This is a genomic window from Chitinophaga sp. LS1 (assembly GCF_034274695.1).
Lineage (GTDB): Bacteria > Bacteroidota > Bacteroidia > Chitinophagales > Chitinophagaceae > Chitinophaga.
Genome location: NZ_CP128362.1, coordinates 403700 through 461370 on the forward strand (window position 1 = coordinate 403700; position 57671 = coordinate 461370).

Below are 57671 nucleotides of genomic sequence, written 5' to 3' on the forward strand. Positions count from 1 at the left end.
AGCAGCCCCTCTTTTTTTATTTTACTTTCTGATATGCCTCCAACCCCTTCTTCAACCAATCCGCATACTTATCCACATCCGGTGTATACCCCACCGGCGTAGTCAACAACTGCTCATCCGGACTAATCAACACATAATACGGCTGTGAATTATTAATAAAATTCTCCGTCTGCATCGTCGCATACTTATCTCCTATCGTCTTTATCTCTTTCTTCTGCCCATTTGTCGTCGTATACAAAAACTGCTGATCTTCCGGCAATACCTTCCTGTCATCTACATACAATGACACCAGAATATAATCGTCTTCTATCAGATGCTTCACTTCCTTCGTCGTCCACACATTCTCCTCCATCTTCCGGCAATTCACACATGCCCAACCTGTAAAGTCAATCAGAATCGGCTTATGCTGTGCCTTCGCCAGCTCCAACGCTTTCTCATAATCATTCACCACATTCGCTTCCACCCCTTTCACACGATTATTATAAATACTATAACTCAACGGTGGCGGAAAACCACTGATCAGTTTACGGTTAGCCCACTTTGTATTGCTCAAACCAGGCAACATATAAATAGTCAGTACGCTAAAGACTACAATAAAAGCCCAACGGGTAATGCTGAACTTCTTAATCGGAGAATCATGCGGGAAACGGATCTTACCCAACAAATACAACACAATCAGGATACCACAAATGATCCACACTGCGAAGAAAATCTCTCTTTTCACAATGCCCCAGTGTTCCACCAGATCAGCATTAGAAAGGAACTTTATCGCCATACCTATTTCAATGAAACCCAGTACCACCTTCACAGAAGACAACCATCCACCGGATTTTGGCAATGCACTCAATAAATTAGGGAACAACGCAAACAACGCGAATGGCAATGCCAATGCAAAACCAAATCCCGCCATACCCGCTGTGAGCTGTACTGCACCACCATCAGCAGACAATGCGCCTGCCAGCAATGAACCCAGGATAGGACCCGTACAGGAGAAAGATACCAGTGCCAATGTAAGCGCCATAAAGAAAATACCTACCAGACCACCTACACCTGATTTGCTATCTACCTTACTCGCCAGACTACTCGGTATAGTGATTTCAAACACCCCAAAGAACGAAATAGCAAATACAATGAAGATCACAAAGAACACAAGGTTCAACCACACATTGGTAGAGATATTATTAAAGATCTCCGGCGCAATACTATTCAGGAAATAAAAAGGTGTGCTCAGTAATACATAAATCGCGAAAATGAAGAACCCATAAGTCACCGCATTCGCTACCCCTTTCTTTCTGTCCTGCGACTTCTTGGTAAAGAAAGACACCGTCAGCGGTATCAATGGGAACACACAAGGCGTCACCAGCGCTACAAAACCACCGATCAGACCCAATAAGAAAATACCCCACAGGCTTTTCTTTTCATGTACCTGCTCTCCAGTTACAATGACTGCCTGGTCCAATTTGATATTGCTACGCTTCAGCGAATTGACCGCATCAGCCGAACCCTCCTGCAAACCTGCAGCTACACTCACTAATGTACCCGAAGCATCTGCCTTGAATTTATATTTAAACTCTTCAGGACCGCCTATTTCTTCACCTTTCTGGAACATATAGTTCACAGCACCTTCCAGTGATTTCACATCGCCATTCAGGTGAACAGCTACATTCAAAACCACTTTATCTTCAAAATATTTTACGGCCGCATTGTCCAGCAGTGGCTCTTTCGCCTGTTTCAGACTACCTTCTTCTGTAATAGTACCAATGGTGGCTATGCTGTCAGCTACCACACGGGTATTGACCAGGGCATCATCAGGCATTGTGGTGGAAAATACTTTCACTCCTTTCTCAATAGTCCCTGTAAAGTGCAACACATAATCCTGCGCGCCCTTCTTCTCTGCGGTGTATTGCCAATGAACGACAGAATCACTCTGCGCCTGTACCCCAAGGGCTGCCGCAATAAGTATAATGAATGTGAGCAAATGCTTCATATAGATAATAGGATTTAGAGACTGATTCCCCTTTCAAACAATAAACGAGTTCCTCAGGGAACTCGTTTCAATTGACGTGTACGGAAAAACTGTGGTGTACAGCTTCCTGTATTAATTATTTTCCTCCTACGGAAATAGCAAAGTCTACTGATTTCGGAGGCAGACACTCATGATCATCACAGGTCATGAATTCTACAGATCCTTTTACCTTGGTAGCTGCTTTACCTTTCACGGTTACTTTTTGTACGAAGTCTACCTGATTTTCGTAGTATTTCAGCTCTGAGTCAAAGTTCTTGTCGAAAGCCTTATGCAGCTTACCAACTTCAGTCACCTTACCCTCGTTTACTACCAGTGGGCTTTTGGTGAACTTGAAGGAGGTAGGTACCGGACCTTCTCCCGCTTCCTGTGCATACAGGTGCCAGCCACCTTCTATAGTAGCTGTCATGTGCAATTCATACGTGGTAGCGTTGATCTTCTTCGACGTAAAGCTCCACTTCACCGGATTCTCTATCTGCGCACTTGCCAGCAGGGGCAAAGCGAACAGACAGATCGCTGTTAATAATTGTTTCATACGTTTTTTTTAACTGGTTGGCTGATTTTATACTATACTTCTAAACAAATCAGTTGTTGTTGATCAGGCTCTGGAATATCAGCTGCCCATCGGTATTTCCCAGTACATCGCGGGTAGCCCTTTCAGGGTGAGGCATCATACCAAATACATTCCGCTCCTTGTTGCAGATACCTGCAATGTTCAGGGTAGCACCGTTTGGATTTGCATCTTCCACTACGTTACCAAATTCGTCGCAATAGCGGAACAGGATCTGGTTGTTCGACTGCAGACTTTCCAGCGTCGCCTTATCAGCATAATAGCGGCCTTCACCATGTGCTACCGGAATCATCAGCGGACGACCGGTTACATCCTTAGTCATGGAAGCAACAGTATTTTCACTCTTCAGGTACACATTTTTACAAACGAACTGTTGATTCTCATTGCGCAACAGGGCGCCAGGTAACAGACCCGCTTCAACAAGGATCTGGAAACCATTACAAACTCCAATTACACGACCACCTTTATTTGCAAATTCGATCACGCTCTGCATCATTGGGCTAAAGCGGGCAATAGCACCACAACGCAGATAATCGCCATAAGAAAAACCACCTGGCAGTACAATGCAATCTTCTGTATTGAACATGCTGAGGTCTTTATCCTTGTGCCATAACTCTATCACTTCCTGCCCAAGGTCATTACGCAGGGCGTCTATCATATCATGATCGCAATTAGAGCCAGGAAAGGTGACTACGCCGAATTTCATATTAAATAGTTGAATTTTATGATCTTAAATATATCTTATTGATTTTAACCAATATTTACGACCTAGACCATTGGACGCAAAGTACCGGAAAAACCACAAAATTACTGTGCCGTTTGCACATTTCCATAGCCGTTCAAAATAAAAGCCGCTGAGAGGGGCCTTAATGATTCGCACTAAACCACTGCATCACAATCACATAAGCCACCGTTAATAGGTGGATTACATTAGCCATGGTATTATTCCGGATGGACCAGTATACATTGGCGACGAACATAGACAATGGCAATATAGCCAGTACCCAGTAAGCTGGAGAGAAATGTATATTAAAGAAAGGAATCAGCATGGCTACGAACACATATATCACCAATACTCCCCATATCTTCCTGCCCTGAATCAGCATCTTCTTCAGGCTTCGCTGCAACAGCAGCCATCCTAACAGGAAAAATACTACACTGATTACAATGGCACCCCATACCTTATAGTGCAACATGAGCTCTATGGAAAAACCAATTCTTGGGATTTTTGTGAATAATGCCCATTGGTCTGTGAGGAAAAGATAAGTACCCAGCAAATACAGCGGACCTACCAGTCCCAATACGGCAATAATCCATTCTGCCAGTCGGAACGGTCTCATTATCAACAAACTCATTAACAATAGCAGACAGAATATAATGGCCGGGAAATAGAATAATCCACAGATACCAAGTGCAAACCCTATATTAAATACCACATCTCTGGCGGAGGTGCGGGTATATAGCAATGTAATGGAAGAGAATACCCACAGCATGATGAGGTTCACGAGCAAAGCAGGTGAAAATACATTCCAGCCTTCCAGCAGGGAGGTGAAAAGCATGTATGCCATGGCAGGTAAATAGTTCGGCTTGGCAAAAAGACGCTGGTGATTCACAATCTTAGTGATCAGCAAAGCCTGCAATAACAGGATCATGATAGCCAGGGAGGTAAAAAAGAACGGACTGGGACCTACGAGTGCCTTCAGCCATTTTACCAGCAGGTCATATAATAACCCTTCAGAGCCGTCGGCCAGGTAAGTAGCCGGATGGAGAAGGTAATAGAACTTTACTACCAATGTATATATTAACAGTAGTAATACTGTTAGAGGGTTGCCGGAGCGGAAGAATTTAACCACAATCTAGTTCTCTTTTCTACTTTTGAAAGCGTTCCAAAGGTAAAGTAAAATATTAATTTTTTTTCTGCATGCGCTTTCTGATCCTGCTCAATGATGGACCCGCTATGCCCAGGTAGGATGCGATATGATATAACGGCACCTGGTTCACCAAATCCGGATGCTGCTCCACCATCTGTACATACCGCTCTTCCGGACTCTTAAAGAGAAAATCCTCTGTATGCTCCATCATCAGGTTAAAAGCCACCTCGGCTATATATCTCCCAAACCGCTCCCACTCATGAGATTGTTTATATAATGCATGTAAATGATCGACATGTATATATAAAATGGTAGACTCTACCATACTCTCCGTATAAAAATTACAGGGCCGACGGGTCAAAAAGCTCTTAAAAGCTGTCACCATCTGGTTCGTTGTATAAAACAACATGTTCTTCTCCTCCCCTGTCTCCGCATTCACATAATAGGTGCGGAACACGCCATCCACGATGAAACCCAGATGCTTACACACATTCCTGTACTCATTATAATACTCCCCCTTCTGGTACGTCCGCAATTCCCAATACGGCAATGACAAAGCAAAACTCTGCTCGTCAATACCGCAAAAGCTCCTTACCGCCGTTTCTAATTTTTCCAGTTCAGTCATGCACTAAAGTTAGTACTTCGCTCTATAAAACTTGTTCTCCTGTGTAATCTTCAAAGGATTCTTCTTAAACCATCCGATAAAATCCTCCCATTCCTTCTTATGTTCCCCTCTCCATTCTTCAAACTGCTTATCATCTCCTTCCGCAAGGATCCAGTAATTATATTCCTCCATGAAACCCGCATCTTTTACTTGCTGCTCATAGTCAAACAAAACGACCGGTGTCTTTTTCGCAAGTGCCATATTCTGGTAGTTTTCCACAAACCGGGTCCTGATCCTGTTTAAAGAAGGTAAATTAATAATCTTCTCCCCTGCCACGGACAGCAGCAATACAGGTTCATACACCATCACCCCAAAAGGCAGGTTGTACTTGCCATCCGGAGAAATTGCCATCACATTCTGCTTGCAAAAGCTCACCGTCACCAATGTATCGTCTTTAAACTGAATTTCCCCTTTATACGTCAGGTACAACTGCTTACTAATCTCGTCCGTCCGCCTGGAACCTCGTTCCAGGTTCAAAAAGATCTCTCCATATATCATCCCCCATACCTCTTCCTGTGTGCTCAGAAAGATTTTGGACGCCCAGTAATAATTGGAAGGAAACATAGGATCTACCTCGATCCCCTTTTCAAAATAACTTAAAGCTTTATTATAATCCTTGATACCGATCTCCATCACACCCCGTTCCAGGTACAGATTACCTGCATCCGGAAATGCCTTTAACCCTTTCTCATAAGCATCCAGGGCCTTATCCCGCTTGCCGGTCAGGTCATAGGCATTGCCTAGCAACTGGTATACCCTGCTGTTGATATCCTTCCGCTTTGTCAGCTTTTTGGTAATATCGATCGCAGCTTTATAATCCTGTTGCATGTATTTCGAGTACGCAATCTCGTAATAATAACTCCATTCATCCGGGTTCAGTTTAATCGCTTCTTCGAGCAATGGTATTGCTGCTGCTGGTTTTCCGTCCTCCATCATTGCAATGGCTGCTTTATACCTGGCATCCGCCGTATCCTTGTTAGCCTGTGCCATAGCAGCTTGTCCCATCCAAATGCTCAATAACAGTAATAAGGTAATTTTTTGCATAAGAGGTTAAGTCGTTACGAATATAGGATGAAAAAAAAGCCCGGACTCCATAAGGAGTACCGGGCTTTTCTTTTTTAACATTTTTTTTATTGGGTCACAATACCCTTTTGCTCAAAATAATTGTATATAGCATTATTGATCTCTGCCTCTATCACAGTGACTTTCATGATGTCTCTGCACCAGAAAGCAATCCTTACAGACATGGTACCCGCACTGACCAGGTTCATAATAATCTCAACCTCTCTTCTCCCCAACACCTGCTCATTGGCGATGATCAGCTCTTTCAATTCCTGCTTCACAGTTTCAGGATCTTCCAGCCTGGCTACCTTATAATTGAAATTGATGCGGGCACTGTTATTACTCAGGGTCCAGTTGGTAATTTCTTTCGAAAGCACATCCCCGTTTGGCAATATCACCTCTGCCCCATCTTCGGTAAGCAGAGTACTACTGCGGATCCCAATCTCTTTTACACGACCTTTGTTACTACCAATCTCCACCATATCACCAATACGGAGTGGGCGGTCAAAGATCAGGATGATACCGGATACAAAGTTGTTGACGATGCTCTGTAAACCCAGACCAATACCCACACCCAAAGCACCCAGGATCACAGTAATCTTATCAACAGGCAAACCTGATGCACTGATAGCCAGCAGGAAAGCAAGCACCAGCAAGATCAGCCTGGTCACCAGCAATCTGGAACGCTGCCCCTTATCATCAAAGGCGGCATCGTCACCGATATCCCCAAAGAAATAGGCAATGTACTTCTGTAGGAAATTCGCCACCCAGATAATACCCAGGAACAATATCACCCCGCCAATAGTGAAGGAACTACTGCCAATGACAACAGAAGTCTGGAACAACGTCTTCAGGCCATCGTTGAATGTATCATAGATATTCAGGTTGGTGCTGAATACAATCGCCCAGATCAACACCGCCAGCACAGATATAAACCGGAAGAGGGATTTCTTGATATCTGCCACATCGAAGTGCTCAGGATAGTGCTTACGGATACGACTACCTTGTATTTGCAGGAGAAATGCCTCGATCGTTAATTGTACAAAAATGCTGAGACTCGCTACCTGTGCCAGTGCATATACCGCTGTGGAACTAAAGATCTGGGACAACGTCACACGACCAAACAGGTTCATTAATACTGCCAGCACATTCAGGAAGGTATACAATATCACCGCCCACCACATCAAACGATATTCTTTGCGGAAACTGCGGATCTGTATAAATAATACCCCAATTACAATCGCTACTACATCATGCACCACATTCGCATACCGCATAAGGCGCATAGGTAATCCTAATACCCTGATGATAGGCAGGAAGAGGAATAAGAGCATGAATAAACCCCAACCCATAAAGATCTGGCGGGGTAGTAATTTATAGAAGACAGGTGTCAACAACACCATCAGGAAAAACTGTGTCGTCTCTATATAAATAGCCGGTGCATTGTGATCAAATAAAGGCGCCAGGTTCAGGATCAGTACAAACGTCATAAGCCATGGTAACGCCTTGACATATTTGAAATCAAACTCCTTGATCGCACTGAGCTTATTTAATTTCTTCAGACTCCGGAAGTTAAAATTGATCCAGCCAAAGAATACAATGCCTATTATCCATAACAGGGAGCGCTTGCTGCGGGTATTTTTGAAGTAGTAACCTGCCAGCTTTTGCTCTGCATTCACAGACTTCTTAAAACCACCGGTAGGAGGTCTTCGTCCCAGCTCGGAAACGGGTTCCCACAGGTAGAGACGTTCTTTCGTAAATGCACGGCCACCGGCTGTTTTCAGGGCATCTTCTGTCTGATACCCCAATTCTTCGATGGTGATCGCATTGGTAGAAACTCTTGCCTTCAGGTCATTGAGGATAGCGGTATTAGATTTTACCAGACTATCCGCTCTTTTGAACTTGGTACGTAAAGTTTGCAGTTGTGGCGTAAAGGTGGCTCTGAGTACAGAATCCTTGAACAAACCACGCATCAGGGTATCCTTTCGGAGGTCCCGGATTTCCTTTTTGACCTCATCCAGTTTCTGGTCATAACCATTTAGTGTCTTTCCGAATTCTCCCATGGTATTGTTCAGTTCTTCCAATAAGGACTGGTACATCTGGAGGTTTCGGATATTGAGACTCCTGTCATTGCCGGAAAAACGGTCTTTCAGTATTTCCAGTACAGAATCGGCATCTTTCAGATGGGACTGGATGTCCGGAAGATGGGTAAAGGAACTCGTAACCAGTGGTACTTTATTCATGGTCTGAAAAACTTTTTCAAACCCGGCCAGGTAATCACTTCTTGTTGGTTGGTTATTGTCGCCGAATAAGGTCGTGTCGGAGCCACGTTGTGGTACTTTTTGTGCCAATGCGATACTACCGGTGTACACCAGCAGTAAAAGCAGAAGGATAGGTTTTTTCATGTGTGCTGTTGAATAGTACCGGAAATATAGGTGGAATTTTTGGTACAAAAAAAAGGGGGCTTATTGCCCCCCTTCCTGATATAGTGTGTTGAATAATAACTTAAACGTGCCGTGCGACTGTCCTCTGAAGGTGACTTCCGGTCCATAAGCATAAAACATTCCTTTGCCAACCGGTGCACAAAACGCTGCTACACCGTCTTTTAGGTAAGCTTGTCCCCAAGCCCATCCACTATGAAGTGGCGTTTCCGAAGTAAACCAGGCAATGGGTTTTACTTCTTTTGCACCTGCATCAATTTTAAAAACAGGGCTGTTATCAAAATTGATGTCACCAGTAGCAGGCATACCATATGCCGCCATTAGTGTACTATCAAATTGAGCCTTTAATATACTACCAGGTATAAAGTACTTCGTACCCGGCAATGGCTTTCCATTTTCTACCAGTGCATTCTTCACAGGTAAGCCTAAATGATAAGCGAGGTTCGTACTGGTACCGATAGTAACTATATTACCACCTGCTTCTAAGAAGGCCTTTAACTGAGGGATGGATGTGTCTTTGGTGATCTTACCGAGCATGCCACGATATTGCTCAGGGATTTCATTTGGTGAAGGCGCTTTTTGTGCAAAACCATAACGGTTTGATTCCTCTCCTGAAACAGGTGGGATGGCTCTTGTTACAAATACAATGACATCGTAGTCTTTCTTCAGATTGCCTTTGTCAATGTCTTTTGCATAGATCACTTTGAATGGGAAGTGGTATTGTTCTAATAACCATCTTACCCAACCGGAAGGAATGGAACCACCGTAACTATCCCACAATGCAACGCGTGCAGGTTTTACGGCTGCCAGATCAGCTGGCTTTTTGCTCAAAGGCTTTATATTGATGGATGCACCACCTAATATATCTACTGCTGCTTTCTTATTGCTTACATAGAAATCGCCCGTCTTTGTTCTATACACATCTACCCCTTCGTTCAGCAATTTGTTAACGACTGTGAATACATCATTCTGTTTACCACTAAGTAAATAACCAGCTTTGCCTGCTGGCAATGTTCCTGCCTTCACCTCCTGCAATTCACCATAAGGCAATTGTGCAAAAGGACCCCTAAAATCATTCAGTATCCTGTCAAACTGCACACCCATCTGGTAAGCCAACGTCCACCCTGCAGCATCATAAGGATGAATAGGAGGACCTCCCGGATACTGAAAATCATTCGGGTGATCCTGTGGTTCAAACATATCCAGTACATGCGGACGAAACGCCTGATTCGTACGAACAATAAAGGACCCCGCAGGATATTGTTGCCCTTCTATCGTAAAGGCAGTAGTCGCTTTCTGCACACTGATACCAGTTTTAATCAGTGCATTGATAAACTTCACAGCCGTAGGAAAATCTGCCTGATCCGCTGATATGATATACCCTCTTGGATCACGTGTAGCAGGATTCTTATACACCGCATCATAGTATGACATCGGAATATTATTTCCACGCTTCATCCAGCCATAAGGATCACTACCATCATCTTTAGTCGTATCATTCTTATCTTTTTTATAAGCAGCAGTAATAGCATTCGCACCTTTTGGAGATAATGTCCAGTTATCCCTGTTACCACGATCTATCGCATTCTTCCCCATCTTATAAATGTTGTACAACACTTCATCACGCTGTCTGGCAGCATAATCCAGCACAGAATAGTTCAGCGATACGGAATAATCGATTGACTGCCGGAAGTGCCATACATCCTGTGGCAATACCGGATTTGGTGTAGCACCATTCGGAATTAAACGCTGTGGTACTACAGGTACTTTTTCAGGTGTTGGGTTCCCAATGATCTCAGTAAGCAACCCGATCATATTGTGAAACTGTGTCGTAGTACGTAATCCACCATTATACCAGGTGGAAAAACCGGAACCATTCAATCTGGTATACCCCGGTTTATCTTCCGCATTCAGGCGATTGTACATAGCCGCACCCAATGCATCGATACCCGTAATCATCAAAGGATCGAATACATAATTGAACGGATCGCGGTATGGAGGCCCTGCTAATACAGAGCCTTCCGGACCGCGTTGGTGATGATTATACATGATCTGGGGCATCCATTCTAAGAACAGCTGCTTACCCATATTTACACTCTCGCTCATGTTCATCATATAGAAGTCACGGTTATTATCGTGACCAATATACTTTTGATACAACACAGGCACCTGGTCTGTAGTACGCTTCAGCGTATCTGTATTACGCATGTACCAGTTAGCCACCAGCTCCTGTCCATCAGGGTTGGCGTGCGTCATCAATACTATCACATTATCCAAAATGCGTTTTGTTTCATCATCATTTCTGCTGATGAGTTGATACGCCGTTTCGATCAACTGATGTGAACCCACCACCTCTGTTGCATGCAATCCTCCATCTATCCACACTACAGCTTTACCTGTAGCAGCCATCGCTCTTGCCTGTATTTCACTGATACCTTCTGCACGTGCCAGTTGCTGTGAAATCTTTTTATACTTTTCTAATTGCTGGATATTTTCAGGTGAAGAAATAACGAGCATATACTGATGCCTGCCTTCTTCAGTCAATCCAATATCCACCAGTTTTACACGTGGACTGGCAGCTAGCTTCTGAAAATACGCAGCTGTCTGTGTATAATTTGCCAGCTTGTAATCATCTCCCATATTAAAACCAAAATGTTCTTTGGGAGAAGGTACGGTTTGCCCATACAAAGTAGTGGCGCAAAATAATATGATGACGGACAATAACTGTTTCATACAACTATTTTATTTCTTCCTGTAATCCAGTGCCGGGGCTCTATCGCCCAGCATGGCTTCGTACTTGAAATCTTTTCCTCTTCGCTCTTTCAGTTCAGCCTGTGCAGATGTAACTGCCGTAGGATCATTGAACAGGTCATAGGCAGTGAGTGCTATCGTCTTGGCAGCTACCATCATTCCTTTCGCACCAATGCTGGAACCAGCAGCGGCCACGTTCTGCCAGCTATGCCCACCGGAACCCGCTACAAAAGTAGCCGCGCTCATACCTGCTGTAGGTGTCACCCAGCTTACATCTGCAACGTCAGAAGAACCGATACCGCCCTCTTTTACAATCGTGAATGGCTGTACTTTCATAGAAGCACTATCCATATCAGGAATGTTCTTCTGATCGATAAATGAAGATTGAATCTTCTTGCCAAATTCCTTTTCTTCAGCCGTATATTTAAATCCACCCACCAGATGCAGGTTCTTATCCATCATGTGAGACAGTGTTTCATTCGGCATCATGTTATACACACCACCGATGATTTCATATTTCATGGTAGTACCCGTTCCCATTGCCGCACCTTCTGCACATTTCACCAATCTATCCCAGGTATCTTTTACAACCTGCATATCCGGATGACGTACGTAGTAGTATACTTCTGCAAAAGCAGGCACTACATTCGGCGCATCACCACCTTTGGTGATCACATAGTGAATACGGGTATCCTGTTGGACATGCTCACGCATCATATTCACCATATAATCCATCGCCTCTACCCCATCCAGTGCAGACCTTCCTTTTTCAGGCGCACCTGCAGCGTGAGAAGCGATTCCATAAAATCTAAACTTTGCATTTTTATTGGCTAACCACGGAGCTAAACCCGCAGAGTTATCATTGCCCGGATGCCAGTGCAACACAGCACTTACATCATTGAATAAACCAGCTCTTACCATATACACTTTACCTGAACCACCTTCTTCTGCCGGGCAACCATACACTCTTAAGGTACCTTTGCCACCACTTGCTTTCATCCAGTCTTTCACTGCAACAGCAGCAGCTACGGATGCGGTACCAAACAGGTTATGTCCACAACCATGCCCTGCACCCTCCGGTACAATCGCCTTCTTTTCAGGGTTGGCTTCCTGCGATAATCCAGGCAGTGCATCAAACTCTGCAAGAATACCAATCACAGGTTCACCACTTCCATAAGTAGCGATGAAGGCAGTTGGAATACCTGCAATACCTGCTTTCACTGTAAACCCTTCCTGTGTCAGTTTCTCTTGCAGCAATGCAGAACTTTTCACTTCCTGGTAACCTACTTCTGCAAATCCCCAGATCTTTTGCTCTATGGTTGTATACGCAGGTGCCTGCGCATCCAATGCTGCAATGATCGCCGTTTTATCTTTATTTGCTTTCTGTGCATAGACAAAGGCAGGTGCACAACAAAGCAGGGACAATATTACTTTCTTCATTATTTATACAATTGGTTGAATAGTAACTTAAAGGTGCTATGTGATTGTCCACGGAATGTGATCTCAGGACCAAAGGCATACAATTTACCACTGCCTACAGGTGCTACGAATGCAGCCACACCGTCTTTCAGGTAACTCTGTCCCCATGCCCATCCACTGTGTAAAGGAGTGGCAGTAGAATACCACATCAGCTTCTTTACATCACCACTGATGTTGAACACAGGACTACGATCAAAATACACATCTGTCTTTGCATGCATACCGGCATTTTCGGCAGCCGTAGTATCTACATCTGCAATCAATAAGCTACCCGGTATATATAGTTTACTACCAGTTAATGTCTTATTCGTTTTAGGATCGATGAGTGCATTTTTCACAGGCAGTTTTAAATGATAGGCCAGATTCGTGCTGGTGCCAATCGTAACAATATTACCACCCGCTTCCAGGAATTTCTTCAACTGAGGAACAGAAGTATCTGCAGTGATACGACCTAACCATGGTTTGAATTCAGCAGACAACTCTTCTGCCTTAGGCAACTTGCCAAACCAGTAACTATCTCTCTTTGGTTTGCCTGTATCAGGAATAGCCCCAGTGGCAAATAAGATGATATCATATTTCTTACGCAGGTCCCCTTTGTCAATTTCCTGTGAATAAATCATGGTACACTTATAATGATATTGCTCCATCAGCCATTGCATCCAACCGGCAGGAATAGAACCACCATAAGTATTCCAGATGGCAATCCGTGCAGGCGCTACAGCCTTTAATCCCGTAGGCGCCACATCAGCAGCAGTGACGGTTATACCCAGTTCGGTAGTCGCTTTTGTTAATATCTCTGTTGCTTTTGAAGAAACAGGTACATAGAACATACCTGAAGATATACGGGATACTTTTACACCTGCATTCAGCAGATCATTCACGGCAATGAATACATTATTGCCGGACGGGCTCAGGTAATATCCTTTTTTCCCAACAGGTAATGTCTTTGATGCCGGTGATTCTATCTGTCCATAAGGCAATTGTGCCAATGGCACATTTATTGCATCCAGTACCCGATCGAATTTCACCCCCATCTGGAAAGCCAGTGTCCAACCCGCTGCATCATAAGGTCTGATAGGAGGACCTCCCGGATACTGAAAATCATTCGGGTGATCCTGTGGTTCAAACATGTCTAATACATGCGGACGAAATGCCTGTGCTGCTTTTACTACATAAGAACCCGCAGGATATTGCTTACCTGCTATAGTAAAATCAGCAGTTGCTTTGTGAATAGTCACACCTGCCCGACTCAGTGCATTGATGAACTTCACCGCTGTTGGAAAATCTTCCTGATCTGCAGGAATGATATAAGCCCTCGCATCCCTGTATATGGGATTTTTAAAATAAGCATCAAAGAAGTTATTCTTTATAGTATCTTCTTTTCCAAGTGAAAGATCTCCACCACCTTCTTCTTTTTTAGCGGTATCTTTTTTAGTGGTATCTTTTTTAGATGCCGCCAACTTAATACTATCTACCAGGCGTGGATAGAACGTCCAGTGATCTTCGTTCCCTCTGTCAATCGCATTCTTACCCATATGATAGATGTTGTACAACAACGTACTCCTATATTTCGCAGCATAATCCAATACCGCATAGTTCAGCGAAACGGAATAATCTATTGACTGACGGAAATGCCATTCCTGTGGCACCACCGGATTAGGTGTCGCACCATTTGGAATCAACCTGTCCGGCGCCAATGGCACAGTCTCAGGTGTAGGCCCCCCAATGATCTCCGTCAGCAAACCCACCATGTTATGAAAGTAGGGTGCTGTACGCAACCCACCATTCCACCATGTGGAAAACTGAGATCCTCCCCGTTGTGTATACCCCGGTTTATTCTCTACATTCAAACGGTTATTCATAGCCGCACCCACTGCATCTATACTAGTTACTATGAGCGGATCAAATACATAATTGAAAGGATCACGATACGGAGGTCCTGCCAGTACAGAACCTGCAGGTCCACGCTGGTGATGGTTGTACATGATCTGCGGTATCCATTCTACGAACAGTTGTCTGCTGATGTTCTGGCTCTCTTTCATATTCATCATATAAAAGTCACGGTTGTTATCATGGCCTACATACTTCTCATACAACCTTGGAATGTTCATGGCCCGCTTCTTTGGATCTTCCGTTCGCATATACCAGTTGGCTACCAGCTCCTGTCCATCAGGGTTGGCGTGCGTAAAGAGGATGATCACATTTTGCAGGATGTTCATTGTTTCCTCATCTGTACGCGACACTAACTGGTACATACTTTCTATGAGCTGATGAGAACCGACTACTTCCGTAGCATGTAAACCACCATCAATCCATACCACCGCTTTACCTGTTGCAGCCAGTGCGTGTGCCTGATCATCGGTAAGACCTTCGGCATGTGCCAGTTGCTGGGAAATAGTTTTGTACTTTTCCAGTTGCTGGATGTTTTCAGGTGCAGAGACAATGAGCATGTACTGGTGCCGGCCCTCTTCTGTGAGACCAATGTCTACCAGTTTCGTTCTGTTGCTGGCTGATAGTTTTTTGAAATAAGCTTCCGTTTGTGTGTAGTTGGCCAGTTGGTAATCATCTCCGATATTGAATCCAAAATGTTCTTTCGGAGAAGGGATCTGCTGTTGTGCCCATGCTGTGGTCGTTGAGAGCGTGAGCACCATCAGCATGCCGTAGAATGTTCTAGTCATAAGCCTTTGTTATTTTGCTATACCGGCTTCCGCCAATAAGATCAATAGAGCCTGCTGGATGCCCTTATATCCTTTATCATTCACCCACCATTCAGGGAGTGCATGTGCATTGCCGCCTATACCACCGGAACCAATGGTAATGGCGGGTACGCCTTTGGATATAGGAATATTGGAATTCGTAGAACCTACCCTCAGTGAAGGTGTGTCTCCCATATAAGTTACGACGGCCATCATGTGCTGTATCAATAGCTGTGTAGTATCACCCACACCTGATGGACGATCGCCGATCAGTTTCATGTCGACGGTGAGATCGACACCTGATTTCTTCATTTTATTCTCTTCTGCCAGTGCGCGGGCCACGGCTGCGTGCAATAATTTATCACAGTTATCCACACGTTCCGGACTTTCTGATCGCATATCCACCTCCATCCATGATTCAAATGGAATAGAGTTCACCGATGTACCACCACCTATCACACCTACATTGTAAGTAAGTCGTAAACCGGGTGCCTGTGTGAGTGAATCAGCAGCTACACACCAGTAGGCAATGGCACGACCCAGTGCATTGTGTGGGTTACCCAACCCAAAAGAACCGGAGGAATGACCACCCGGACCTTTGAAAGTAACACGATACCGATGCGAGCCTAAACCTCTGTGTGTAATGCTTTCGCTATTCCAGCCATCTATGGCGATGTAACTATCTATCTTTCCGGGACCTTTGTCGCTGAACAGGTTCTTTACACCTCTCAGATCACCCTGTCCTTCTTCACCCACAGTGCCGATGAATAGCACATTGGCACTGGTTTCAATACCCGTCTTTTCCATAGCGGTCAATACCGTCAGTACAACGGACAATGCCCTTGTATCATCAGCAATACCCGGTGCTGCCAGCGTATCGCCCCTATGTTTGACTTTAGTATCGGTGCCTTCAGGGAATACGGTATCCATATGGCCTTCGAGTACCACCGTCTTCTTACCATCTTTGCCTTTGCGCAGTGCAATTACATTCCCCACATTATCTATCCACACACTATCCGCACCCGCTGCTTTCAGCATAGAGGCATATTGCTTCGCCCTCACCTCCTCCTGGTAGGGAGGTGCAGGTATTTCTGTCAGTAAGATGTGATTAGCCATCGTCTGTGGTTCCATCTCCACAATCGTCTGAAAGGCTTTTTTCACCGATGGTTTCTCTGCAAGCGATTTGATTTCGGTTACGTATTTCTTATCTGCCACGCCTTTGCGGTCCTGTGCATACATACTCATCACCGTATGCAACAGTGCAGCTGTCAATATTATTTTTCTCATTACTTACTGGTTTTTAAATCTTACTCCAACCCGACAGTCACCCGGTTCGCCACGGGATTCATCACAGATATTATTATAGAAGGTGACCACCCTCCTGCCATCGGACAGGTTTACAATGAATTTGAAAAGAAAATAATCGTTGACAGCCACTGCACTAAGGTCAACATTATTTAGTGCTGCTAATTCCGCTGCTGTGAAGTTAAAAGTTTTTGGGAATTCTGTAACAGTTTCGTACAAATGGTCATTCGTACCTACGATACTGGGCAGCGGAAACTGTGCTATATTGGTATATTGGTTACCTGGCGAAGAGATCACCAAAGGATAAGCGGGCACACTACTCTCTGCTTTGTTGTAACTGTTGTATACTTCAATAGAAGTGACCGTTACCTTATTGAACCCTGCCCATTCCAAAGTAAATGAAAACTGCTGCGTTGCCAGGTCAGCATCCTTCTTGTTGAAGAAAACGACCTTCCCTGCCTGACGGGTAGCCAATGCAGATTTGGTGGTATCTATGGTTACAATCGGCACCCCCGTATATTGATAATCTTCCCACTCATAGTGTGCTTTCTTACAGGCACCCACACAGATCATTAGTATTGAAAGAATGAATATTGGCTTCATAAATAATAATTTGGTTGATAAGTATCTTATTTATCCCAGAACACCGGCGTAATTTGCTGCGCCACCTGCAGACTGCTCACATCATCCCCCAGACTGGTGTTGGCACTCAGCTCTGTTTGTGAATAATACAGCCGCAGCGGGAAAGTATTGAGTGGCGACAATGGCGTGCGCAATACAGGTAATGCTGTTCTGCGGTAATCATTATATGTCTCCATGCCATTGCCATAAGTCGCTATGTATTTTTGTGTCATCACCAGCGATAACTTACCCGCATCATCCGCAGCATCATAGGCTGCTAATTGCTTGTTCACATAACCTGTGATGGTTGCGGTTGACATCGTTACGCCTCCTCTTGTAGAGCTGAAGGTGCTCACACTATTCAGATTTGCCGTGATACCATCTGCAAAATTCTGACGGGCATCATCACCTGTACCCAGCGTGAGTGAAGCTTCTGCACGGATAAATTTCACCATGGCATTTGTAATCAATGGTATGATACCTGATCCTGTACCATCTGTAGAAGCCACCACTTTTACACTACCTGTAGCATCGGTATTGGTCAGGTACACATTCGTTGATGGAAGATTATTGATAGGAGTCGCATCGTACAAACCACCAGCCGGATAGATCCCAAATGTAGAACGACGATTCAGATCCGCAGGTGCAGCCGTACCATCACCAGGATTACGCCCGTAATACCCATTGCTGTTTGTAGAGTTATTCAACCCAGCAGTAGCATTTTGCCTGAAGATAAAATAACGCAACCTTGGATCATCGTTATTAAATAGCAGGTCAATAAACGCCTGGTTCATATAAAACGTCTTGCTGGATTGATACTCTGAACGATGCCATGGATGCCTGTTGTTCGGGTTCTGCAAAGGACCGAACTTGAATGTATAATCCAGGGTATTGCTATTGATCAAAGTAGAATCTGTCACCAACGCCTTGATAGCAGTGGCAGAACGGGTAGCATCCACTAACCTGATCTGATTGTACAATTTCAATTGCAGAGAGTGCGCCATCGCCAGCCAGGAAGTCTTTGTTCCACTGTACATCATATCTGCTGATGCAGGTACCAGTGTAGTAGTGGTCACTTTATTCGCATCGGCAATCGCATCCTGTATCAGCGTGAGTACGCTTTCATAAATATCGGCTCCCTTATCAAATGCAGGACTTACATTGGTTTGTCCATTCTCTGCTTCGGAGTAAGGAATATCTCCCCACATATCCACCATCAGACTCACCAGATAAGCCTTTTCAAGCTTCGCAATAGCTACATATCCCCAGTCGTTTTCCGTTGTTCCACTAGTAATGATCGCTTCCAGGTCATTCAACGTCTGGCTGTAAAAACCATCCCATGGCTCATCAAAACTGGTGCCCTGCTGTTGGTAACGGCCCAGATCTGAAGAGAAGACAGTATGTTGTATAAACGTTTCCGTACCACTATTCAGCTCATACATGTTGGCTGCCATCGACACTTCGGTAGACGGTAGCAACAGGGAGCGCTGTGCAGTGGTCGGGTTATTCGGGTCTGTATTGATATCTACAAACTTCTTACAGGAACAAAGCCCTGCTATGAGAAAAGTATATAAAAGCGTTTTTGACTGCATAATCATACAATTAGAATGAGCACCTTAAATTGACACCAAATCTTTTAGTAGTAGGAACTGAGAGGTTATCATACCCCTGTGAGTTACCTACACCCAAAGAACTTACCTCAGGATCGAAATTGCTGTACTTAGGGAAGTTAGGCGCATTGTACCACAGGTTACGACCTGTTACTGAAATGCTGGCAGAGCCGAAAGGTGTTTTACCCAGGAAGCTCTTAGGCAGTTCATATGCAAGCCCTATTTCTCTTAATCTGAACACCGTCGCATCAAAGATGGAACCTTCCATCACACCACCAGGCCCCATACCACCGTTAAAGAAGTGGTCTTCGTAAGACATGGCCACATTGTTTTTGATCTTATTCCCATTCTCATCCCGCAGGGCGGTGAGGGTATTTGCATCACCCAGTACCCCCGGTGATACTAGCTGGAATTCACGCTTCTCTGTATCACGTGTCACACCACGCGACATCATCTGACCCACCGTATTGGAGTACATCTGTCCTCCCTGTTTCCAGTCGAACTGAATATTCAGCGAGATGTTTTTAAAGCGGAAGGTGTTCGTAATCCCCACGATGAAATCAGGATTCGGATTACCAATAGCTTTCAGTGCACCAGATACCAATGGTTTACCTGTACTAGGATCTATCAGTATATTGTTCTCATCATCACGTGCATAAGCTGTACCCTGTATCAAACCATATGGATTACCTACTATGTGCACACTGCTTGTACCACTCGTACCACCATAACTGAACTTCTCATAACCACCCAGGTCTTTGATCATATTCCTGTTACGGGTAAAGTTGGCATTGATATCCCAGTTGAAACCATTCTTCTTCTGGATCGGCGATGCATTGAAACCAATTTCCACTCCCTTATTAGTCGCCTCACCCAGGTTTAGGATCTGCGTGGTATAACCAGAAGATGGCGCAGCTGTTACTTCAAAGATCTGTGAAGTACTACGCTTGTTGTAGAATGTGAAATCAATACCAATGCGGTTATTGAAGAATTGTAACTCTGTACCCACTTCCAGTTCTGTAATGAACTCTGGCTTCAGGTTCGCATTCGTAAGCAGGTTGGACTGTGTTACAATATTATAAGTACTACCACCAGCAGGTGTGAATGGCAAACCTACATTTGAAGGAGTGGATGCACCACCAAGAATAGCATTGATCTGGTAGAAAGCGGCCGTTTGATAAGGCGAAGCCTCGTTACCTACACGGGTATAACCGGCTCTTACCTTACCAAAGTTCAACACATCTTTAGGTACCTGAAAAGCTTCCGTGAACACCAGTGATCCATTCACACCACCATAAAAGTAACTACGGTTGTTAGCAGGCAGCGTAGAAGAGATATCGTTACGGCCTACAAGATTCAGGGATAAATAGTTCTTATAATCGAAGGTGATATCCGTGAAGAATGCATAATACCTTTGCTTCAGCAGGTTCCTGTTATTCGTAAGTTGTACACCTGTGATGGAACTGGTATTGTTAATATCATGGAGGTCTGCCACGATGATATTATCGCCATAAAATGCTTTCCTGTCAGTAAAACGCTGGTTCACGTTATTACCCAAAATCGCACGAACAGATATATCGGAAGTTACAGAATGAGTGGCTGTTAATAATAAGGTGTTATCCAGTTCCTGTCTGTAGATATTATCAGTAGTGATACTACCTGCGGAGTAAGAAGATGAACCCTTCCCTCTCACGCTCATTCTACGATCAGTATACGCATTGAAACCGATTGTATTTTGAACGTTGAGCCAGGTGAACGGATCGAAACCAACAATCAGGTTACCATAATACCTGTCTACATCACTGGTATTCGGGCTGTGTTTTACAGACCAGTAAGGGTTATCCACACCTGTATAATCATACACATTACTACCATCAATAGGGTTTTCATAGGGATAGCGGGTGAGGTCATAACTTGTAGGCACATACATCAGTGTTGACATGATAGACCCTGTAAGACCACCTACTGGCGGGGTCTTCTGGCGGGTGGTTACATAGTTAATGGAACCACTTGCATAGAATTTATTTTCAAGTTTGATATTACCACCGATATTCACAGAAGTACGTTTGATTTCATTTTCAGGCACCACCCCTTTGTTATCAGTGTTAGAAAAACCAGCTGTAAAGTTGCCTCTTTCTGTACCTGATGAAATAGAAATTGCATTCTCAAATACATTCCCGGTACGGAAAAAGTTCTTCGCATTTTGTGTCGCATAAGAACGGTAAGGCACCTGTATCGGTGTAGTACCATCTGCTTCATAAAACTCAGGAAACACGGCCGAAGTAAACTGCCTGGTTAGCTGATGCGGAATAGTAGAGCGGGTAGGCAACATGCTTTCCACTCCTTCAAAAGGTTGTCCCCAGGAAGCATATACCCCCTGACGATAATCATTATTAGTACCCTGACCATATTTAGTCTGATATTCTGGTAAACCAGCTACCTGTTCAAAAGAATAGCCGGCATTATAAGTGATCTCTGTTCCTTTGCGCGTTTTCTTCTTACCTGCTTTTGTAGTAATGATGATCGCACCATTCGCAGCTCTCGAACCATACAACGCAGCAGCAGCAGCACCTTTCAGCACTGTCATACTTTGTATATTATTCGGATCCAGGTCAAAGGCGCGGTTGGTTACCCCCACACCACCTACCGTAGATGCACCTACACTTGCAAACGTACTGTTATCAAAAGGCACCCCATCTACTACAAAGAGTGGCTGGTTATTTCCATTCAGCGAAGAGTTACCACGAATAGTGATATTGGTACCACCACCCGCTACACCACCTGCTGATTGAATATTCACACCTGCTACTTTACCTTGCAGGGCACGCACCGGATCAGGTTCTGATTTCTGTGCTAACTTATCTGAAGAGACAGTACTTACTGAATACCCCAGGCTGTTCTTTTGACGGGCAATCCCGGCTGCGGTTACCACTACATCATGCAGTTGTTTTACCGCTGCTTTCAGTTGAATTGTACTGGCATCTCCCACAGGTATTTCCATCACATGATACCCGATAGCAGTCACTACCAGTATAGCCCCTGATCTTACTTTCAGTGTGAAAGAGCCATCACCGCCGGAAGTGACACCGTTGTTGGTTCCTTTTTCCACAATGGTAGTACCAGGAAAAGGTTCGCCGTTTTCACTCAACACCTTTCCCCTGATGACGGTATCCGCTGCTATTATTGGAGTTGCGGGAATAACATTTTGTTCACTGCAATCTTTTAAAATAATAAAACCGTCATTCACTACGTACTTAATATCCAGCTGTCCCAATACCTTATTGAGTACGCTACCTAATTCCTCATCCTTTGCCCGGGCGCTTACTTTCGTGTCCATGGCAATGTGATTGGAGCTGTACACAAATTTTACATTAGTTTTATTTTTGATCTGGCTGAGCACATTGCGCAGACTTACATCATCCGCCTGTAGCGAGATCTTTTTATTTAGAATACTCTGGGCATAGACCATCTTCCCGCAGAGACAGACGAGCAGCGTCATCCGCAGGCCTCTGGTGATAAAAGCTTTTACACTCATAGACGAATTACTTTGTAGATTTCTGGTTGATTAAGGCAAAGCATTCCCTGACCACGTCAGCGCGTAGTGCATGCAGGGGCATCTTTTTTTTTAAAACAGGGATTACATCCTGTACTGTTGAAGTTGTAGTATTAGTGAAGCTACTGTCATAGGCAATTGTTTTTTTGTGTGATACTTCCTGATCCTGGTTGATAGTTCATGACGACTTATTTTTTTGGTTGCATTGTTACAGTCTTCCCTTTGATTGTCACCTCCAGGTTGAGTGCCTGACTAATCATCTCCATCGTTGTGTTTAAAGACTGGTCTGTCAAATCTGCTGTGAACAGACTGTTGGCGATAGCAGTGTCGCCGGTTTGTATATCTATTTCAAATTTCTTTTCTATACGTTGAATCACATCTTCCATGCTGGCATCATTGAATGCCATGTCGTATTCTGTTCCTTTTGTCAATTCATGTACTGCTTCTCTGGTGGCGTGACCTTTCGTCACAGTGGCCTGTGCTTCTGAATACACGGCGTTTTCATGTTCAATTAATATGTTTTCACCATTGAGAGATACAGCACCGGTGAGCACAGAGATGGCTACTTGCTGCCCGGTTTTCTTTATATTAAAACTTGTCCCTAATACTTTGGTAGTAAGCGATCCGCAATAAATGAGGAAAGGATGATTGGCATCTTTCGTTACTTCAAACAGGGCTTCTCCATCTAATGTTACCGCTCTTTCCGGGCCACCAAATTTTACGGGAAACACCAGTTTGCTTTCTCCTTTTAACCACACAATAGTGCCATCAGATAAGATCTGTTTTGTAATCTTACCTTCCACACTGGTAGCATAGGTTTTACGATGTGGTGCTACCAGGTTAAGCAAAGTCGTTTTGAAAATATACCCTGCTACAATCAGTAAAGCCACTGCAGCAGCAACTTTGAATAAATAAAATACAGGTCGTTTGTGTTCAATACGTTGCTGCAATCGCCTGAACGTCGCATCTTTTGAAGCCTGCAACTCCTCGGGCGACAAACTGTCGAATGCCGTTTTATCTTCCATTGCATCCAGCCATGCTTCCAGCTGCTCATTTGGCTGACCGGCGGTATATTGATCGAGAATATGTTTGAAATCCTTACTATTCATCAAACCTGTTTTCTATATAGTAAGTAAACTGAGAGAGGGCAAACACCCAATGACAATCAAAATATTTTTTAAAACAGCCAGAAATATTCCCTGAAGGCGATACGCAGGTGCTTCAAGGCCCTTGTCAGGTGGTTTTCCACAGTCTTGTGCGAAATGTTTAGGGTAGTGGCTATATCCTGTATAGACCGGTGCTCATTCCGGCTCATGCGATATACCTGCTGGCATTTTTCAGGAAGGCGCGATACTTCCTTTTCTACGGCATTCAACAGGTCTGTATATTCTATATATTGTTCATTACTATGGTCGGCACCCACAAATTGTGCATAACTGCTGGCATAAGCTCTCCGTACCTTGTCCGCCTTCATATAATTAAACAGCTGGTATTTGACGGCGGTAAATAAATAAGCATTGAGTGAATGGGTGAGCGTCAATTCTGCGCGGCGGTTCCAGAGAGAAAAAAATACTTCCTGAATAATCTCTTCGGTCACTTCCCTAGATTTCAACCTGTTGTACACATAGGCAAATAACCGGGGCCAATATTCATTGTATATAACTTCGTACGCATCCTGATCGTCCTTTATTAATAGGGCAATACTATCAGCTTCACTGTATGTATTTGTTTTTTTAATAATATTGACAATTTTGGCTGAAAGAAGTAGTTGATACTATAAACAAACAAAAAAAAATCAATAATTCATAGCCATTTAGGTATTTTTTTAGGTATTTGACAAAATTTTTCAATAAAAAATCCCCTTCTGTTTATTGACGGAAGGGGATTTTTTGTACTATAATTACAAAATATCAGAAATCTACTTTAGCAAAACAAATGTAACTTCTATACACACAAGGTACCAACACCGTCCTTCCACTAATCTGCTTACCATACCTTGGCATCCAGGTAAATCCTTTATCCAAATTTCTCAGGGTTGGTTTGGTTGAGGTAGTGCCATCCGGCTCAACGCCTTTATCAGTCACCATAAAATCTCTTCTGTTCAGTTCATTGTACAGGAAGCGCAATTCACTACCGATATTCACCATCAGGTAAGACAGGTTTAAATCTGACCCGTCGTCGAACTGACTCTTGTCGATAATATTGCTCCACAGCAGGTTGCCCTCATCATCCACTGACATCACAGCGATGTTGTCATAGTGGTACCTGTTCCCCATATTATAGTTATTATACCATGGGTTGTAATACCATGGAGAATATGGAGAATAATAGTAAGGCGTATACATACCATAAGGACCATACATGTAATTCCATCTGTTCCATGGCTGGTTGTTCCGGGAGGTCGTATAGAAAGATTCTGCGGTCAGAATGAATCCACCATTTTTGGTGTTGATGATCTTTCTGATGAAGTAATCATTGAAAGCAGCGTTGGTAGAAGATTCTCCCTTCGCCCTGCTTTTCATTTCCGGTGCAAACACCACTTCTTTTTCATATAACAGGGTCTTGGCAGCGTAGTCGTACTTACTTACATACAAACCTTCCACATTGCCCCGTTTCTGCCTGTAATAAAAAGAAGTGACCAGTGCTTTGTGCGTGTTGTTATCAATCTTCATCTTCACTTCATCCAGCAGGGTCGTTTTCAGTTCCATGGGCACGGTTTCAAAACTATCCACTGCTGCACGTTTGATAACGAGATGACCACTTACAATATAATCCCTGTTATTCGTCCGTTCCAGTTTATTGAAAAGGAGGTCGCCTTCATTGGTCAGGGTGAAGTTGCTGAGGAAACTTCTCTTTGACTCCATGGGCAGCGACAACCTGCTGTTGTTCATAAAATGGAACGCACTATCGTACAGGAAGGTGTAAAATACGTTGTCGCTTTCTTTGTCCTGGTTGATTTTGTAGACCAGGATTTTGCTTTTGTCTTCAGAATATTCTACAGAATATACCTTGTTATTTTCCTTGGCATAGTAGCCAATACGGGTAGAATCGACCATTACCGGGGCGTCGTTAAACTTCCCATCCCCGTTCATAGTAGCACAGAAGCTGTACACAGCGTCTTTACGCTGGAACTGGTATAACATATAAACTTTGTCGGCATAATTGATAAAGTCGACACTGATCAGTTTTTTAGGAAGAAAGTCCAGCTTTACCCTGTCTTTGAGTTGCATAGCATTGTCGTACACAGACACTACGTAATCGCCCCTGTCACTCTTATAGACCAGAATATTGCCTGAAACACGCCCGATAATCTCGAATTCGGTGCTTTTGTAATCATCCTTTTCTGGTTCCGTATAAGTGATCTTTTGAGCCATTACCGCCCCACTCCACAAAAACAGTAAAGCATAGAGATATAATATGCGCATGCTGATTTATTTAAAAAATTGCAGTTTTAGGATATAGATTTAACGGTAAACGACTGGAATTCATTGTATCCCCTGCATACCGGTTACACTAAAATAAGGAATTACGGATTACCAACGCCAAAACCGTGATTAACGGCACCCGGCACCTTAATTGATATAAATAAACTGTATTTTTGAAATTAACTATGGACACGGTCTTAATTACAGGTGGAACGGGCCTCGTAGGCCGGGCACTCACCAGATTGCTTACAGAAGTTGGATATAAAGTCATTATCCTGAGCAGAAAAACAGCGCTCCCCGCAGAAAACGGGTTGGTTACCTATGCACATTGGGACGTACAACGTCAGACTATTGATGAAACTGCCCTTTCCCAGGCAGATTACATCGTTCACCTCGCAGGTGCTAACGTAGCTGATAAACGGTGGACTGCAGCCCGCAAAAAAGAGATCCTTGACAGCCGTACCCAGAGTGCAGAGCTACTTTTCAATGCCCTCTCCCGCACCCCAAACAAGGTAAAGAAAGTGATCAGTGCCTCTGCTACCGGCTACTATGGCCCGTATACAGGTGGTGAACCCTTTACCGAAAATGATCCTCCTATCGACGATTACCTGAGCACTACCTGCGTAGCCTGGGAAAATGCCGTACTGAAAATGCAATCCCTGCAAAAAAAAGTACTCATCTTCCGCACGGGTATCGCACTCAGCCCCGAAGGCGGTGCACTCAAGGAATTCTATAAACCTCTCAAAGCAGGTTTTGCCACCATCCTCGGCAATGGAGAGCAAATGGTACCCTGGATTCACATTCATGACCTGGTCAGGTTATACCTGAGTGGTATTGTGAACCCCGATTTGCAAGGTATCTATAACGCTGTGGCGCCTAATCCGGTGAGGCACAAAGACCTCGTAATGGCGCTGGCACAAGTGTCCAGGGGTAAAAGCTTTATCCCTGTATACGTACCTGCATTCGCCCTGAAACTGGCTTTAGGTGAAATGAGTATGGAAGTATTGAAAAGTGTGAGCGTATCGGCAGCTAAGATCATGAGAACAGGGTTCGTCTTCTCTTATCCTGATATCAGGAGTGCATTGGAAAATTTCTTTAAGCGGTAATAATCTTTTTCATGGCAGCAGCTTTGAGCAGGCATTCTTCCCATTCCTGTTCCGCACTGGCATAATAAGTTATGGCAGATCCTGTCTGAAAGGACAGGTATCTGTTTCCTGCATTGTACAGGATACTCCTGATCACTACATTGAAATCAAAATCCCCATCCGGGGTAATATATCCCACTGCACCGGAGTACAATCCTCTCTTTGATTGTTCATATTCCTCAATCAGTTCCAGTACACGTTTTTTAGGTGCTCCAGTCATAGAGCCCATGGGGAACGCCTGTCTGATGGGTTCCGTGAGTGGCAGGTTCGGGTCAGGCATAGCCGTAACCGTCGATATCATGTGGTGTACCTGCGCAAATGAGTAAATACCAAAGAGTTCTGCTACCTGCACAGTACCTTGCAGCGCAGTATGCGAGAGGTCATTCCGCACCAGGTCTACCACCATTACATTTTCTGCCCGTTCCTTGCTGTTATGCAGTAATTCCAGTCTGCGCTCTTTATCTTTTAGCACATCGCCATCTCTTTTAATGGTGCCTTTGATAGGCTGAGAGATGAGTAAAGGGCCTTTTTTCTGGAGAAAACGCTCCGGACTTGAGCAAACCAGGTATTGATCGTCAAAGTGATAATAAGCCGAAAATGGGGCGGGAGAAAGTTGGTTCAGTCGTTTGAACAGTTCAATGGGTGCAGCATCTGTATCGCGGATAAAATTCTCTCTGCAAAAATTCACTTCATAACAATCTCCTCTATGGATATGTTCCTGCAGGGCACGTACTGAATTTATATACTGTTCACGATCCATGTGTGCCGTAATCTCAGTATTAGACACAGCCTTGGTCACCGTGTGCACTTCAGTGTGCTGCACGGCGTCAAATATCGTTGCTGCTGCCTCCTGATCCATGTTCCATCCTCCAATACTGACTTCCTTTCCTTTCAGCAATAAGACAGTTTCCGGCCTGAAAAAGAACAGGTCGGGCAATTGTAAGCCGTCGGCATTTCCGGAAGTCATTCCATGAAATACTTCGTTCTTGAGGTCATATCCCAGGTGGCCAAAGAGCCAGTCGGATTGCGTGTCGTAAAATTGCTGCAGTTGTGAAAAGGCAGTGCCGGCATTGCAGGTGAGAGTAGAGATAGCGCCAGCAGCCAATATAGCTTCGTACCGGTGGTAAGCAGACGAATAATGATTGTTGTCTAAAAAACAACAGATGTTGCACTGGTTGCCCCAATTCAACATCTGTTGTTTAAATAACGTTTGATCATTAACCGGGAAATGGTGAAATATCCTGATAATGCTGATTTTTAGTGCTTAAAAATCGTCGTCGTCATCGTCAAAGCCACCTCTGTCGTTAAACAGACCCATGTCTTTGAATTCATCGTCGATGCCGAGATCGTCATCGTCATCTACACTTTTCTTTCCAGGACGGCCACGTTTGCTCTTAGCTTTAGGCATGTCAAACTCTTCGAAGTCAGGATCGTAATCCTCATCTTCGGCTTTTCCCCAATTATCATCATCATCGTCGTCGCCCAAATCATCATCATCCTCTTCCAGGTCGTCATCATCGTCATCGTCAGATTTACGTTTTGATTTTGAGGCCGGCTTATCTGATTTTTTAGAAGCAGCAGACTTACGGGGAGTTTCCTCCTCATCCTCATCATCTTCGTCCTCCTCTTCCTTCTTGGGCTTACTAGCAGCTTTAGGCGTTGCTTTAGTAGTCTTTGGAGAACTCGTCTTTTTGGTCTCTTTTTCGTTATCAGATTTTGATTTCATAATAGGTTCACTTAAGTCTTTAGCGTATTACTTTAGCGTAAAGTTTTAACAGTTTTTTTGATTAGCCAAATTTTTTTTGCCGTTTTTTTTTTGTAAATTATTGGTATTTTACTGTGGCAGTATTTGGTCTCTTCCAGGCCCGTTGGACACATATTTCACAGGAACGCCCAGGTAAGTTTCAACAGCTTTTACAAAGGTCTTCATCTCGGCTGGTAATTCACTGAAGGTATTGCTCTTCGCCGCAGTCTCATCGCTCCAACCTTTATATTTTTCCCAGATTGGCGTTACATCCAGATCATTGATCTGGAAAGGCATCGCTTTCGTCTGCTTTCCATCTATTTCATATGCGGTACAAGCGTACACTTCTTCAAATACATCGAGTACGTCACTCTTGGTCATTACCAGTTGGGTTACGCCACTCAGCATACAGGTATAGTTTAGTGCTACCAGGTCAATCCAGCCACAACGACGTGGACGGCCAGTAGTTGCGCCAAATTCATTACCTTCTTTACGCAGTTTTTCGCCTACGGCATCGTGCAGTTCTGTAGGGAATGGACCACTACCTACACGGGTACAATATGCTTTTGTTACACCGATCACTTCTTTTACCCATGACGGAGCGATACCTAAACCGCTACATACACCGGCGCTGATAGTGTTAGATGAAGTTACGAAAGGATACGTTCCAAAATCCACATCCAGCATACTTCCTTGTGCACCTTCTGCCAATACTTTTTTACCAGCTTTCAGGTAGTCATTCAGGAAATACTCACCATTTACTATGTTCATTCCTCTCAGGAATTCAACAGCCTGGAAGAATTCAGCTTCCCACTCAGCAATATCGTTCGCAATTTCAGCCTTTACTTCAGCAGCGAAATCATAACCCGCCAGCAGGTGCTCATGCTTTGCCTTCAGTTTCGCATAGCGCTCCTGGAAGTCAGCACGCATTACATCTCCTACTCTCAAACCGTTACGGCCTGTTTTATCCATATAGGCAGGACCGATCCCTTTCAGGGTAGAACCGATTTTATCCGCACCTTTCGATATTTCTGAAGCCTTGTCCAGTGCTCTGTGAGTGGGCACAATCACGTGCGTTCTCTCTGCTATAAACAGGTTTGCCTTCAGATCTACGCCTAATGCAGTGATCTTATCACATTCCTTCTTGAAAGTGACAGGGTCTAATACGACCCCGTTTCCAATCAGGTTGATGATGTTTTTGTGAAACACGCCGGAGGGGATCGTGTGCAATACTACTTTCTGACCGTCGATATATAAAGTGTGACCAGCGTTTGGACCACCCTGAAAGCGGGCAATGATATCATAATTGCCTGCAAAATAATCCACAATCTTTCCCTTGCCTTCGTCGCCCCACTGCAGGCCCAGCAAAACATCTACCATAAGAATTGATATTGATTTTAAAAAGAAGTGGCAAAATTACGGGGAAAAAGGAATAATTACAATTATACCTCGTTGTCAATTGACAAAAAAAAGGGTTGCCTGGCGGCAACCCCATAAATAGTTTACTCGTCTTCCAGCCGGTTTACGGACTGAATACCATCCAGCTTACCCAAACGCAGGAACAACTCATCCAGCTCCTCCTTGTCGTGCACAAACACCTTTATCAACCCCTCAAACAGGCCTTCCTTGGACTCGATCGTCAACCCTGCTATATTTATTTTTAATTCGCCGGAAATAATATTAGTAATCTTGTGAATCACCCCTACATCATCCATTCCTACCAGGCGCAGACCGGTCAGGAAGGAGATCTCCCTGTTCTTCACCCACTTGGTCTTTACAACCCTGTGACCGTAATTAGCCAGCAACTGGGCGGCATTCGGACAGTTCGTACGGTGTATTTTCAATCCTTCACTGGCAGTAATGAACCCAAATACATCGTCTCCCGGAATCGGACGACAACAATTGGCCAGTTTGTAGGCAATCTTGTCAGAACTTTCACCAAATATAATCAGCTCCGCATCCTTCTTGGAAGGCAACTGGTGCTTGATGTGGTCTTCGGCTATGTGCTCCGGTGACTTAACCGGTACCGGCTTAGGTGCATCCAGCTTATCGCCCAATATATTGAACTGTTTCAATTCTTTCAGGTCAATATTCTTCACCGCGATCTGATAATACAGATCTAGTGGAGAAGGTTGCTTATAGAATTGTACCAGTTCATTAATATTATGTTGACTGGCAGATACTTTCAGGTGATCCAGTTTCCGCTCCAGCACATCCTTACCATCCATGGCTATCTTACGCTTCTCTTCCTTCAGAGCGTCCTTAATCTTGGACTTAGCCTTGGCGGTCAGTACGTAGTTCAGCCAGTCTTCAGAAGGCTTTTGCTTATTGGAAGTAATGATTTCCACCTGGTCCCCGCTGCGCAGTTTATGGCTGAGTGGTACCAGTTTGTAATTCACCTTGGCGCCTATACATTTATTACCTACCGCACTGTGAATAGCGTAGGCAAAGTCAAGCGCCGTGGAGTTGACCGGCATGATCTTGAGATCCCCTTTAGGAGTATATACATAGATCTCTTCTGTGAACAGGTTGCTCTTGAAGTCGGCCAGAAAATCCAGGGTATTGGAATCAGGGTTGTTCAGGATCTCACGGATCTGGTTGAACCACTGATCGAATTTGTTTTCGGTATCCTGCTTCTGGTTACTACCTTCTTTGTAGCGCCAGTGGGCAGCCAGACCTTTTTCGGCGTAGTCGTTCATACGCTTGGTCCTGATCTGGACTTCCACCCATTTACCGGCTGGGCCCATTACAGTTACGTGCAGGGCTTCGTATCCATTGGATTTAGGATTACTCAGCCAGTCGCGGGTACGCTCAGGACTGGGGTGGTAAAAGTCGGTGATGATGGAATACACTTTCCAGCAATCAGACTTTTCCTTATCCACAGGGGAGTCCATGATAATACGGATCGCAAAGAGGTCGTACACTTCCTCGAAAGTGATGCCTTTCTTCTTGATCTTATTCCATATAGAGTGAATGGATTTAGGTCTCCCGAATATTTCGAAAGTTAATCCCTCTTCCTGGAGAACTTCTTTGATTGGTTTGATGAACTCGTTGATATACCGGGTACGCTCACGCTTGGTCTCCTTCAGTTTACGGGCTATTTCACGATAGGTCTGCTGTTCCGTATACTTCATGGAAAGGTCTTCCATCTCGGACTTGATATCGTACATACCGAGACGGTGAGCCAGCGGAGAGTAAATAAAGACGGTTTCTGATGCGATTTTCAGCTGTTTTTCACGACTCATGCTATCCAGGGTACGCATGTTGTGAAGGCGGTCTGCCAATTTGATCAGAATAACACGGGGGTCATCTGCCAGGGTGAGCAGTATCTTCTTAAAGTTTTCCGCCTGTGCGGTACTGGTACTGGAATCGACCACGATCGATATTTTGGTAAGACCGTCTACGATGTGAGCGATCTCCGGACCAAAAGCCCGTTCTATATCTTCCAGTGTCACTTCTGTATCTTCTACAGTGTCGTGCAGGAGCGCACAGATAGCAGAGCGAACACCTAATCCTATTTCATCCACACAGATCTGTGCTACAGCCAGGGGATGGAATATATAGGGCTCACCTGATTTACGTCGCATTTCCTTGTGAGCATCTGCTGCCATTTCGAAGGCAGTACGTACCAGCTCGCGATCACCTTTCTTTAGTCGCGGTTTTAAGGCGCGTAGTAAAGCACGGTAATGACGAACAATTTCTTTTTTTTCCTGTTCCTCGTCGAGGTTATATGTTTTGACTGCCACTGTATCCATCTGGACTAAAGTTACAATTTTCTTGCATAAGAACCATAGTCCCAAATCCCACGGTAGTGCTATCTTTTATAATGGGTTACAGCGTCTGCTCCCCTACCTGAAAGGGTCATTTGGTTGATTTTTATTTAGAAAGAAATTATTCTCCCCCCAATTTACATTTGTGCAATACTTCCCAGGAAGTGCCGGTATGTCTCAAAAGATACAGGTTATTGACCCTGAAGGCGGCATGGAATTCTTTTTCCTCGTATTCCAGCCGGGCCAATTCAAAAGCCCCTTCCGCTATATCATTCAGTGCCAATGAGATGTGTGGATTAAACCCATATTTAGCCAGCATATTACTGAACCCGAAGTCCTTTCTCAGCAGCAAAATTAATTGCTTATGCAGGTGCATAATAGGGGCAGTCTTCACTACATTGATAAAGATGAGTCTTCTGTTCTCAAGAGCAACAGCGCCAAAACCATCCAACTGGATGTCGAAAGGGGTCATGGCCGATGCAAAATCCGTCAATCCCTCGCAAAAGTCCTTTTCCAGCACGGGATCGGCTGTGAACGGTACTTGTATGGTAATGTACGGTAATACCTTCAATGCTTTGCGGGCATCATAGAAGTCTGCAAATTCCTGCTTCATTCTGATAATTTCCTTGCCCACTGCGGCATTAGGTAATAAAGCAATAAAATAGATCTTACTTTCCTTCTTTGGCTTTTTAGGGCGTGATGGTTTGCGGGGATTAACCTCCCTTCCCTGTGAGTGGCCGTTCCGGCGGCGATCATTGTTCTGTTGCTCATATCGTGGTTGTCCATGCCCGAACTTACCGCCGTTTACCAGCCCGGGCCCTTTTCTTTCATAGTGCATTGTGTACAGTTAGTGGATGGTGATGGGGTTCTATTGCCTGAATCCTTGCTTTGTAATATGATTGTGCTCTCTTTTATAAAATTTATTCGTCCGGATATTATATTCCTGCCTGATTCTGACAGACGTACTCCCTTAATATTGTGATTAGTCTTTTGGTATGTTTAGCCGGATGCCCACATTGTGCAACGTCTCTAAATCGATGCCCGGTTCCATCTTAAAATGCTTGCGTAGTCGGGTGATGAATACATCCATACTTCGGCTGGAGAAGAAACTACTGTTGCCCCAAACTTTCAATAATATTTCATCACGCTTGACCAGCTTATTGCTATTTTCCACCAGGTACTTCAACACTTTCGCCTCTTTTTTGGTCAGTGCTGCGATGGTTTCTCCATCTTCCTTGGTGAGTTCTTTTTCGTCGTAATTAAAACGCACATGCCCGATGCGGTAAATGCCATCCCCCGGTATTTCCTTGGGCAATGTCCTGCGCAAAAATACCCGGATGCGCATCACCAGTTCCCGCATGCTAAACGGCTTTATGATATAATCGTCTCCCCCGATCCGGAAACCGTGCAATCGATCTTCGTCCAGTGAACGCGAAGAAATAAATATAATAGGAATCATCCCATTCCGCTTTCGAATGTCCTGCGCGAGCGAAAAACCATCCCTCTTAGGCATGACCACATCTAATATGACCAGATCAAAATCATCTCTCTGAAATTTTTTCCAGGCTACCTCCCCATCAAAGCAATGCACCACATGATAACCCGCCTGTTCCAGATGTTTTTTAACTACATTTCCGTAGTGATAATCGTCTTCTGCAAGAAGGATCGATACATTACTCTCCATAAGTAAAAGTTTTCCCCGTTACAATTTAGGTCGTTAACAAAACTGCTTGTACCCTTTTTCTACTTCCAAATTTTTACAATATTGCTGAATTAACTTTTGAATTTAGTTAATAAGAAGTTATTGATCAGAAATACTCGCTCAAGACAACAGATGTAACGGTTTTGAATTAGGGTTACTCAAAATGGTATTCTAAATATCGAATTTATAATATGTCATTACTCATATTAACAAAAAAAATGGCCACCAGTTCACCGGCGGCCATTTTTTTAAAGTTTTTTTTATCCAGCTCAGGATGCAACTGCAGAAATTCTGATAGCTATAGCATGCTGAAAACCTTTTTTCTGTAACGCAGCCGGGATTGTGATAGTGGTAATATCACCAGTTACTTTCCAGCTCAGTTTTTCTTTCGCACCCAGCATTTCCAGCTTAGCACCTTTAGCAGGTGTCAGCCCCTTAAATGCAATGTTAGCCGGCAATTGCTCATCTTTATCCAGCAGGTATATCGCATATACACTGCCGTCTTTCTTCCGTGTAAAACATACTTTTCCATCTTTATACGGAGCAACAGATTTTGTGGCATAGATCGCATCACCATTTACATGCATCCATGCACCAATAGCAGTCATGGTTGTATACGCCTCGTCGTGCAACTGACCATCAGGACCCGGACCTACGTTCAGCAGGTAGTTACCACCTTTTGCCACGATGTCGATCAGGTGATGGATCAGTTCATTCACAGATTTGTAATGATCGTTCGGTACATAAGACCAGCTATTCGCCATGGTCATACAGGTTTCCCATGGGTAATCCAGTGGTTTGTCAGGAATCTGCTGCTCTGGAGTACGATAGTTTTCGTTCGGACCATGTACCTCGCGGTCTACCACGATCAGACCTGGCTGGTGTGTACGCGCCATGGCCGCAATACCATCCATGTCAATATCTTCATCCTGCTTGATCATTTTTTCACCGGTTTCAGCGGCGGTAATGTCTGCAGCAGATTTTTTATCCTGTTTACGAGGACGTACCCAGCCACCATCTAACCACAGGATGTCAATTTTACCATAACCTGTCATTAGTTCTTCGATCTGGTTGTAGGTATACTGACGAAAAGCTTTCCAGCGATCAGGATATTTACTTACATCATAGTTTACATGCCTGTCTTTGGGTGGAAAGTAAGACCACCAATAGTCCTGGCTATGCCAGTCAGGTTTGGAGAAGTAAGCACCTGCGTGCAAACCTTCTTTGCGGAAAGCTTCAAATACTTCTTTAGCAATGTTTGAACGGGGATCTTTTCCGAATGCAAAGTTTGGATTGGATACTTTGTAATCAGTTTGTTTGGTATCAAACATACAGAAACCGTCGTGGTGCTTGGTAGTGAATACTACGTATTTCATACCTGCATCCTTTGCCGCTTTTGCCCATTTGGAAGGGTCGAACTTTGTAGGATTGAAAGTTTTACCCAGTTCTTCATACTTTTTCACATAGTCATAGTATGGAATACCGTATGGCTGACGTTGTGTCCATCCTTCATCTTCAGGACAGATGCTCCATGATTCTACAATACCCATTTGAGAATATGCCCCCCAATGGATCAGCATACCGAATTTCCAGTCAGACCACTCTTCCAGGTTCTGTTGAACGGCTTTGTCTGTAGGTGGGATGTAGGGTGGAATTTGTTGGTGCTGCGCACTGGCTGAACCTATTAGCAATAGTGCGCTGCTTAAAAGCATACAAAGTTTTCGCATGTTTAATTTTTAAATGTATCTCTGAGACTTATAACCTTTATCTTATCCATTAGCGGTGCCGCTAATTTGTTGAGCCATATATCCTTCGTCTGGCCAGGCAGCAGATCAAAATAGTTATCGCTAAAAGTCAATTCCGGATCTTCACATTGCAGGTATACGTTCTTTGCAAGTTGAGTCGCCGTTACCAAAATATGGAGAGCCAGGGTATCATCATTCGCCACTTCTATTTTCAATCCAGGGTCCGGTAATATTAGATCTTTGGTTTTAGCAAAATAATATACATTCTCACTTAATAACTTATCACTATTTACCACTTTCGTATAGAATATTACCTTTCCGGTGTCTGCCGGCTGCAAAATAGTGTTCAATGGTATTTCGTGAACAATGGTACTTTTGTTACCTTCTATATTAATATTCACTGATTTTTCCCACAAAATCTTGCCGCCAAAGTCCATTAGTTTCATTTCGAGTTTTGCCTTGCGGTCTTTATTTTCATCAGAAATAAGATAAGTCTTTAAGTTACCATTTTTTACGATATTGCTCACTAACAATGGTTCATATGCCTTCTTTACAAAGAACTGCATGGCTTTCCAGCGACCGTAATAATCAATACCTGACCAGGATGGGCCAGGCCAACAATCATCTAACTGCCAGTACAGCGTACCCATACAAAAAGGCATGGCCCTACGATGCGCTTCGATACCCATTTTCATACCTTCTGCCTGCAATACATGATTCACATACAGGAAGAATTCAAAATTTGTAGGTTCTTTATAATAATGTAAGAGATAAGTCCTGATAGCAGCATTCCCCCTGTTGAAACTCTTTTGGTGTGATAACATCACAGGAGAATATATATCTCTATCCTGCGCTGATGTAAACCGCTTTACTGTCTGGATATCAGGGAAAGACTGAAAACCATATTCACTCATAAACCTTGGAATATGTTCTTCAAAAGCTTCGAACCATTCCATACCATGCCACACCCCCCAATAGTGATTATCACCAATAGTGAAATCTTCTTTGGTACCCCAGTTGCTAATAGGTGATGATGGGAAATAAAATCTGTCTGCATCATATTGCTGAATGATTTTTGGTAGCTGCACTTTGAAGAGTTCATCATACCCAGCTCTCATATCCGCCCATTGTTTTTCTGTATAGCCATACCCTTCTTTCCAACCCCAATGATCAATCGCAACACCTATCTCATTATTACCACACCACAGTGCAAGTGAAGGATGATTACGTAGACGGGTAATGTTAGCACCCAGTTCCGCTTCCACATTTTTCAGAATTTTTGATGTAGGATAAGTTGAACAGGCAAAGAGTAAATCCTGCCATACCAGTATACCATATCTATCCGCGAAATCATAGAAACGGTCATCTTCATAAATACCACCACCCCACACACGAACCATGTTGAAATTGGACACCTTCATATCATTGAACAACTTTGCATACCTTTCTGTAGTTACACGCGGCAGGAAGTTATCCAACGGAATGTAATCAGCACCTTTCATAAATACAGGCCGTCCATTTACTTTTACATAAAAGCTCACACCCATACTGTCAGGTTTATTCACCACTTCTATCGTGCGCAGACCGATGTTCAATGCACGTGATTGTAACAATTCATTTCCATCGTAGAGAGATACCTTCACTTTATATAAGTACGGATCGCCTAAGCCGTTAGGCCACCAGCGACGTGGGTTTGAGATAGTAAAAGAGGCAGATAAAGTATCTCCTTCGAATGGTTTAGTAATGGTGGAAAATAGCTTGTCAGGGCTTTCTATTTTAATAGTGTACTTCTTTTTTGCGGCTGTCTGGAATTTCAGTTTCGCCAGTATCACCGCTGATTTATCAGTCAGTTGTTTTTGCTTAAGATATACATCTTCAATACTTACTTTATCTCCATATTCCAAATACACAGGCCGCCATATACCTGATGTCACTAATCTTGGCCCCCAGTCCCATCCATAATGATAAGGTGCTTTTCTCGCATACACACTCAAAGGAATATCACTCGCATCATTACCTGCAGGATAGATCACATCATCATGTAAGAAGTTGTTCATATCATGCCTGATAGGACTGTAGAAAACAAGACGCAAAGTATTGTCCCCTTCTTTTACCTTTTGCTTAATTTGTGCCTTAAGTGGTACAAACATATTGGAACTGGTAGCAATAGAATCGCCATTGATGAAGATAGCTGCATAAGTATCCAGACCTTTAAAATCCAGCGCAAGCCAGTCGTGCTGTAACATCTCTTTTGTTACAGTAAAAGAGGTTTGGTATTGCCAGTTTTTCTTATCCACCCATTGTACCGACTTTTCATTCATACCAACGTAGGGATCAGGAATGAGATGGTGGGCCATCAGGTCAGTGTGGACGGTGCCTGGCACGGTAGCTGAGCGCCATGCAGTGTCGTCAGTGCTTGAGAATTTCCAGTCTTTGTTTAGTTCAATTTGCTGGAAAGACTGTGCTCCTGCTGTGGCCGTAAGCAGGCACAGGCAGGCAATATTCACATAACGTCTCATTATTGAAATTGATTATTTTTTTTGCATTCAAACCTGCTGCCGCAGGTCTTTTCATTGTCCAAAGAAATGCCCATTAGGCATCAGCCCAAAATGAGATTTCTTCCTTGCTGCCGCAGGCCTTTTCAATTATCTTTGTTGCATGAAAAGCATATGGCAACAAATACTCCGTTATCTCTACATAGGTAAAAAAGATAAAAGCTCGCCGAATACGACAAGTGTAAAACTCATGCACGGCATGAACCGGATTTCTATCCTGGTCTTCCTTTTTGCATTAATTGTATTCGCGATTAAAATGATTTTTTTCAGACATCATCACTAAGCAGGTTTCCTACCTACATAAAACCTTAAACACTTCCTGCATAAAGCAGATCTACTTCCCGCATTTAGTACACCTACTGCCTGCCCGAAGTACCTATCGCCTGCCTTAACCGCTTACTTTCCTTGCCTCGCCTCTTCCACAATCACCTCAGCGGTCCTTCTGCTCGCCTTCTTCTCCCCTAACTTAGTCCAGAGCTGGCTATAATCTTCTTTAATCCGCTGGCGGGTAGCATCATCCTCCAGCAATAACGTCAACTCCCTGAGCAGGTTCTCCTCTGTCAGGTCATTTTGAATTAACTCTGTTACAACTGGTTTATCCATCACAAGATTCACCAGTGAAATATATTTTACCTTAATCAGCCGCTTGGCAAAGAAATACGATACGGCACTTCCTTTATAACATACCACCTCCGGCACACCGAACAATGCTGTTTCCAATGTAGCTGTCCCCGAAGTGACCAATGCCGCCTTCGCCTGTCTTAACAAGGCATAGGTTTGATTTTTTACTGTAGATACATTTGGGTGTGCACCTGTCAACTCCTGCATAAAAGCATCATCCAGGCTAGGCGCCTGCGCCACCACAAACTGATACTGGGGAAAATGCTTCGCCATCGTCAGCATAATCGGCAACTTCACACGCACCTCCTGTCTCCTGCTCCCCGGCAATATCGCAATGATAGGTTTATCAGCAATTACCGGCTCTGCCGGTGCATCTTTGGCCGCTTTGACCACCTCTACCAATGGGTGACCTACATATTCAACAGGATACGCCCATTTGTTGTAAAAGTCCTGCTCAAAAGGCAGGATACAAAGCATTTTATCAACAGATTTCTTGATCTTCTTCACCCTGTTCTCCTTCCAGGCCCATACCTGCGGAGAAATATAGAATACAATCTTATACCCTAAAGGCTTCGCCCACTCTGCAATACGCAGGTTGAAACCAGCATAGTCAATCAATACTAATACATCTGGCTGATAAGCAGCAATATCCTGCTTACACCATTCCATATTACGCAATACGGTACGCAGGTTCATCACTACCTCTATAAACCCCATGAAAGCGAGATCCTTATAATGCTTTACGACCGTTCCCCCGGCTTGTGCCATCAGATCCCCGCCCCAGCAGCGGATATCCGCGTTGGTATCGAGTTGTTTTAACTGTTTGATCAGATTACTGCCATGGAGGTCACCGGAGGCCTCACCTGCTATTATGTAATATTTCATTTTATCATTAAATCAGCCAGAGGCAAATATATGGCATAAAAAAGAACGGTTTCACCTGATGGCGAAACCGTTCTTTTTATTTTAATTAAATTTCTCTTACCCATGCAATATCTTCAACAAAATAATCAGAATCGCATACAACATCGTCACCAGAAAAATCCCCTTCGCCGTCACATCTCTCTTAATCCTTGTATACAAATAAAACACCAGCCCATTCAACAACAAACAAATACTGATCAACTTCGGTTGCATCTGCTTATTATCACTTATCATCGTGAAAAACTCTCCCAGGCTTATATGCCTCGGCATCATCACAAAAAATACATAGTACAGGAAAAAAGCAATAACCGGGGTAAAGACCCCCAATATAATGCCCAAAGGAAGATTATCTTTTCTAAACATAAATAACTGTTATAATGTGCGGTGATTTGGGTTTTCTAGCGCTAATGCTTATTATTTCCAGATTTTCTCTAATTCTTTTTTCATTTTATAATCCGTCAGATCAAACTGTACAGGCACCAGCGACGCATAGTTATTCGCCAACGCCCACACATCCGTATCATCTCCATTATCCCTGTTTGTAAACTCTCCCGTCAGCCAGTAATATTTCTTCCCTCTAGGATCCCTTCTCTCATCAAAGGTCTCCACATATTTCGCATCTGCCTGTCTGACCACCTTCACTCCTTTGAACTCTGCCTTTTGCACAATAGGTATATTCACATTTAACAATGTTCCCCCCGGCAACGCTGATTCCAGCATCTGCTTTGCCACGGAATGAGCCACCTCCTTACACAAAGAGAAGTCAGCATCAAAACTATAATCCAGGTAAGAGAATCCTACTGATGGAACACCCTCTATCGCTGCTTCCATGGCTGCAGACATAGTGCCTGAATAGATAACATTGATAGAATGGTTCGCGCCATGATTAATACCGCTCACACATAGATCCGGTAATCCATGCAATATCTTATCCCTCGCCAGCTTTACACAGTCCGCCGGTGTACCGGAACACTGCCAGGCCTCTACCCCTTCAAAAATATCCACAGGATCCAGTCTCAAAGGTACCCCGATCGTGATCGCATGCCCTTTACCCGATTGCGGGCTATCTGGCGCTACCACCACTACTTTACCCAGCGGTTTTACCGCTTCTATCAACGCTTTGATACCCGGAGCCGTAACCCCATCGTCATTTGTCACTAAGATGATCTTTTCCTTCTTCGCCACTGTATTAATTATTTTAATCCTTAATAGTCATTCTCTTCTGACAACAAATTTAATATTCTTAAATATATTACCTTGATAAAGAATGTTAATTTCTTAATAATCTACCTTTAGCATCCTTCTGCATGTGAGCCCTATAAACAGTGCGATGTACAGGATTATTGTGATTTCGTACACGCCATGACCATAATCAGCACTGCTCGGCAGCACTTTATCCACCACCGGGAAAGGCAATAACTCATCTCCCGCCTGCAAAGGCAACAATCCCCCAATCGGCCCGAAAAAGTGCTTCACCCCCACTGTCAGCAACTGTTCCAGCACCATGGCATACCCCAGGTAGATCACCGTGGCCAGTCCGGACCGCTTGATAAACATACCCAACAGCAATGCCAGTGACAACGACACCAGCACCTGCAAAAAATAGAAGAACAGAAACTGTACTCCCTCAAAGCTAAAATTAAAAGCGCTATAAGCAGTGCCAAAAGCAATAGCTGTTATAAAACTCACCACAAACGCTATCAGGGACAGGGCTACTACCCAGAAAACCTTTGACAACACCAGATCCATCCGTTCCCAGCCGTCAATCACCTGTTGCCGGTGGGTTTTATAAGAAAATTCATTTGTCACCAGCGTCACCAGGAGCAATCCAAAGATGACGGAGGTAAAGCTATTCACATTCGCCACCGTCTGCCATACCACAGGAAAATCATAAAAGTTCTTCCCCAGCAGATCTGTAGCCTGCTTGGGTATCCGACTCACCACATCCGCTACGATCATATTGGATGCAGGGATCACGATGATGGCCAGTATCAGTAAAATCCAGAATGTCCGGTAGTTCTTTACCTTCAGCCATTCTATTCTTATTATGTTCAGCATAACTTCAGTTTTGTGTCATTTCAAGGAAAGCTGATTCCAGACTCTTCCTCCTTACCTGTAAATGATTGAGCCAGATGCCCTGTCCTGCCAGCCAGCTATTCAGCTCTCCGGGATCTACAACACCGTTGAAAAACACTTGCAACACGCCATCCCCTATCGACAAATTCCCAAACATGGGATGCTGCCTGATTAAAACCTCCAATCCATTCATATCACTACTCCCGATCTCCACAAAATCCTCTCTCACCATCACCGTATTCACAGGTCCTGATGTCAGCAACTTTCCTTTTTGCAAAACAGCCACATGGGTACACACCTTTTCCACTTCATCCAGCAGGTGACTGGCCATAATAATGGTCTTCCCCGATTGCGCCAGTTGTTTGATCAATCCCCTGACTTCTGCAATCCCTGCGGGATCCAGACCATTGGAAGGTTCATCCAGGATCAGTACATCCGGGTCTCCCAGCAAGGTATTGGCAATTGCCAGCCGTTGCTTCATGCCCAGGGAATAAGTTTTGAATGCAGCATGTTGCCGGGCAGTTAACCCCGCAATCTCCAGCACCCGGGCAATGTCCTTTTCATCCCGCTGTTTCACAGCTGCTGTAATCTGTAAATTCCTGAACCCCGACAGGTAGTGATAGAAGTTGGGGGTTTCCAGCAAAGTGCCGATCTGTCGCCTTTGCGTTGCAGTGGGTAGCTGGTCAAACAAGGTAAAGTCCCCGGTATCCGCTTTCAATACATCCGTCACAATACCTAACAGCGTGGTCTTGCCACTTCCGTTAGGACCAAGAATACCAAAAACACTGCCGCGAGGCACCTCAAAGGAGACCTCGCGCAGCGCTTGTAGGGAACCATATCTTTTTGAAATGTTCCGAAGTGTAAGTATAGACATAAGTTATATGGTGCGCTAATTCCGTATGGGTTTGCCGGTTTTGATCACGCTTTGCAATCTTTCCAGCGTCTTTCGTTCACCAGCCAGGCTCAAAAACGCCTCTCTTTCCAGGTCCAGCAGGTACTGTTCGCTTACTACACTGGCCTCTGTCAGGTCACCGCCACACATCACGTAAGCCAGTTTACCGGCAATTTTTGAATCATGATCAGAGATATAATTACCAAACCGCATACTATGTATGCCGGTCAGCAACATGCCTAAGGCTCCACGCCCCAGCACCTTAATATCTTTGCGTTCTATAGGACGGGTATATCCTTCTTCTGCTATTTGCAGTACACTACGCTTCGCATCTGCAATCAACCTTGACTGGTTCATGGTGATCTCGTCATGACCAGCTCTCAGTATACCCAGGTCAAAAGCTTCTTTGCCAGAGGTACTTACTTTCGCCATAGCGATCGCCATAAAACGATCTTTCAGCGGCTCTTCTTCAATCCTGCCTTCTTTAAATTCATCACTGGCCCTCACCGTCATTTCCTTTGTACCACCACCTCCAGGTATCAGGCCCACACCCAGTTCTACCAGTCCGATATAAGATTCAGCAGCTGCCTGTACTTTATCTGCATGCAAACACATTTCACAACCACCACCTAACGTCAACGCATGTGGCGCCACGATCGTTGGAATGGAAGAATAGCGCAGTCGCATCGTTGTTTTCTGGAACAATCTCACGGCCATATCCAACTCATCATATTCCTGCTCAGCCGCAAGCATGAAGATCATGCCCACATTTGCACCTGCAGAAAAATTCGCCCCTTCATTGGCTAAGATCAAGCCACGGAAATCTTTTTCCGCACGATCAATCGCTTTATTCACACCTTCCAGCACTTCCCCACCAATGGTGTTCATCTTGGTTTTCCAATCAAGGGTCACAATACCATCACCAATATCATACAGGGTACATGCACTGTTTTTCCACACGACATTACCAGAGAGATTTTCGAGGATGACGAACGTGTCTGCACCAGGCAGTACTTTATAATCCTGGGTAGTAATATCGTAATAATATTTCTTACCGTTTTCTACTTTATAGAAATGTTTGATGCCTTTGGCCAGCATCTCCTGCACCCACTTCGCTACCTTGATATCTTTTTCAGACATCGCCTGCACTGTCTTTTCCACCCCCAGCAGATCCCAGGTTTCAAAAGCACCAATCTCCCAGCCAAAGCCGGCTTTCATGGCATCATCTACCTTATACAGATCGTCTGCTATTTCAGGGAGACGATTAGAAATATAAGCAAACAATAACGTGTGAAACTGTTGGTAAAACTGTCCTGCCTTATCTGTAGCCGCTGCCAGCATACGCAGACGTTGCTTCAGATCTTCCACGGGTTTGGCCGCTTCCAGACTGGCAAATTTGGGTCGCTGTTTAGGACCATATTCCATTGTTTTCAGGTTCAGGGTTAAGATCTCCTTGCCCCCTTCGCCTTTGGTCTTTTTGTAAAAGCCCTGTCCCGTTTTATCACCCAGCCACTTGTTTTCCACAACTTTTTCAAGGAATGGAGGAATCACAAAAATGTCGATGGCTTCATCATCCGGACAATTCTCTTTTACCCCCTTCGCCACCTTCACAAGGGTATCAATCCCCACCACATCAGCAGTACGGAAAGTAGCAGATTTGGGTCTGCCGATGACCGGACCAGTGAGTGTATCTACTTCATCAATATTCAGGTCCATCTCCTGCATAATGTGGAAAATGGCCATGATAGAAAATACCCCAACCCTATTTGCAATAAAGGCAGGCGTATCCTTACAGAGCACGGTCGTTTTACCCAGGTACAGGTCTCCGTACTCCATCAGGAAACTGATGATGGCCGGGTCTGTATGTGGAGTAGGAATAATTTCAAGTAAACGCAGGTAACGGGGAGGGTTAAAAAAGTGAGTACCGCAGAAATGTTTCTGGAAGTCTTCACTCCTGCCTTCCGCCATCAGGTGAATAGGAATGCCGGAAGTATTGGACGTAATCAACGTACCCGGTTTCCGGAATTTCTCCACCTGCTCAAAAACGGATTTCTTCACGTCCAGGTTCTCTACCACAACTTCAATGATCCAGTCTACGTTGGCAATCTGGGACATGTCGTCAGTAAAGTTTCCGGTACGAATCAGTTTTACAACCTCCTTCGTGTACACAGGGGAAGGATTCGATTTTAACGTGGATTGCAGAGCATCGTTGACAATACGGTTTCTTACCGCTTTGCTTTCGAGGGACAAACCTTTGGCCTTTTCTGCATCATTGAGTTCTTTGGGGGCTATATCCAGCAACAATACCTGTACGCCTATCCCGGCAAAATGAGCTGCAATACGGGAACCCATCACGCCAGAACCTAAAACGGCCACCTTATGGATGTGTCTTTTCATAGAACGCGTAATTTTTTATCGGTAAATGAATATAGGATATTATGCCGATATCCTGCATAAAAAACCCTCCGGTGATGAGCCGGAGGGTATCTATCTTATTACATATCAAATGTTATCTCACTTCACTTCCTGGTGCAGTTTCCACATCAGGATTTACAAATACGAGCTTGCCAGCTGCATCTTCCGCCATCAGGATCATACCCTGGCTATCGATCCCCTTCATTTTACGGGGAGCCAGGTTAGCCACCAGTGTTACCTGTTTGCCAATGATTTCTTCAGGTGTATAGTGCAGGGCAATACCGGAAACTACGGTACGTTTTTCTGTACCGATATCTACCAGTAATTTCAGCAGTTTATCTGCTTTCTTTACTTTTTCAGCCTCAACGATGGTACCTACGCGGAGGTCCAGTTTTGCGAAATCGTCGTATTGAATATCGTCCTTTACAGGAGCTGGTTCCGCAGCAGGAGCTGCTTCAACAGGCTTAACTAAGCCAGCATGTAATTTTTCCACTTGTTCCTGGATTTTAGCGTCTTCAATTCTGGTGAACAAGTATTGCGGTTCACGCATTGCATAACCAGTATTTACCAGTTTCAGGCTACCTGCATTTTCCCATTCCAACATACGGTCTACCACTTTCAGCATATGGCAGATCTTTTTGGCAGTACCAGGCATGAATGGATTGGACAAGATAGCCAGGTTAGCTGTCAGCTGTAAGCATAAATGTATACAGTTGTCAATCAGTTTCTGATTTCCTTCCTGCTTTCCTTTACTCGCCAATGTCCATGGTGCTTTACCTTGCAGGTATTGGTTGCCAAAACGGGATACATTCATCACCTCCGCCAGCGCTTCCCTGAAACGATAGTTTTCCAGAGACTCCTCAATTTTCCTTTTGGATTCCATCACGGTGCTCAGTACTCTGTCATCTGCATCATCCTTCACATCCATGTGGAAAGGAGGCACCTTACCATTGCAGAATTTGTGAGTCAACACGAGGGTACGATTCACAAAGTTGCTAAAGTTATCCGTCAGTTCGTTGTTATTGCGATCTTGGAAATCTTTCCAAGAAAAGTCATTATCCTTCGTCTCCGGTGCAGTCGCACACAGTACATAACGCAGAATATCTTCCTGACCAGGAAAATCCTTCACATAATCATGCACCCACACCGCCCAGTTACGTGAAGTAGAGATCTTATCTCCTTCAATGTTCAGGAACTCATTCGCAGGTACATTCTCAGGCAATACAAATCCGCCATGCGCTTTCAGCATGGATGGGAATATGATACAGTGGAATACGATATTATCTTTTCCAATAAAGTGTACCAGCTTGGAATCTTCTTTACACCAGTAATCTTCCCAGTTAGGCGTCAGTTCTTTGGTCGCAGAGATATACCCAATCGGTGCATCGAACCATACGTACAATACCTTTCCTTCTGCATCAGGCAGCGGAACTTTAATCCCCCACTCACTGTCACGGGTCATGGCGCGGCTCTGCAAACCACTGTCCAGCCAGCTTTTACACTGACCATACACATTGTTTTTCCATTCCTTATGACCTTCCAGCAACCACTCTTTCAGGAATGGTTCATAATTCTGGAGTGGCATGTACCAATGTTTGGTTTTCTTCTTCACAGGCACCGCATCACTCAGGGTAGAGCGTGGTGAAATCAGGTCGTCAGGACTGAGACTCGTACCACAGCGTTCGCACTGGTCACCATATGCATTAGGATTACCACATTTAGGGCAGGTACCTACTATATATCTGTCAGCCAGGAATACCTTGGCCACATCGTCATAGAATTGTTCAGTCTCCTTTTCTTCAAACAGGCCATCGTCGTACATCTTCTTAAAGAAGGCTGCAGCGGTTTCATGATGGATTTGTTTGGTGGTACGGGAAAAGATATCAAAAGAGATGCCCATATCAGCAAAGCTTTCGGAAATGATCTTATGATACTTGTCCACAATATCCTGTGGCGTTACACCTTCTTTCAGGGCTTTGATGAGAATGGGAACTCCATGCTCATCGGTGCCCCCAATGAATTTGACATCTGCTTTCTTTGCACGCAGGTAGCGCACATAGATATCAGCAGGGAGGTAACAACCCGCCAGGTGACCAATATGAACTGGTCCGTTGGCATAAGGCAGGGCAGCCGTGATTAGATATCTGTTAAATTTTGCCATGTTAACTGAAATAATCTTGAAATCTATTTTATCCTTTTGGAAGAGCGAAAAGTATTTATCAACTTAGCCCTGTTAAAACTCCCAGCAAAAAAGTGGGGCTTGTCTCGCGAATTCGTCATTCGCAGGTTGCAAAGGTAACTTAAAGCGTAGAACAATGAAAATTCCTCCATATCTGAAAAAAGGTGACCTTATAGGCGTCACCTGTAGTAGTAGTAAAATGGATTTACAGGCAGCAGAATATGCAGCTGGCGTATTCACCTCCTGGGGATACCGTGTACACCTGGGTATCACGGTGGGCACCAGTTTTCACAACTTTTCCGCACCTGATGAGCTGAGGCTGGAAGAGCTACAGGATATGCTGGATGATCCGGAAATCAAAGCGATCGTTTTTGGCCGTGGTGGTTATGGCATGATTTGTCTGCTGGATCAGTTGGATTTCAGGAAGTTCCGCAAGCATCCCAAATGGATATGTGGTTATAGCGATGTAACTGCCCTCCATGGACATATTCACCGGCAATATGGCATTCCTACACTCCATTCTGTGATGTGTAGCGGCATCCGCCCTGAAACTGTGGAAAATGTGTATGTAGAAAGTCTGCGCCTGGCCCTGAGAGGAAAAAACTACAGATACAGCTTTGAGCCACATGCCCTGAACCGCACTGGCAAAGCATCCGGCCAGCTCATTGGTGGCAATCTCACATTGCTGGCCAACCTGTCAGGCACCGTTTCTCAACCTGATACCAAGGGTAAAATACTGGTACTGGAAGATGTAGGTGAATATCGCTATAGAGTAGATGGAATGATGCACAACCTGAAAAGAGCGGGTTGGCTCGATAAACTGGCAGGCTTAGTAGTGGGTACATTTACAGACCCGCAGGAAACAACTACGCCTTTCGGTCAGAATGAATATGAGATTATACACAATATTGTAAAGGATTATGAATACCCGGTGGCATATGGATTTCCGGTAGGTCATACCCATGAGAATTATACATTGAAACTGGGTGTCACGCATGATTTGCAAATCGGCGAAAAAACCTGCAAACTAATAGATCGTTCATAAATTTTAAGGACACTTCTCTAAAAGCCGGCCGCTCTTAAATTCGCAATTTTAAAAGCGCTAGAAGCCGGTCGCTATTGCATTAGCTCCTCTAAAAGCCGGCTGCAGGCCTCATTCCAATAAAAAATGCCCGTGCCGAAGGCAGGAGCATTTTTTATTGGAATATTTATTTAATAATTTATTTCACCAATCCTTCAACTGTCTTTCCAAACAGCGGATACTCCTTCAAATTATTATGCCCTGCACCTGGAATCGTAATAAAACTATCCCCCTTCTTAAAATACTCCTTCAACTTCATCCCCGACTCATAAGGCACCGTCCTATCATCCGTACCATGAATTATCGTAACCGGCGCCGTCACTTTCTGCAAATATTCATTCGTCGGAAACTTATAATTCAACATAAACCCATACGGATAAATCGGCGCCATCTTCATCGCCATATCCGTCAGATTATAATAAGGCGCCTCCAATACAAGTCGCTTACAATCCCTGATACTAGCCAGTTGCGCAGCAATGCCTGTACCCAAAGACCTCCCATAAATGATAATACTATCCGGAGAAAAACGAGACCTCGCCACCTGGTACATCTGCAATGCATCCGCATACAGATCATCTTCCGTCAATGGACCCGTACTCTTACCAAAACCAGGATAATCCATCATCAACACCTCATACCCATGTTTGGCAAAGTACTGACTCACGTAAGCATAATAAGATACATTCTGTGCATTCCCATGAAAATACACCACAATCCCTTTGGGCTGTTCAGCTTTAAAAAGGATCGCATTGATGGTAGTCTTGTCATTCACCCTGATATTCATCTCCTGAAACGGCACATCAAAATGATAGGTAGCATCAGCTGCCGTTACAATCGGATGGAAGATCAGTTTCTTCTGAAAAAAGTACAGGAGTGCACCAGCCAATACATACACCACTAAGATCCAGGTTAATACCTTTCTAAACATGTAAGTTTTATTTAGTCTTCAATATCCGGTACTAATTCCAGTCCATATGCTTCTGCGGTGAGCAGGCCATTGGCTTTGGTAGTAGCCAGGATCCCGGCATCGGGGTTGAGTGTATGGGTTTGGTATACGTTATGGAGGTAATCCATACTATACAGTTTATTCGCCAGGCCATCGGGTACACCGGCCAGGTATTTCAATACCTCATTTACGATCAGCATACCGGTAGCGCCATGCGTTACACCGATAGCACCTGCATCGAAATTGGTATATTCATCAATCAGGTTAATATTGCAACGATAAGATGCTGCCGCATCACCACTGGATGGCGCGATATTAAACCCAGCCCACCAGGAGATCCAGTTATGCACCTCGCCAATTACAAAAGGTTTACCTTTTGCGATACAGGCATCATTCACCACCAGGTGAGTCGGCATATGTTGAGAACAATCAATGACGAGGTCCATACCTTCCAGCAACTGATTGATATTTTCAGGTTTCACCTGCAACAACAGGGGATAATGTTTTGTAAAAGGATTGCTGGACCACAGACGGCTGGCAGCCATCTTCGCCTTGTGCTTACGCAGATCCTGCATATGGTAAATAGGCTGACGATGCATATCTTCGTCAGTAATTACACCATAATCAGCAATGCCGATTACACCGACACCACTTGCACTCAGGTATTGAATAACCGGACTACCTAAACCTCCCGCACCTACAACCAGGATACGGCTTTCCTTCAGTTTTTCCTGCATAGCAGTACCCATACCGGGAACGGCTATAGGATATCTAAAATGTGCTAATTCTTTTTCGATTAATGCCATTGAACAACCCCTTTTAAAAATAATAAATTAGTCCTGCGGGAATTCAAGTGTAAACTTACTACCCTTACCCACAGCGCTTTCCACCTTGATTTTTCCTTTGTGTGCATCCATGATAGCTTTTACATAGCTGAGACCCAGGCCGAAGCCTTTTACATTGTGTACGTTACCTGTATGTGCACGATAGAATTTTTCAAAGATACGTGAAATCGTATCACGACTCATCCCGATACCATTATCTGATACGGTGATGACAAGGCTCTTGCGGGTGCTGTAGGTAGAGATGATCACTTCCAGGTTCTCTTTGGAATACTTGATCGCATTGTCCAGCAGATTGAAAATAACGTTGGAGAAATGTACGTCATCAGCCTGAATGATGGGGTTGATTGCATCCAGTCTCAGTTCAACGTGACCATTCTTGGAAGCCAGCTGCAGCTGTATATTTTCGACCGTATGCGTGATTACTTCATGCACATCGGTGGGTTGCAATTTCAATCCAATTTCGTTCTTCTCCAACAAGGCAGATTGCAGAATGCTTTCCACCTGTTTGTTCATACGTTTATTCTCTTCTTTGATGATACCGGAGAAGTAGCGGATCTTTTCTTTATTGTCCATGACCTTCTCATTGCCGATCGCATCAATGGCCAGCGAGATGGTGGCCAGCGGGGTTTTCAGCTCATGCGTCATGTTGTTGATGAAGTCAGATTTGATCTCGGAGATCTTCTTCTGGTTCAGCATGGTGCGGATGGTGAGTGCGAATGCAGTGATGATCACACCGGTAAAGAGAATACCACCGGCGACCATTTTTCCGAGAGACAGCAGGAAAGACATGTTGTTACGAGGTTGCAGTACCACCATTGTTTCCGTATTATCCGTCATGTATTCATAGCTACCTAACAGAGGCATGTATTTCACGAGGTAGTTTACACTATCCCGGGCAACAGCGGTGGCCATATTAGGGAAGCCGGCAGACTGCATTTTAATACTGCTTTCCCCAAAGTTACCTTTGCCTACGATCGCGAATTCGAAGGTAGTATCAAGCCCTTCGCGTTTCAGTCCGCTGATGAGCAGGTTTCTCACCTCTGCGGTTGTGAAGCGGTCACTGACCGCTATATTCAGGTCAAGGGTATTGAACTTATCGATCGTTAAACCTCTTTCGGTAGGCCTGACCCCGGTACCATTCATTTTCAGGCGAATAGCGGGACCGGACCGTGCAAGCATTTCTTCACGCACCCTATCAAGTACATTGATAGCGCGTTCTTCAATTTGCTCTCTGCGTACGATAGAGGCGTTATGGATCCAGCTAAACTGGATGTAAATGAGGCCCAGCAAGGATAGTGTAATTAACACCACAATGATGGGAAAGACTTTCTTCAGTGGTACCATTTCAGGATGCTCGTAAAGCGCACAATATACTCACATTCAGTGAGCGTTCCAGCGCTTATTTTGTTAAAACTGGATATTTGCTATAGCAACGTTAATATAAAATTAATACGCTAAAACCTTTTACCAGCTTGGGTCAAGCAAATAAACACCACTTTAACGTAATTTTAACTGGCAAAAGGCGTTTATAATTCTCTTTCTTTACGTACATTTGCTATATCAAACTGGTACTAAATTTGATGTAACAGTTTAACAAACAAGCAATTTTAATTATTCTACATACATCGACATGGATTCGTTCCATCAAGCGATTTAGATTTTGGTTGATAAAATGGTAAGGAGGCTTTCTAGCCTCCTTTATTTTTTTAGAAATTTTGCAGCCTGCATTCGCCTCAAAAAACACGCATTCCTCACTGCCACAGTCAATTTTCCAACAGGGCCACAGCCCCACAATAAGCCGTCTTTCCTGCCGCCGCTGGCCAATTCAAACCCTCCTAAGTTTGTTAAACTTTCTCCAATCTCTAACGAAATCTCTAATAAATTCTATTCTACTTGCATTCAATTAGTTAAATTTGAGTAAGTGATAAAACTGAATGTGTATGGTAACCTTGTCGCCTGGAATATTGCTTATTTCTGACCCGTTCCTTAAAGATCCAAACTTTGCCCGCACCGTAGTACTACTCTGCGAGCACCAATCCAATAAAGGAAGTTTTGGCTTTGTACTCAACAAACGTTTCGATCAAAATCTGCACGACCTCGTTCCGGACATATTGATTCCCAACATCCCTGTCTATTACGGAGGCCCGGTGCAGATAGACACCATTCACTTCGTTCACCAACAACCAGAACTCATCAAAGGAGGTTTCGAAATCATCAACGGTGTATACTGGGGTGGCGAATTTGATAAGGTAGTGAACATGATCAATGCAGGCAAACTCGATATCAATAAGATCCGTTTCTTCATCGGCTATTCCGGTTGGAGTAGTGGACAGCTTGACAATGAATTAAATGAAAAAAGCTGGATACTTTCAGCCAGCAGTAAAGCCCTCATCTTCGATGAAAAAGATGAAAACATTTGGAAACAGGCTTTAAAGAACCTGGGCAGTAACTTTGCCATCATGGCCAACTTCCCCATAGATCCATTATTAAATTAGTAACGTGTATACTGCACCGTATGCCACTGATGAGCTGTAAATAGCTTATTGTGGAAAAAAAAGAAAAAAATATTTACAAGCCTAAAGACTCAGTTCCAACGACTAACGTTGTTGGCTGGATTTTAGTATCCCCCAGCGACCACTCAGCACGAGGATATTTAAAAAAAATCAAATATCTTGCTTGAGCAAAATAGTAATGTAGTCAGAGCAATCTATTGTTGGTGACCCTGTTTATCAGTATTATGATTGGAAAAATGTGAACTAAACCGAAGTATAAACACCTATGAAGGACAAACCGATACACATGTTACGTATGCCTTCCTGGACTATAATTGAAACAACTAAAATATAATCACTTACCCTCTACTTCCGGTCAGGGGTTTGTGATAAATGTGACAGTTATACAATTAAAAAAATCATTACATAATATAAGATATTCATTTTCATAGGAACAGGCCCAATTGCGGCTGTAGGATACTTGTATCCTGCGCGGCGTGGGTCCTGATTGTAAGACGCCCTGGCCAGTAATCCTACTGCGCTCCTTAAACAGGGTAATTATTAATTAGATTGGAATAGTTAGGACAAAACGAAGGCCGGGTAATCCTACCCGGCCTATTTCATTTATAGCTATTCGCTATTTCAGTTATATTGCTGCTGCACCTTCTACAAGCACAGTCGCTTTATTCCTTAGTACTTCCACAAAACCACCTTCTATGTTATAGAATTCATTCTGTGACTTATCTTTCAGCACTTTCATTCTGCCCTTGCCCAATGCGGCAATCAACGGCGCGTGATTATTCAGCACTTCAAAAGAGCCGTCTATCCCTGGCAACTGTACGCCATACACTTCGCCAGAGTACAGTTTTTTTTCAGGTGTTAATACTTCTAATAACATATTAAAAGTTAAGGGTGATAAATGAATTAGTTCTTAGCTGCTTCCAGCAGTTTCTTACCTTTCTCGATAGCTGCTTCGATGTTACCTACCAGGTTGAATGCTGCTTCCGGATACTCATCAACTTCTCCATCCATGATCATGTTGAAACCTTTGATAGTTTCTTCGATCGGAACCAGTACACCTTTCAGACCAGTAAACTGTTCTGCTACGTGGAAAGGCTGTGACAGGAAACGCTGTACACGACGTGCACGGCTTACTGTGAGTTTATCTTCGTCGCTCAATTCATCCATACCAAGAATCGCGATGATATCCTGCAGTTCTTTATAACGTTGCAGAATCATCTTCACACGCTGTGCACAGTTGTAGTGTGCTTCACCTACGATAGTAGGAGAAAGAATACGTGATGTAGAATCCAGTGGGCTCACCGCAGGATAGATACCAAGGTCAGAGATCTTACGATCCAATACCGTAGTAGCATCCAGGTGCGCAAATGTTGTAGCCGGAGCAGGGTCAGTCAAGTCATCCGCAGGTACATACACCGCCTGTACGGAAGTGATGGAACCATTCTTGGTTGAAGTGATACGCTCCTGCATCAGACCCATCTCTGTAGCCAGTGTAGGCTGATAACCCACCGCAGAAGGCATACGGCCTAACAACGCGGATACTTCAGAACCTGCCTGAGTGAAACGGAAGATGTTGTCAACGAAAAACAGGATATCCTTACCACCACCTGCAGTACCATCTCCATCACGGAAATATTCTGCAATAGTCAGACCAGACAATGCAACACGTGCACGGGCACCAGGAGGTTCGTTCATCTGACCAAAGATAAATGTAGCCTGAGATTCTTTCAGTTGTTCTTTATCAACAGCTGCCAGATCCCATCCACCATGTTCCATGGATTCAACAAATTTTTCACCATATTTAACGATACCAGCTTCGATCATTTCACGCATCAGGTCATTACCTTCACGGGTACGCTCACCCACACCTGCAAACACAGACAAACCTTCGTAACCTTTCGCAATGTTGTTGATCAGCTCCTGGATCAATACTGTTTTACCTACACCAGCACCACCAAACAATCCAATCTTACCACCTTTTGCATATGGTTCGATCAGGTCAATTACTTTGATACCAGTAAATAATACTTCTGTATCTGTAGCCAGATCCTCGAAACGAGGAGGCTTACGGTGAATAGGATAACCATTTGTAGTATCAATATCACCCAGACCGTCAATAGCCTCACCTACCACGTTGAACAAGCGACCCTTAATACCATCGCCCACCGGCATTTTAATAGGAGCACCCTTGTCTGTTACCACCATTCCCCTTACGAAACCGTCTGTAGAGTCCATTGCAACGCAACGAACGCTATCTTCGCCAAGGTGCTGCTGAACTTCCAGCACTACCTTCTGACCATTTTCGCGGGTAATTTCCAGTGCATTGTAGATTTCGGGTAGCTTCCCGTCGAAGTGGACGTCCACCACTGGACCGATAATTTGCTTGATCTTACCTGTGTTAGGCATATTTTTAAGAGGTTTATAAATGCTTAAAATGAGCGGTTTGTTAATTTTGCCGCAAAGGTAACAGTTAATAGGGGAAATTCAAAATACCGTGGATATTCCGCCGAAATTCCCTTTTAAACGTGGCTTTGCGCTAATTATGTTAGACATAATTATGATGCATTCTCAGGTGTAAAAATAACAGGTCCCGGCCATTTGTCATGCATGATTGTCATCATTCTTATCCACATACATAATCATACAAATGTTAGCATTATGCTAAAATCAGTCCCGCAAAACCATTAAAACCCGCTACAGCTCAGCATTTAAGTAATCCGGCACAGGATTTGATTTTATTTAATCAAGCTAAATTCTGACACCGCGAACATCCGAATATGAATGCAGCAGGCCAGCCTAAGCCAGCAATAACACTTGATCAACTGTTATACACTACTCATTCGTAAACTATTAAATTTCAATTGATTCCTTTACTGCTGTAGAACTAAATCCTATACATTAAAGTAATCAGCCGCCAAAAGATTACATATATGAAAAACATTAAACGATATATTTTCACAATAGCTATAGCAGCCTCCTTTGCTGCACTCCCAGGTATGTCCTGTGTAGCTGCCCGCCCTCCACAAGACTTTCAGGTTTCCGATGGCGGCTTCTACGATGCCCTTAGCCCTTATGGCCGCTGGGTCAACTATGGAGGTTACGGAGACTGCTGGATTCCAAATGCCGGACCTGATTTCCAACCCTACTCTACCAATGGTCACTGGGTATACACTGACTATGGTTGGACCTGGATGTCTGATTACGATTGGGGATGGGCACCTTTCCACTACGGTCGCTGGACATATGACGACTATTATGGTTGGCTCTGGATCCCAGGCTACGAATGGGGACCAGCATGGGTGAGTTGGAGAAACAGTACCGATTATTATGGCTGGGCACCTTTAGGTCCTGGTATGAGCATCGGCGTGAGTGTGAATATTCCCGTTTCTTACTGGTCATTCGTACCCTGCCAGTACATTACCAATGCTTATGTAAGCCGGTATTATGTACCTCATAATAATAGAGTAGAAATTTATAACCGTACTACCATAATTAATAATACCACTATTATTAATAACCGCACCTACTACCGTGGCCCTGCCACCAGAGATGTGGAACGCTACACCAGGACAAACATTCGTCCAATGCGTGTGGAAAACAGTGATCGTCCAGGTCGTGGTTCAATAGGCAATGACCAGGTACGTGTGTATCGCCCTAACCCAAATGACTTACGTCAGGGTCAGCAGAACCGGAACTTCTCCAACGGGAATGGTAATAACAGGAATAACTTCGATAGACCTAACAGTCCGAATAATAATAACGTCCCTAACAGGGTGGATAACAGGAATAATAACGTTCCTAACAGGGGAAACAATAACAATAATAATAACCTCCCTAACAGGAATGATAATAACAATAACAACGTCCCTAACAGGGTCGATAATAGAAACAACAATAATAATAACACAAACAACATTAACAATGACCGGAACGACAATCGCAATTCTGACAGGGGCCTTGACAGGAATAACAATTCTAACAGGCCTGATCGTACCACGCCTTCAACGCCTACGCCCAATACCAGTACGCGCACGCAGGTAAATGATCAGCAACGTAATCAGCAGCAGCAACAGCAGCAGCAACGTGTTCGTCAACAACAGCAGCAACAACGTGTTCAGCAGCAGCAAAATCAGCAAAGGGTACAGCAAAATCAGCAACAGCAAAGGACTCAACAGGACCAACAACAGCGTATCCAGCAACAACAACAGCAACAAAGAGCGCAACAGGAACAACAGCAGAGAGTTCAGCAACAGCAACAGCAACAACGTACCCAGCAGCAGCAACAGCAGCAAAGAGTGCAGCCACAGCAGCAGCAACGGGTACAACAACAGCAACAACAGCAACAGCAACAACAGCAACAGCAACAGCCGCAATCCCAACCTTCCCGTACTGCACCACGCAGAACTGAAAGGTAATATTGCCAGCCTTTAATTATCAGAGACCATA

Annotated in this window: 43 protein-coding genes (1 of these 43 cut by a window edge); 5 read left to right on the forward strand and 38 right to left on the reverse strand. The window is 44.1% G+C overall.

What is annotated here, in order from left to right; genetic code table 11:
* Nucleotides 1-16 precede the first annotated feature (16 nt).
* From QQL36_RS01725 to QQL36_RS01805, 17 genes are all read right to left on the reverse strand, one after another.
* Complete coding sequence (locus QQL36_RS01725) at nt 17-1987, reverse strand: protein-disulfide reductase DsbD family protein (RefSeq protein ID WP_321568685.1); 1971 nt, start codon at nt 1985-1987, stop codon at nt 17-19.
* Between the two features lie 115 nt (nt 1988-2102).
* Nucleotides 2103-2558, reverse strand: coding sequence for a protein-disulfide reductase DsbD domain-containing protein (locus QQL36_RS01730; RefSeq protein WP_083720310.1), 456 nt, complete (start codon nt 2556-2558; stop codon nt 2103-2105).
* A gap of 49 nt (nt 2559-2607) precedes the next feature.
* The gene (purQ, locus tag QQL36_RS01735) at nt 2608-3300 is read right to left on the reverse strand and encodes a phosphoribosylformylglycinamidine synthase I (RefSeq protein WP_321568686.1); all 693 of its coding nucleotides are present in this window, start codon (nt 3298-3300) and stop codon (nt 2608-2610) included.
* A gap of 160 nt (nt 3301-3460) precedes the next feature.
* The gene (locus tag QQL36_RS01740) at nt 3461-4447 is read right to left on the reverse strand and encodes a hypothetical protein (protein WP_143708677.1); all 987 of its coding nucleotides are present in this window, start codon (nt 4445-4447) and stop codon (nt 3461-3463) included.
* Nucleotides 4448-4499: 52 nt separating this feature from the next.
* The gene (locus QQL36_RS01745; protein ID WP_321568687.1) at nt 4500-5090 is read right to left on the reverse strand and encodes a Crp/Fnr family transcriptional regulator; all 591 of its coding nucleotides are present in this window, start codon (nt 5088-5090) and stop codon (nt 4500-4502) included.
* Nucleotides 5091-5099: 9 nt separating this feature from the next.
* Nucleotides 5100-6173: a tetratricopeptide repeat protein gene (locus tag QQL36_RS01750; RefSeq protein WP_083720306.1), complete on the reverse strand. Its 1074-nt coding sequence runs from the start codon at nt 6171-6173 to the stop codon at nt 5100-5102.
* 86 nt (nt 6174-6259) lie between these two features.
* Nucleotides 6260-8596 (reverse strand): mechanosensitive ion channel family protein, encoded by a 2337-nt coding sequence (locus tag QQL36_RS01755; protein ID WP_083720305.1) that lies wholly within the window; start codon nt 8594-8596, stop codon nt 6260-6262.
* Between the two features lie 60 nt (nt 8597-8656).
* The gene (locus tag QQL36_RS01760; RefSeq protein ID WP_321568688.1) at nt 8657-11365 is read right to left on the reverse strand and encodes a M14 metallopeptidase family protein; all 2709 of its coding nucleotides are present in this window, start codon (nt 11363-11365) and stop codon (nt 8657-8659) included.
* A gap of 9 nt (nt 11366-11374) precedes the next feature.
* Entirely contained in the window at nt 11375-12823 is a 1449-nt protein-coding gene (locus tag QQL36_RS01765) for an amidohydrolase (RefSeq protein WP_083720303.1), read from the reverse strand.
* The gene (locus tag QQL36_RS01770; RefSeq protein ID WP_321568689.1) at nt 12823-15540 is read right to left on the reverse strand and encodes a M14 metallopeptidase family protein; all 2718 of its coding nucleotides are present in this window, start codon (nt 15538-15540) and stop codon (nt 12823-12825) included. Before QQL36_RS01770 ends, QQL36_RS01765 begins: the two co-directional genes overlap by 1 nt.
* Nucleotides 15541-15549: 9 nt before the next feature.
* Entirely contained in the window at nt 15550-16845 is a 1296-nt protein-coding gene (locus QQL36_RS01775; RefSeq protein WP_321568690.1) for a M20/M25/M40 family metallo-hydrolase, read from the reverse strand.
* 3 nt (nt 16846-16848) lie between these two features.
* Nucleotides 16849-17466 carry a hypothetical protein gene (locus tag QQL36_RS01780; protein ID WP_083720300.1) on the reverse strand — a complete coding sequence of 206 codons (618 nt, stop codon included), beginning with the start codon at nt 17464-17466 and terminating at the stop codon, nt 16849-16851.
* A 26-nt stretch (nt 17467-17492) separates the two neighbouring features.
* Complete coding sequence (locus tag QQL36_RS01785; protein WP_083720346.1) at nt 17493-19076, reverse strand: SusD/RagB family nutrient-binding outer membrane lipoprotein; 1584 nt, start codon at nt 19074-19076, stop codon at nt 17493-17495.
* A 10-nt stretch (nt 19077-19086) separates the two neighbouring features.
* Nucleotides 19087-22629, reverse strand: coding sequence for a SusC/RagA family TonB-linked outer membrane protein (locus QQL36_RS01790; RefSeq protein ID WP_321568691.1), 3543 nt, complete (start codon nt 22627-22629; stop codon nt 19087-19089).
* A 206-nt stretch (nt 22630-22835) separates the two neighbouring features.
* Nucleotides 22836-23756, reverse strand: a complete 921-nt coding sequence (locus tag QQL36_RS01795; protein WP_083720298.1) for a FecR family protein — start codon at nt 23754-23756, stop codon at nt 22836-22838.
* A gap of 68 nt (nt 23757-23824) precedes the next feature.
* Complete coding sequence (locus QQL36_RS01800) at nt 23825-24397, reverse strand: RNA polymerase sigma-70 factor (RefSeq protein WP_321570532.1); 573 nt, start codon at nt 24395-24397, stop codon at nt 23825-23827.
* A 160-nt stretch (nt 24398-24557) separates the two neighbouring features.
* On the reverse strand, nt 24558-26072 hold the full coding sequence (locus QQL36_RS01805) for a hypothetical protein (protein WP_321568692.1): 1515 nt from the start codon (nt 26070-26072) through the stop codon (nt 24558-24560).
* Between the two features lie 185 nt (nt 26073-26257).
* On the opposite strand from QQL36_RS01805, the gene QQL36_RS01810 reads away from it, so the two are divergent.
* Complete coding sequence (locus QQL36_RS01810; RefSeq protein ID WP_321568693.1) at nt 26258-27178, forward strand: TIGR01777 family oxidoreductase; 921 nt, start codon at nt 26258-26260, stop codon at nt 27176-27178.
* On the opposite strand, the gene QQL36_RS01815 is transcribed toward QQL36_RS01810, so the two are convergent.
* The 8 genes from QQL36_RS01815 to QQL36_RS01850 all read right to left on the reverse strand — a co-directional run bounded on the left by QQL36_RS01815 (nt 27168) and on the right by QQL36_RS01850 (nt 38697).
* Nucleotides 27168-28409 (reverse strand): anthranilate synthase component I family protein, encoded by a 1242-nt coding sequence (locus tag QQL36_RS01815; protein ID WP_083720294.1) that lies wholly within the window; start codon nt 28407-28409, stop codon nt 27168-27170. The two genes, QQL36_RS01810 and QQL36_RS01815, sit on opposite strands and share 11 nt — an antisense overlap.
* 72 nt (nt 28410-28481) lie before the next feature.
* Complete coding sequence (locus QQL36_RS01820) at nt 28482-28943, reverse strand: hypothetical protein (protein WP_083720293.1); 462 nt, start codon at nt 28941-28943, stop codon at nt 28482-28484.
* A gap of 108 nt (nt 28944-29051) precedes the next feature.
* Nucleotides 29052-30341, reverse strand: coding sequence for an adenylosuccinate synthase (locus QQL36_RS01825; protein WP_083720292.1), 1290 nt, complete (start codon nt 30339-30341; stop codon nt 29052-29054).
* 122 nt (nt 30342-30463) lie between these two features.
* Nucleotides 30464-32716 (reverse strand): RelA/SpoT family protein, encoded by a 2253-nt coding sequence (locus tag QQL36_RS01830; protein ID WP_083720291.1) that lies wholly within the window; start codon nt 32714-32716, stop codon nt 30464-30466.
* 136 nt (nt 32717-32852) lie between these two features.
* Entirely contained in the window at nt 32853-33569 is a 717-nt protein-coding gene (locus tag QQL36_RS01835; RefSeq protein ID WP_083720290.1) for a 2'-5' RNA ligase family protein, read from the reverse strand.
* Nucleotides 33570-33713: 144 nt separating this feature from the next.
* Entirely contained in the window at nt 33714-34415 is a 702-nt protein-coding gene (locus QQL36_RS01840; RefSeq protein ID WP_083720289.1) for a response regulator transcription factor, read from the reverse strand.
* A 287-nt stretch (nt 34416-34702) separates the two neighbouring features.
* Nucleotides 34703-36160, reverse strand: a complete 1458-nt coding sequence (locus tag QQL36_RS01845; RefSeq protein WP_321568694.1) for an alpha-L-fucosidase — start codon at nt 36158-36160, stop codon at nt 34703-34705.
* Between the two features lie 2 nt (nt 36161-36162).
* On the reverse strand, nt 36163-38697 hold the full coding sequence (locus QQL36_RS01850) for a beta-mannosidase (protein ID WP_083720287.1): 2535 nt from the start codon (nt 38695-38697) through the stop codon (nt 36163-36165).
* Between the two features lie 139 nt (nt 38698-38836).
* Between QQL36_RS01850 and QQL36_RS01855 the strand changes: the two genes are divergently transcribed.
* Nucleotides 38837-39016 (forward strand): DUF6728 family protein, encoded by a 180-nt coding sequence (locus QQL36_RS01855; RefSeq protein ID WP_321568695.1) that lies wholly within the window; start codon nt 38837-38839, stop codon nt 39014-39016.
* A gap of 113 nt (nt 39017-39129) precedes the next feature.
* Here QQL36_RS01855 and lpxB read toward each other — a convergent pair whose 3' ends face one another.
* The 7 genes from lpxB to metG form a co-directional block, all read right to left on the reverse strand.
* Nucleotides 39130-40239 (reverse strand): lipid-A-disaccharide synthase, encoded by a 1110-nt coding sequence (lpxB, locus tag QQL36_RS01860; RefSeq protein ID WP_321568696.1) that lies wholly within the window; start codon nt 40237-40239, stop codon nt 39130-39132.
* Between the two features lie 96 nt (nt 40240-40335).
* Nucleotides 40336-40641, reverse strand: a complete 306-nt coding sequence (locus tag QQL36_RS01865) for a hypothetical protein (protein WP_083720284.1) — start codon at nt 40639-40641, stop codon at nt 40336-40338.
* A gap of 51 nt (nt 40642-40692) precedes the next feature.
* On the reverse strand, nt 40693-41463 hold the full coding sequence (gene surE, locus QQL36_RS01870) for a 5'/3'-nucleotidase SurE (RefSeq protein ID WP_083720283.1): 771 nt from the start codon (nt 41461-41463) through the stop codon (nt 40693-40695).
* A gap of 93 nt (nt 41464-41556) precedes the next feature.
* Nucleotides 41557-42336, reverse strand: coding sequence for an ABC transporter permease (locus tag QQL36_RS01875; RefSeq protein WP_321568697.1), 780 nt, complete (start codon nt 42334-42336; stop codon nt 41557-41559).
* A gap of 4 nt (nt 42337-42340) precedes the next feature.
* Nucleotides 42341-43228, reverse strand: coding sequence for an ABC transporter ATP-binding protein (locus QQL36_RS01880; RefSeq protein WP_083720281.1), 888 nt, complete (start codon nt 43226-43228; stop codon nt 42341-42343).
* 15 nt (nt 43229-43243) lie between these two features.
* Complete coding sequence (locus QQL36_RS01885; RefSeq protein ID WP_321568698.1) at nt 43244-45643, reverse strand: 3-hydroxyacyl-CoA dehydrogenase/enoyl-CoA hydratase family protein; 2400 nt, start codon at nt 45641-45643, stop codon at nt 43244-43246.
* 112 nt (nt 45644-45755) lie between these two features.
* A complete protein-coding gene (gene metG / locus QQL36_RS01890) occupies nt 45756-47849 on the reverse strand; it encodes a methionine--tRNA ligase (protein WP_321570533.1) in 2094 nt (697 codons plus the stop codon).
* A gap of 127 nt (nt 47850-47976) precedes the next feature.
* Here metG and QQL36_RS01895 point away from each other — a divergent pair, with 127 nt between their 5' ends.
* A complete protein-coding gene (locus tag QQL36_RS01895; RefSeq protein WP_321568699.1) occupies nt 47977-48885 on the forward strand; it encodes an LD-carboxypeptidase in 909 nt (302 codons plus the stop codon).
* Nucleotides 48886-49060: 175 nt separating this feature from the next.
* Here QQL36_RS01895 and QQL36_RS01900 read toward each other — a convergent pair whose 3' ends face one another.
* From QQL36_RS01900 to QQL36_RS01910, 3 genes are read right to left on the reverse strand one after another with little or no spacing between them, the layout of a single operon-like run.
* Entirely contained in the window at nt 49061-49849 is a 789-nt protein-coding gene (locus tag QQL36_RS01900; protein ID WP_083720277.1) for an alpha/beta hydrolase, read from the reverse strand.
* Nucleotides 49850-49860: 11 nt separating this feature from the next.
* Nucleotides 49861-50673, reverse strand: coding sequence for a HesA/MoeB/ThiF family protein (locus tag QQL36_RS01905; protein ID WP_320577871.1), 813 nt, complete (start codon nt 50671-50673; stop codon nt 49861-49863).
* 27 nt (nt 50674-50700) lie between these two features.
* Nucleotides 50701-52056, reverse strand: coding sequence for a sensor histidine kinase (locus QQL36_RS01910; RefSeq protein ID WP_083720275.1), 1356 nt, complete (start codon nt 52054-52056; stop codon nt 50701-50703).
* A 596-nt stretch (nt 52057-52652) separates the two neighbouring features.
* Between QQL36_RS01910 and QQL36_RS01915 the strand changes: the two genes are divergently transcribed.
* Nucleotides 52653-53207: a YqgE/AlgH family protein gene (locus tag QQL36_RS01915; protein WP_083720274.1), complete on the forward strand. Its 555-nt coding sequence runs from the start codon at nt 52653-52655 to the stop codon at nt 53205-53207.
* Nucleotides 53208-53850: 643 nt separating this feature from the next.
* Here QQL36_RS01915 and atpC read toward each other — a convergent pair.
* Nucleotides 53851-54102 (reverse strand): ATP synthase F1 subunit epsilon, encoded by a 252-nt coding sequence (gene atpC / locus QQL36_RS01920; protein WP_083720273.1) that lies wholly within the window; start codon nt 54100-54102, stop codon nt 53851-53853.
* A 26-nt stretch (nt 54103-54128) separates the two neighbouring features.
* On the reverse strand, nt 54129-55631 hold the full coding sequence (atpD, locus tag QQL36_RS01925; protein ID WP_083720272.1) for a F0F1 ATP synthase subunit beta: 1503 nt from the start codon (nt 55629-55631) through the stop codon (nt 54129-54131).
* Nucleotides 55632-56155: 524 nt separating this feature from the next.
* Here atpD and QQL36_RS01930 point away from each other — a divergent pair.
* A complete protein-coding gene (locus QQL36_RS01930) occupies nt 56156-57640 on the forward strand; it encodes a DUF6600 domain-containing protein (RefSeq protein WP_321568700.1) in 1485 nt (494 codons plus the stop codon).
* A gap of 19 nt (nt 57641-57659) precedes the next feature.
* Here QQL36_RS01930 and QQL36_RS01935 read toward each other — a convergent pair whose 3' ends face one another.
* Nucleotides 57660-57671, reverse strand: partial view of a GNAT family N-acetyltransferase gene (locus QQL36_RS01935; protein ID WP_083720269.1) — the 3' portion only. The gene runs 501 nt beyond the window's last position; only the last 12 of its 513 coding nucleotides appear in the window; the start codon falls outside the window, past its right edge; it ends in the stop codon at nt 57660-57662.

What these genes read in the sequence shown, in the direction of transcription:
- QQL36_RS01725 (WP_321568685.1), bottom strand. Translation starts at nt 1,987, where the DNA reads ATGAAGCATTTGCTCACATTCATTATACTTATTGCGGCAGCCCTTGGG.
- QQL36_RS01730 (WP_083720310.1), bottom strand. Translation starts at nt 2,558, where the DNA reads ATGAAACAATTATTAACAGCGATCTGTCTGTTCGCTTTGCCCCTGCTG.
- purQ (WP_321568686.1), bottom strand. Translation starts at nt 3,300, where the DNA reads ATGAAATTCGGCGTAGTCACCTTTCCTGGCTCTAATTGCGATCATGAT.
- QQL36_RS01745 (WP_321568687.1), bottom strand. Translation starts at nt 5,090, where the DNA reads ATGACTGAACTGGAAAAATTAGAAACGGCGGTAAGGAGCTTTTGCGGT.
- QQL36_RS01750 (WP_083720306.1), bottom strand. Translation starts at nt 6,173, where the DNA reads ATGCAAAAAATTACCTTATTACTGTTATTGAGCATTTGGATGGGACAA.
- QQL36_RS01755 (WP_083720305.1), bottom strand. Translation starts at nt 8,596, where the DNA reads ATGAAAAAACCTATCCTTCTGCTTTTACTGCTGGTGTACACCGGTAGT.
- QQL36_RS01760 (WP_321568688.1), bottom strand. Translation starts at nt 11,365, where the DNA reads ATGAAACAGTTATTGTCCGTCATCATATTATTTTGCGCCACTACTTTG.
- QQL36_RS01765 (WP_083720303.1), bottom strand. Translation starts at nt 12,823, where the DNA reads ATGAAGAAAGTAATATTGTCCCTGCTTTGTTGTGCACCTGCCTTTGTC.
- QQL36_RS01770 (WP_321568689.1), bottom strand. Translation starts at nt 15,540, where the DNA reads ATGACTAGAACATTCTACGGCATGCTGATGGTGCTCACGCTCTCAACG.
- QQL36_RS01775 (WP_321568690.1), bottom strand. Translation starts at nt 16,845, where the DNA reads ATGAGAAAAATAATATTGACAGCTGCACTGTTGCATACGGTGATGAGT.
- QQL36_RS01780 (WP_083720300.1), bottom strand. Translation starts at nt 17,466, where the DNA reads ATGAAGCCAATATTCATTCTTTCAATACTAATGATCTGTGTGGGTGCC.
- QQL36_RS01785 (WP_083720346.1), bottom strand. Translation starts at nt 19,076, where the DNA reads ATGCAGTCAAAAACGCTTTTATATACTTTTCTCATAGCAGGGCTTTGT.
- QQL36_RS01790 (WP_321568691.1), bottom strand. Translation starts at nt 22,629, where the DNA reads ATGAGTGTAAAAGCTTTTATCACCAGAGGCCTGCGGATGACGCTGCTC.
- QQL36_RS01795 (WP_083720298.1), bottom strand. Translation starts at nt 23,756, where the DNA reads ATGAATAGTAAGGATTTCAAACATATTCTCGATCAATATACCGCCGGT.
- QQL36_RS01805 (WP_321568692.1), bottom strand. Translation starts at nt 26,072, where the DNA reads ATGCGCATATTATATCTCTATGCTTTACTGTTTTTGTGGAGTGGGGCG.
- QQL36_RS01810 (WP_321568693.1), top strand. Translation starts at nt 26,258, where the DNA reads ATGGACACGGTCTTAATTACAGGTGGAACGGGCCTCGTAGGCCGGGCA.
- QQL36_RS01815 (WP_083720294.1), bottom strand. Translation starts at nt 28,409, where the DNA reads ATGTTGAATTGGGGCAACCAGTGCAACATCTGTTGTTTTTTAGACAAC.
- QQL36_RS01820 (WP_083720293.1), bottom strand. Translation starts at nt 28,943, where the DNA reads ATGAAATCAAAATCTGATAACGAAAAAGAGACCAAAAAGACGAGTTCT.
- QQL36_RS01825 (WP_083720292.1), bottom strand. Translation starts at nt 30,341, where the DNA reads ATGGTAGATGTTTTGCTGGGCCTGCAGTGGGGCGACGAAGGCAAGGGA.
- QQL36_RS01830 (WP_083720291.1), bottom strand. Translation starts at nt 32,716, where the DNA reads ATGGATACAGTGGCAGTCAAAACATATAACCTCGACGAGGAACAGGAA.
- QQL36_RS01835 (WP_083720290.1), bottom strand. Translation starts at nt 33,569, where the DNA reads ATGCACTATGAAAGAAAAGGGCCCGGGCTGGTAAACGGCGGTAAGTTC.
- QQL36_RS01840 (WP_083720289.1), bottom strand. Translation starts at nt 34,415, where the DNA reads ATGGAGAGTAATGTATCGATCCTTCTTGCAGAAGACGATTATCACTAC.
- QQL36_RS01845 (WP_321568694.1), bottom strand. Translation starts at nt 36,160, where the DNA reads ATGCGAAAACTTTGTATGCTTTTAAGCAGCGCACTATTGCTAATAGGT.
- QQL36_RS01850 (WP_083720287.1), bottom strand. Translation starts at nt 38,697, where the DNA reads ATGAGACGTTATGTGAATATTGCCTGCCTGTGCCTGCTTACGGCCACA.
- QQL36_RS01855 (WP_321568695.1), top strand. Translation starts at nt 38,837, where the DNA reads ATGAAAAGCATATGGCAACAAATACTCCGTTATCTCTACATAGGTAAA.
- lpxB (WP_321568696.1), bottom strand. Translation starts at nt 40,239, where the DNA reads ATGAAATATTACATAATAGCAGGTGAGGCCTCCGGTGACCTCCATGGC.
- QQL36_RS01865 (WP_083720284.1), bottom strand. Translation starts at nt 40,641, where the DNA reads ATGTTTAGAAAAGATAATCTTCCTTTGGGCATTATATTGGGGGTCTTT.
- QQL36_RS01875 (WP_321568697.1), bottom strand. Translation starts at nt 42,336, where the DNA reads ATGCTGAACATAATAAGAATAGAATGGCTGAAGGTAAAGAACTACCGG.
- QQL36_RS01880 (WP_083720281.1), bottom strand. Translation starts at nt 43,228, where the DNA reads ATGTCTATACTTACACTTCGGAACATTTCAAAAAGATATGGTTCCCTA.
- QQL36_RS01885 (WP_321568698.1), bottom strand. Translation starts at nt 45,643, where the DNA reads ATGAAAAGACACATCCATAAGGTGGCCGTTTTAGGTTCTGGCGTGATG.
- QQL36_RS01895 (WP_321568699.1), top strand. Translation starts at nt 47,977, where the DNA reads ATGAAAATTCCTCCATATCTGAAAAAAGGTGACCTTATAGGCGTCACC.
- QQL36_RS01900 (WP_083720277.1), bottom strand. Translation starts at nt 49,849, where the DNA reads ATGTTTAGAAAGGTATTAACCTGGATCTTAGTGGTGTATGTATTGGCT.
- QQL36_RS01905 (WP_320577871.1), bottom strand. Translation starts at nt 50,673, where the DNA reads ATGGCATTAATCGAAAAAGAATTAGCACATTTTAGATATCCTATAGCC.
- QQL36_RS01910 (WP_083720275.1), bottom strand. Translation starts at nt 52,056, where the DNA reads ATGGTACCACTGAAGAAAGTCTTTCCCATCATTGTGGTGTTAATTACA.
- QQL36_RS01915 (WP_083720274.1), top strand. Translation starts at nt 52,653, where the DNA reads ATGGTAACCTTGTCGCCTGGAATATTGCTTATTTCTGACCCGTTCCTT.
- atpC (WP_083720273.1), bottom strand. Translation starts at nt 54,102, where the DNA reads ATGTTATTAGAAGTATTAACACCTGAAAAAAAACTGTACTCTGGCGAA.
- atpD (WP_083720272.1), bottom strand. Translation starts at nt 55,631, where the DNA reads ATGCCTAACACAGGTAAGATCAAGCAAATTATCGGTCCAGTGGTGGAC.
- QQL36_RS01930 (WP_321568700.1), top strand. Translation starts at nt 56,156, where the DNA reads ATGAAAAACATTAAACGATATATTTTCACAATAGCTATAGCAGCCTCC.